The 57,671-nt window shown below is 45.6% G+C and carries 52 protein-coding genes and 3 pseudogenes (1 of these 55 running past the window's edge); 29 read left to right on the top strand and 26 right to left on the bottom strand.

The annotated features are described in order from the left end of the window. Positions 1-392, top strand: the 3' end of a protein-coding gene (locus ICN47_RS07995) for an acyl-CoA desaturase (protein WP_216219411.1). It extends 808 nt beyond the left edge of the window; 392 of the gene's 1,200 nt are visible here — the last part of the coding sequence; its start codon lies beyond the left edge, outside the window; it ends in the stop codon at positions 390-392. Positions 393-483: 91 nt separating this feature from the next. On the opposite strand, the gene rpmG is transcribed toward ICN47_RS07995, so the two are convergent. The 3 genes and pseudogenes from rpmG to radC all read right to left on the bottom strand — a co-directional run bounded on the left by rpmG (position 484) and on the right by radC (position 1,725). Next, complete coding sequence (gene rpmG / locus ICN47_RS07990) at positions 484-651, bottom strand: 50S ribosomal protein L33 (protein WP_216219410.1); 168 nt, start codon at positions 649-651, stop codon at positions 484-486. Between the two features lie 11 nt (positions 652-662). Continuing rightward, positions 663-896: a 50S ribosomal protein L28 gene (rpmB, locus tag ICN47_RS07985; protein WP_011903570.1), complete on the bottom strand. Its 234-nt coding sequence runs from the start codon at positions 894-896 to the stop codon at positions 663-665. A 147-nt stretch (positions 897-1,043) separates the two neighbouring features. Further along, a pseudogene (gene radC, locus ICN47_RS12975) lies at positions 1,044-1,725 on the bottom strand (DNA repair protein RadC). Between the two features lie 42 nt (positions 1,726-1,767). Between radC and ICN47_RS07975 the strand changes: the two are divergent. Together ICN47_RS07975 and ispH are read left to right on the top strand one after the other, a co-directional pair. Continuing rightward, positions 1,768-2,214, top strand: a complete 447-nt coding sequence (locus tag ICN47_RS07975) for a peptidylprolyl isomerase (RefSeq protein WP_216219409.1) — start codon at positions 1,768-1,770, stop codon at positions 2,212-2,214. 3 nt (positions 2,215-2,217) lie between these two features. Continuing rightward, on the top strand, positions 2,218-3,168 hold the full coding sequence (ispH, locus tag ICN47_RS07970; protein ID WP_216219408.1) for a 4-hydroxy-3-methylbut-2-enyl diphosphate reductase: 951 nt from the start codon (positions 2,218-2,220) through the stop codon (positions 3,166-3,168). Between the two features lie 22 nt (positions 3,169-3,190). On the opposite strand, the gene ICN47_RS07965 is transcribed toward ispH, so the two are convergent. After that, the gene (locus ICN47_RS07965; RefSeq protein WP_216219407.1) at positions 3,191-4,384 is read right to left on the bottom strand and encodes an acetylornithine transaminase; all 1,194 of its coding nucleotides are present in this window, start codon (positions 4,382-4,384) and stop codon (positions 3,191-3,193) included. Positions 4,385-4,439: 55 nt separating this feature from the next. Then, positions 4,440-5,480, bottom strand: a complete 1,041-nt coding sequence (locus ICN47_RS07960; RefSeq protein ID WP_216219406.1) for a 2Fe-2S iron-sulfur cluster-binding protein — start codon at positions 5,478-5,480, stop codon at positions 4,440-4,442. 36 nt (positions 5,481-5,516) lie between these two features. Here ICN47_RS07960 and ICN47_RS07955 point away from each other — a divergent pair, with 36 nt between their 5' ends. Beyond that, positions 5,517-6,404, top strand: a complete 888-nt coding sequence (locus ICN47_RS07955) for an SDR family oxidoreductase (protein ID WP_216219515.1) — start codon at positions 5,517-5,519, stop codon at positions 6,402-6,404. Here the strand turns inward: ICN47_RS07955 and ICN47_RS07950 are convergent. From ICN47_RS07950 to ICN47_RS07940, 3 genes are all read right to left on the bottom strand, one after another. Continuing rightward, a complete protein-coding gene (locus tag ICN47_RS07950) occupies positions 6,385-8,154 on the bottom strand; it encodes a glutamine--tRNA ligase/YqeY domain fusion protein (protein ID WP_216219405.1) in 1,770 nt (589 codons plus the stop codon). The genes ICN47_RS07955 and ICN47_RS07950 overlap by 20 nt on opposite strands. 84 nt (positions 8,155-8,238) lie before the next feature. Beyond that, complete coding sequence (locus ICN47_RS07945) at positions 8,239-9,741, bottom strand: tripartite tricarboxylate transporter permease (protein WP_216219404.1); 1,503 nt, start codon at positions 9,739-9,741, stop codon at positions 8,239-8,241. 19 nt (positions 9,742-9,760) lie between these two features. Continuing rightward, on the bottom strand, positions 9,761-10,222 hold the full coding sequence (locus tag ICN47_RS07940; RefSeq protein WP_216219403.1) for a tripartite tricarboxylate transporter TctB family protein: 462 nt from the start codon (positions 10,220-10,222) through the stop codon (positions 9,761-9,763). Between the two features lie 125 nt (positions 10,223-10,347). Here ICN47_RS07940 and alaS point away from each other — a divergent pair, with 125 nt between their 5' ends. Together alaS and ICN47_RS07930 are read left to right on the top strand one after the other, a co-directional pair. Further along, positions 10,348-12,972, top strand: a complete 2,625-nt coding sequence (alaS, locus tag ICN47_RS07935; protein WP_216219402.1) for an alanine--tRNA ligase — start codon at positions 10,348-10,350, stop codon at positions 12,970-12,972. Next, the gene (locus ICN47_RS07930; protein WP_216862639.1) at positions 12,969-13,208 is read left to right on the top strand and encodes a sulfurtransferase TusA family protein; all 240 of its coding nucleotides are present in this window, start codon (positions 12,969-12,971) and stop codon (positions 13,206-13,208) included. The genes alaS and ICN47_RS07930 overlap by 4 nt, the downstream gene beginning before the upstream one ends. A gap of 15 nt (positions 13,209-13,223) precedes the next feature. On the opposite strand, the gene galU is transcribed toward ICN47_RS07930, so the two are convergent. Then, positions 13,224-14,114, bottom strand: coding sequence for a UTP--glucose-1-phosphate uridylyltransferase GalU (gene galU, locus ICN47_RS07925; protein WP_216219401.1), 891 nt, complete (start codon positions 14,112-14,114; stop codon positions 13,224-13,226). Positions 14,115-14,152: 38 nt separating this feature from the next. Next, complete coding sequence (locus ICN47_RS07920; protein ID WP_216219400.1) at positions 14,153-17,044, bottom strand: valine--tRNA ligase; 2,892 nt, start codon at positions 17,042-17,044, stop codon at positions 14,153-14,155. Between the two features lie 24 nt (positions 17,045-17,068). Here ICN47_RS07920 and ICN47_RS07915 point away from each other — a divergent pair, with 24 nt between their 5' ends. Beyond that, a complete protein-coding gene (locus tag ICN47_RS07915) occupies positions 17,069-19,432 on the top strand; it encodes a UvrD-helicase domain-containing protein (protein WP_216219399.1) in 2,364 nt (787 codons plus the stop codon). Between the two features lie 10 nt (positions 19,433-19,442). Here ICN47_RS07915 and ICN47_RS07910 read toward each other — a convergent pair whose 3' ends face one another. The 3 genes from ICN47_RS07910 to ICN47_RS07900 are packed head-to-tail and all read right to left on the bottom strand — an operon-like array spanning position 19,443 to position 21,624. After that, positions 19,443-20,219, bottom strand: a complete 777-nt coding sequence (locus ICN47_RS07910) for a BPSS1780 family membrane protein (RefSeq protein ID WP_216219398.1) — start codon at positions 20,217-20,219, stop codon at positions 19,443-19,445. Beyond that, positions 20,216-21,193, bottom strand: coding sequence for a homoserine kinase (locus ICN47_RS07905; RefSeq protein ID WP_216219397.1), 978 nt, complete (start codon positions 21,191-21,193; stop codon positions 20,216-20,218). Before ICN47_RS07905 ends, ICN47_RS07910 begins: the two co-directional genes overlap by 4 nt. Positions 21,194-21,216: 23 nt before the next feature. Further along, positions 21,217-21,624 (bottom strand): hypothetical protein, encoded by a 408-nt coding sequence (locus tag ICN47_RS07900; protein WP_255538970.1) that lies wholly within the window; start codon positions 21,622-21,624, stop codon positions 21,217-21,219. A gap of 82 nt (positions 21,625-21,706) precedes the next feature. Here ICN47_RS07900 and polA point away from each other — a divergent pair, with 82 nt between their 5' ends. The 3 genes from polA to ICN47_RS07885 are packed head-to-tail and all read left to right on the top strand — an operon-like array spanning position 21,707 to position 26,198. Next, positions 21,707-24,529 (top strand): DNA polymerase I, encoded by a 2,823-nt coding sequence (polA, locus tag ICN47_RS07895; RefSeq protein WP_216219396.1) that lies wholly within the window; start codon positions 21,707-21,709, stop codon positions 24,527-24,529. Between the two features lie 14 nt (positions 24,530-24,543). Next, positions 24,544-25,419 carry a dienelactone hydrolase family protein gene (locus ICN47_RS07890; protein WP_216219395.1) on the top strand — a complete coding sequence of 292 codons (876 nt, stop codon included), beginning with the start codon at positions 24,544-24,546 and terminating at the stop codon, positions 25,417-25,419. 5 nt (positions 25,420-25,424) lie between these two features. Continuing rightward, positions 25,425-26,198 carry a ZIP family metal transporter gene (locus ICN47_RS07885; protein ID WP_216219394.1) on the top strand — a complete coding sequence of 258 codons (774 nt, stop codon included), beginning with the start codon at positions 25,425-25,427 and terminating at the stop codon, positions 26,196-26,198. A 15-nt stretch (positions 26,199-26,213) separates the two neighbouring features. Here ICN47_RS07885 and ICN47_RS07880 read toward each other — a convergent pair whose 3' ends face one another. Further along, complete coding sequence (locus tag ICN47_RS07880) at positions 26,214-27,044, bottom strand: sulfurtransferase (RefSeq protein WP_216219393.1); 831 nt, start codon at positions 27,042-27,044, stop codon at positions 26,214-26,216. Between the two features lie 37 nt (positions 27,045-27,081). Continuing rightward, positions 27,082-28,188, bottom strand: coding sequence for an aromatic ring-hydroxylating dioxygenase subunit alpha (locus tag ICN47_RS07875; protein WP_216219392.1), 1,107 nt, complete (start codon positions 28,186-28,188; stop codon positions 27,082-27,084). 160 nt (positions 28,189-28,348) lie between these two features. Here ICN47_RS07875 and xseB point away from each other — a divergent pair, with 160 nt between their 5' ends. From xseB to folE2, 4 genes are read left to right on the top strand one after another with little or no spacing between them, the layout of a single operon-like run. Then, on the top strand, positions 28,349-28,582 hold the full coding sequence (xseB, locus tag ICN47_RS07870; protein WP_216219391.1) for an exodeoxyribonuclease VII small subunit: 234 nt from the start codon (positions 28,349-28,351) through the stop codon (positions 28,580-28,582). Then, positions 28,582-29,484, top strand: a complete 903-nt coding sequence (locus ICN47_RS07865; protein ID WP_216219390.1) for a polyprenyl synthetase family protein — start codon at positions 28,582-28,584, stop codon at positions 29,482-29,484. Before xseB ends, ICN47_RS07865 begins: the two co-directional genes overlap by 1 nt. A 20-nt stretch (positions 29,485-29,504) precedes the next feature. Then, on the top strand, positions 29,505-31,406 hold the full coding sequence (gene dxs / locus ICN47_RS07860) for a 1-deoxy-D-xylulose-5-phosphate synthase (protein ID WP_216219389.1): 1,902 nt from the start codon (positions 29,505-29,507) through the stop codon (positions 31,404-31,406). 25 nt (positions 31,407-31,431) lie between these two features. Continuing rightward, positions 31,432-32,259 (top strand): GTP cyclohydrolase FolE2, encoded by an 828-nt coding sequence (gene folE2, locus ICN47_RS07855; RefSeq protein WP_216219388.1) that lies wholly within the window; start codon positions 31,432-31,434, stop codon positions 32,257-32,259. 2 nt (positions 32,260-32,261) lie between these two features. Here the strand turns inward: folE2 and tsaD are convergent, their stop codons facing one another. Continuing rightward, positions 32,262-33,347 carry a tRNA (adenosine(37)-N6)-threonylcarbamoyltransferase complex transferase subunit TsaD gene (gene tsaD, locus ICN47_RS07850; protein WP_216219387.1) on the bottom strand — a complete coding sequence of 362 codons (1,086 nt, stop codon included), beginning with the start codon at positions 33,345-33,347 and terminating at the stop codon, positions 32,262-32,264. Between the two features lie 77 nt (positions 33,348-33,424). Between tsaD and rpsU the strand changes: the two genes are divergently transcribed. The 5 genes from rpsU to ICN47_RS07825 all read left to right on the top strand — a co-directional run bounded on the left by rpsU (position 33,425) and on the right by ICN47_RS07825 (position 40,381). Next, entirely contained in the window at positions 33,425-33,637 is a 213-nt protein-coding gene (rpsU, locus tag ICN47_RS07845) for a 30S ribosomal protein S21 (protein ID WP_011903537.1), read from the top strand. 120 nt (positions 33,638-33,757) lie between these two features. Next, complete coding sequence (locus tag ICN47_RS07840; RefSeq protein WP_216219386.1) at positions 33,758-34,204, top strand: GatB/YqeY domain-containing protein; 447 nt, start codon at positions 33,758-33,760, stop codon at positions 34,202-34,204. A 37-nt stretch (positions 34,205-34,241) separates the two neighbouring features. Further along, positions 34,242-36,173: a DNA primase gene (gene dnaG / locus ICN47_RS07835; RefSeq protein WP_216219385.1), complete on the top strand. Its 1,932-nt coding sequence runs from the start codon at positions 34,242-34,244 to the stop codon at positions 36,171-36,173. Between the two features lie 223 nt (positions 36,174-36,396). After that, positions 36,397-38,952, top strand: coding sequence for an RNA polymerase sigma factor RpoD (gene rpoD, locus ICN47_RS07830; RefSeq protein ID WP_216219384.1), 2,556 nt, complete (start codon positions 36,397-36,399; stop codon positions 38,950-38,952). A gap of 214 nt (positions 38,953-39,166) precedes the next feature. Then, positions 39,167-40,381 carry a tyrosine-type recombinase/integrase gene (locus ICN47_RS07825; protein WP_216219383.1) on the top strand — a complete coding sequence of 405 codons (1,215 nt, stop codon included), beginning with the start codon at positions 39,167-39,169 and terminating at the stop codon, positions 40,379-40,381. Here ICN47_RS07825 and ICN47_RS07820 read toward each other — a convergent pair. After that, positions 40,359-41,723: a hypothetical protein gene (locus tag ICN47_RS07820; RefSeq protein ID WP_216219382.1), complete on the bottom strand. Its 1,365-nt coding sequence runs from the start codon at positions 41,721-41,723 to the stop codon at positions 40,359-40,361. The genes ICN47_RS07825 and ICN47_RS07820 overlap by 23 nt on opposite strands. A 175-nt stretch (positions 41,724-41,898) precedes the next feature. On the opposite strand from ICN47_RS07820, the gene ICN47_RS07815 reads away from it, so the two are divergent. Then, on the top strand, positions 41,899-42,438 hold the full coding sequence (locus ICN47_RS07815; protein WP_216219381.1) for a hypothetical protein: 540 nt from the start codon (positions 41,899-41,901) through the stop codon (positions 42,436-42,438). Positions 42,439-42,613: 175 nt separating this feature from the next. Here ICN47_RS07815 and ICN47_RS07810 read toward each other — a convergent pair whose 3' ends face one another. Then, positions 42,614-43,189 (bottom strand): site-specific integrase, encoded by a 576-nt coding sequence (locus ICN47_RS07810; protein WP_216219380.1) that lies wholly within the window; start codon positions 43,187-43,189, stop codon positions 42,614-42,616. A 1,085-nt stretch (positions 43,190-44,274) separates the two neighbouring features. Here ICN47_RS07810 and ICN47_RS07805 point away from each other — a divergent pair. The 3 genes from ICN47_RS07805 to ICN47_RS07795 are packed head-to-tail and all read left to right on the top strand — an operon-like array spanning position 44,275 to position 45,056. Continuing rightward, positions 44,275-44,715 (top strand): DUF6641 family protein, encoded by a 441-nt coding sequence (locus ICN47_RS07805; protein WP_216219379.1) that lies wholly within the window; start codon positions 44,275-44,277, stop codon positions 44,713-44,715. Between the two features lie 4 nt (positions 44,716-44,719). Continuing rightward, on the top strand, positions 44,720-44,866 hold the full coding sequence (locus ICN47_RS07800; protein ID WP_216219378.1) for a hypothetical protein: 147 nt from the start codon (positions 44,720-44,722) through the stop codon (positions 44,864-44,866). Between the two features lie 4 nt (positions 44,867-44,870). Then, a complete protein-coding gene (locus ICN47_RS07795; protein ID WP_216219377.1) occupies positions 44,871-45,056 on the top strand; it encodes a hypothetical protein in 186 nt (61 codons plus the stop codon). 731 nt (positions 45,057-45,787) lie between these two features. Here the strand turns inward: ICN47_RS07795 and ICN47_RS07790 are convergent. Continuing rightward, on the bottom strand, positions 45,788-46,288 hold the full coding sequence (locus ICN47_RS07790; RefSeq protein WP_215292738.1) for a hypothetical protein: 501 nt from the start codon (positions 46,286-46,288) through the stop codon (positions 45,788-45,790). Between the two features lie 245 nt (positions 46,289-46,533). Here ICN47_RS07790 and ICN47_RS07785 point away from each other — a divergent pair, with 245 nt between their 5' ends. Both ICN47_RS07785 and ICN47_RS07780 read left to right on the top strand, forming a co-directional pair. Further along, on the top strand, positions 46,534-47,898 hold the full coding sequence (locus ICN47_RS07785) for a hypothetical protein (RefSeq protein ID WP_216219376.1): 1,365 nt from the start codon (positions 46,534-46,536) through the stop codon (positions 47,896-47,898). A gap of 113 nt (positions 47,899-48,011) precedes the next feature. Then, positions 48,012-49,082: a Fic family protein gene (locus ICN47_RS07780; RefSeq protein ID WP_112209627.1), complete on the top strand. Its 1,071-nt coding sequence runs from the start codon at positions 48,012-48,014 to the stop codon at positions 49,080-49,082. Here ICN47_RS07780 and ICN47_RS07775 read toward each other — a convergent pair. The 3 genes from ICN47_RS07775 to ICN47_RS07765 all read right to left on the bottom strand — a co-directional run bounded on the left by ICN47_RS07775 (position 49,074) and on the right by ICN47_RS07765 (position 50,646). After that, positions 49,074-49,736 (bottom strand): putative quorum-sensing-regulated virulence factor, encoded by a 663-nt coding sequence (locus ICN47_RS07775; RefSeq protein WP_216219375.1) that lies wholly within the window; start codon positions 49,734-49,736, stop codon positions 49,074-49,076. The genes ICN47_RS07780 and ICN47_RS07775 overlap by 9 nt on opposite strands. A gap of 377 nt (positions 49,737-50,113) precedes the next feature. Continuing rightward, positions 50,114-50,263: a hypothetical protein gene (locus ICN47_RS07770; RefSeq protein WP_216219374.1), complete on the bottom strand. Its 150-nt coding sequence runs from the start codon at positions 50,261-50,263 to the stop codon at positions 50,114-50,116. Further along, a complete protein-coding gene (locus ICN47_RS07765) occupies positions 50,260-50,646 on the bottom strand; it encodes a DUF6641 family protein (protein ID WP_255538969.1) in 387 nt (128 codons plus the stop codon). The genes ICN47_RS07770 and ICN47_RS07765 overlap by 4 nt, the downstream gene beginning before the upstream one ends. Positions 50,647-50,991: 345 nt before the next feature. Between ICN47_RS07765 and ICN47_RS07760 the strand changes: the two genes are divergently transcribed. Together ICN47_RS07760 and ICN47_RS07755 are read left to right on the top strand one after the other, a co-directional pair. Continuing rightward, positions 50,992-51,201 carry a hypothetical protein gene (locus tag ICN47_RS07760; RefSeq protein WP_112209613.1) on the top strand — a complete coding sequence of 70 codons (210 nt, stop codon included), beginning with the start codon at positions 50,992-50,994 and terminating at the stop codon, positions 51,199-51,201. Further along, a complete protein-coding gene (locus ICN47_RS07755) occupies positions 51,201-51,479 on the top strand; it encodes a type II toxin-antitoxin system RelE/ParE family toxin (RefSeq protein WP_216219372.1) in 279 nt (92 codons plus the stop codon). The genes ICN47_RS07760 and ICN47_RS07755 overlap by 1 nt, the downstream gene beginning before the upstream one ends. 300 nt (positions 51,480-51,779) lie before the next feature. Here ICN47_RS07755 and ICN47_RS07750 read toward each other — a convergent pair whose 3' ends face one another. Beyond that, on the bottom strand, positions 51,780-52,280 hold the full coding sequence (locus ICN47_RS07750) for a hypothetical protein (protein WP_112209611.1): 501 nt from the start codon (positions 52,278-52,280) through the stop codon (positions 51,780-51,782). Positions 52,281-52,795: 515 nt separating this feature from the next. Between ICN47_RS07750 and ICN47_RS07745 the strand changes: the two genes are divergently transcribed. Both ICN47_RS07745 and ICN47_RS07740 read left to right on the top strand, forming a co-directional pair. After that, positions 52,796-53,836 (top strand): STAS-like domain-containing protein, encoded by a 1,041-nt coding sequence (locus ICN47_RS07745; RefSeq protein ID WP_216219371.1) that lies wholly within the window; start codon positions 52,796-52,798, stop codon positions 53,834-53,836. Between the two features lie 270 nt (positions 53,837-54,106). Continuing rightward, positions 54,107-54,778 (top strand): annotated as a pseudogene (locus ICN47_RS07740) (IS3 family transposase); the annotation flags it as partial. A gap of 64 nt (positions 54,779-54,842) precedes the next feature. Here the strand turns inward: ICN47_RS07740 and ICN47_RS07735 are convergent. From ICN47_RS07735 to ICN47_RS07725, 3 genes and pseudogenes are all read right to left on the bottom strand, one after another. Beyond that, on the bottom strand, positions 54,843-56,288 hold the full coding sequence (locus ICN47_RS07735) for a CoA transferase (protein WP_215302937.1): 1,446 nt from the start codon (positions 56,286-56,288) through the stop codon (positions 54,843-54,845). A 169-nt stretch (positions 56,289-56,457) separates the two neighbouring features. After that, a pseudogene (locus tag ICN47_RS07730) lies at positions 56,458-56,760 on the bottom strand (integrase core domain-containing protein); the annotation flags it as partial. A 117-nt stretch (positions 56,761-56,877) separates the two neighbouring features. Further along, the coding region (locus ICN47_RS07725; protein ID WP_216219370.1) for an IS3 family transposase at positions 56,878-57,671 on the bottom strand (794 nt) is incomplete at its 5' end.

The following is a 57,671-nucleotide window of genomic DNA, read 5'->3' as shown; positions in this document are numbered from 1 at the left end:
GCCCAGCTGATCACAATACGCTCGAAGCCATCATCGCAAACCGTTATGAAATCATGGCGCGCTACAGTAAGACCTTGCGTAACTTCTTTAGTAATGAAGTGCAGCACATGCAGGTCTTAGCGGTCCATTTGAAAGATGCCCGTACCTGGTTGGCCAAAGACGAAGCTCGCCTGACTGATATTGAGAAAGCCAAGCTTGAAGAGTTGATTGCAAGCAATGCACAGTTGCGCAAGATGATTGAAATGCGTCGTGACTTGCAAGCGATCTGGGGCCGTTCTAACTCCACAAGAGAGCAGTTGGTAACGCAGTTGCATGCATGGTGCCAACGTGCTGAAGACAGTGGCTTAACTAGCTTACGTGAGTTCTCATTACGACTGCGTCGTTACGCTTAAGTCATTGCGTAATTCGACTTAGTCTCTCGCAATTTAGAGCAAATAAAAAACCCGCTGATGTAGCGGGTTTTTTATTTGCTTGAAGTAAAGATTACTTCAGCTTTGTTTCTTTGTAAGCAACGTGCTTGCGAATGGTTGGATCGTACTTCATGATCTCCATTTTTTCAGGCTTTGTACGCTTGTTTTTTGAAGTAGTGTAGAAGTGACCAGTACCTGCTGATGACTCTAACTTGATTTTTTCTCTGCCGCCTTTAGCCATTTGTGCGCTCCTTAAATTTCGCCACGTGCACGTAGATCAGACAACACAGCATCGATGCCGTTTTTGTCGATAACGCGCAAACCAGCATTGGTTAAGCGCAAGCTAATCCAACGGTTTTCAGATTCAACCCAGAAACGACGGTTTTGCAGATTAGGCAAAAAGCGACGCTTCGTTTTATTGTTTGCATGGGAAACATTGTTGCCAACCATCGGCTTCTTCCCAGTGACTTGGCAAACTTTTGCCATGACGTGACTCCATTAATTGCGAAAAAAGAAGATTGTATCAGTCCTAGGCTATTTTGGGCTAGCTCTAATTGACTTTGCCGATGGGAATTGTTTGTCAAAATCACTCGAAAAATCCTGTACTGTCATATAAGTTAGTATTTACTCTCTTTAATGGTCAATTTTCATAAGGCCTGAGTCTGCAAATGAGAAAAAACCAGTGCCACTCACAATGCAGTGATCTAGGAGTGGAATATCGACTAATTGCAGCGCTTTTACGAGGGTCTTGGTGAGATCCTGATCCGCTTCGCTCGGTAATGGGTTGCCGCTAGGGTGGTTATGGGCCACGATCAGGGCACTGGCGTTTCTGGCTAAAGCTTCTTTGAGAATCTCCCGGGGGGTAAACCGCAGTTTGGGTAATGGACCCCCTAAAGAGCTCCTGGCACTCGATCAGATGAAAGCGGGAGTCAAGGTATAGGCACAAGAAAACCTCATGAGGGAGGGCCCCTATTTTGGCTTGCAGGAACTCTCGCACCTGGCTTGGGGAAGAAAAAATCGAATCCTGAGCAAGTCTTTCCTCAAGGCTGCGTTTAACGAGTTCATAAGCCGCCTGTATTTGGGACCATTTTGATAAACCCATTCCATGAACCTGGATAAATTCTTCTGGGCTACAGGCAAGCAGGCGGGGAAGGCTGCCAAATCGATGCAATAAATCTTCCGCCAAGGCAACGGCGCTTTTGCCCTTTACCCCAACCCTTAAAAATATTGCGAGGAGCTCGGCATCAGCCAGAGCCCTGGCTCCGTAAAGGCGTAGTTTTTCTCGAGGCTGCTCGTTCTTGGGCCAGTCGGTAATCGGAGAATGTACGCCCTTCGTAGGCCTCGATACAATTAGCTTATGACCAAGCTTACCGTTTTGCCTAACTCCTATTTGACTCTCAACTATCGGCTCACTTTGCCTAGCGGGGATGATTACATCAATACTTTTGTCGATCGTCCTGCGACGGTTCTGATGGGCTCTGGACAATTTGCTCCTTGCTTTGAAAAAGTATTGCTAGGTTTAGGTGTGGGTGAAAAAAGAAGTGCGCTTCTATCGCCAGAGGAAAGTTTTGGCGAGCGCAAAGAGGATTTGGTTCAGTGGGTTTCTTTGAAAGCGCTCAAAGAAGGTCGTGACGAAGATACGGAATTTAATCCTGGTGATGTGATTGAATTTAATGCTCCTGGCGGCGCTCAATATGCTGGCGTCTTGCAATCGATTGATGACGAGGGTGCGTGGTTTGACTTCAATCACCCCTTGGCTGGAAGGCCCGTCACTTTTGAAGCGCAAGTCGTTGCTATTCTTTAAGACATGACAAAAGAAAATATTTCTATTGGTGCTGAAATTTTGATGGCGCAACCGCGCGGCTTTTGTGCTGGCGTGGATCGGGCAATCAATATTGTGAATGAGGCTCTGACTCGATTTGGGGCGCCAATCTACGTTCGTCATGAAATTGTGCACAACGCTTATGTAGTTAATGAGTTGCGTGATCGTGGTGCGATATTTGTTGATGGCTTGCATGAAGTTCCTAAAGGCGGCATTGTGGTGTTTAGTGCCCATGGCGTATCGCAAGAGGTACGTAAAGATGCGCAAGAGCGAGGTCTGCAGGTCTATGACGCCACTTGCCCATTGGTAACCAAGGTCCATCTTGAGGTAGTCAAGATGTGTAAGGATGGTTTTACGGTACTGATGATTGGTCATGCTGGACATCCAGAGGTGGAAGGAACTATGGGGCAAGTCAAGGAAGGGGTATTCCTGGTGGAGAAAGTGGCTGACGTAGAACATTTAACCTTCCCAAGCGACAAGAAGATTGCTTTTGTTACCCAAACAACGCTTTCGGTTGATGAGACTAAAGAAATCGTCGAAGCACTAACAAAGAAATTTCCCAATATTGTTCAACCCCGTAAACAAGATATTTGCTATGCCACACAGAATCGACAAGATGCTGTGAAATTTATGGCGCCACAAGTGGAAGTGGTGATTGTGGTTGGTAGTGCTGCGAGTTCGAACTCCAATCGCCTGAGAGAACTTTCTGAAAAGTTAGGAGTTCCTTCCTACATGGTCGATGCACCGGATCAATTAAAGCCCGAGTGGTTTGTAGGGAAGAAGCGAGTGGGCTTAACTGCCGGCGCTTCTGCCCCAGAAACCCTGGCGCAATCTATCGTCGATCGAATTCAAGAATTTGGACCACGTCAGGTCCGGGCACTTCCTGGTGTTGTAGAAGATGTTACTTTTTCGTTGCCAAAAAACTTAATCGACTAAGCTTTGGTTGAATTTGAGTGCCTTAGGCTACTTGCTTGAGGAGTTCACGCAATATGCCGCACATCTGGCGAATCTCATCATCACTCACGTTTAATGCAGGCATAAAGCGCAATAAATTGGGTCTTGGTGAGTTAATGAGTAAGCCTTCTGGGGCGCGATCGCGTGCCAGCTCAACCAGTTTTCCACCAACATCTTTGCCGAGCATCAAAGCGCGTAACAAGCCTTCGCCACGCTCACCCTCAAGGCCAAATTCTGCAGATAGCGCGAGTAGCTCAGACTTGAGGAGCTCACCTTTTCTTTTGACTTCATCTAGAAAACCAGGCGCTAAGAGTTGCTCAATCACGCTAATACCAACGGCAGTCATCAATGGGTTACCGTTGTAAGTTCCGCCTTGGTCTCCAGGGACAAAGCATGCAACCGCATCAGTCGCCATGAGCGCCGCTAGGGGAACACCACCGCCGATACCTTTACCTAAGGTCATGATGTCAGGCTCGATACTGTAATGTTGATAGGCAAATAAAGTGCCAGTACGACCACAGCCAGCTTGCACTTCATCGACGATTAAGAGGATGTTGTTCTCTTTGGTGAATTTGCGCAGCTCGCGCATAAATTCAGCAGAGGCCGGAATAACGCCTCCCTCACCTTGCACAGGCTCAATCATGACGGCAACGGTTTTATCGCTGACCAATTTCTTGACTGAATCTAAATCATTTAAATCCGCTTTTGGAAATCCTGAAACCTGAGGTGCAAACATCGTATCCCAGCCAGGCTTACCTGAGGCACTCATCGTTGCCAACGTTCGACCATGAAAGCTGTGATCAAACGTAATGATTTCAAAGGCGCCAGATTTATTGAGTTGACCCCATTTGCGTGCCAATTTAATCGCACCCTCATTAGCCTCGGCACCACTATTAGCAAAAAAGACTTTGTTAAAGCAACTGTTTTTTGTGAGCAGATCCGATAGACGAATCATGGGCTCGTTATAAAAAGCCGGACTTGGATTAATCAGTTTTTTTGCTTGTGTATTTAAGGCATCAATCATGCCGGCGTTGCAATGACCCAAGCAATTGACCGCCCAACCTTGTAAGAAATCTAAATAGCGCTTGCCGTTGTTATCCGTTAACCAAGAGCCATTACCTTCAACCATGGTGACTTCTGGTCGTTGCGTAATGAACATGACTGAATGGGTGTCGATGGCTTGAGCTGGCTTATTCATGTTGGCTTGGGGTTATCAGTGCAAAAAGTGTTTCTATTATCTCGCTTTATTGGATTTAGTTTGTGGCTAAATCAGCAGCGCTCGTAAAGGAATCTGCGAAGAATTCTTCCTCGGGAAGCTCGCACTGGGATGAAAAATCCTCACGTGCTGCATTGACCATCACTGGAGCTCCACAGGCGTAGACCTGAAAGCCTTTGAGGCTAGGATGGTCTGCCATGACAGCTCGGTGCATAAAGCCAGTGCGGCCCTGCCATGCGTCTTCTGCCAAGGCATCGGAAATCACGGGGATGTATTCGAGGTTGGGAATATCTTTGGCCCAGGTCTTGCATAGGTCATCGAGATAGAGGTCGCTTGGACGACGTCCGCCCCAATACAGATGAACGGGTCTATCAATCTTCTTTGCCTGCATTTGCTCGATGATCGATTTAATGGGCGCAAAGCCAGTGCCGGCGGCAACAAAAATAATCGGTTTCTTAGAGTCTTCTCTCAAGAAAAAGCTGCCCATTGGGCCTTCAAAGCGCAGGATATCTTTTTCCTTTAATGCAGGTGTAACTGCACCAAAGACAAAGTCAGTAAAGACGCCGCCAGGTAAATGGCGAATGTGTAACTCTAGAGGACCCTCTTGCTCGGGGGCGTTAGCAATAGAGTAAGCGCGACGTTGGCCATCTTTCAAAAGGAACTCTAAATATTGACCTGCCAAAAATTGAAAGCGCTCTGCCGCAGGCAGTTGCAGTTTCAGAATGGCAACATCGTGACTTGGCATGACGATGCTATTAACTCGACAAGGCACCTTACGAGTAGCGATATCTCCAGCACCTTGAACTTCACGGGCCTCAATCAATAAATCCGATTGAGGGTGGGCGCAGCAAAATAAAGTACCGCCAGATGTTTCATCGGCACTACTGAGGGCGCTTTGACTATGCTGGCCATGGGTCACTTGACCTTCAACAATCTTGCCTTTGCAGGAGCCGCAGGCGCCATTCTTGCAGCCATAGGGTAAGTTAATTCCTTGACGTAGGGCGGCTTCCAGGAGGGTTTCGTCCTGGTTGACAGTAAATTGTTTGCCGCTCGCCTTGAGCGTGACTTGGTAAGACACTCTCATTCCTTTCAATAAATCGTTACGATGTTATCTATGCAATCTTTTGGTAAACCTCGAATCCTGATTATTGGCTGCGGCGATATTGGCCTGCGAGTTGCTAGGCAGCTTGCGCGGAGTCACCGAGTCTTTGCCTTAACTTCTTCGCAAAGTCGCTTTCAGGAGTTGAGGGAGGTTGGCGCGATCCCCATTTTTGGTAACTTGGATCAGCCTGAATCTTTATGGCGGCTGCCTGGTTTGGCACAAACCGTCATTCATTTGGCCCCACCCCAAAATCTTGGAAATCGTGATTGCCGAACCCGCAACCTTCTCCGAATTTTAGCCCAAGCCCCTGATATCGTCAGGCGGCTCATCTATATCAGCACCACCGGCGTTTATGGGGATCATGGGGGCGCTCAAGTGAGCGAGACCACTCCCGTTAAGCCCCAAAGTGAGCGGGCCCAGAGGAGGGTGGATGCGGAACGTGCACTGCGCTTATGGGCACCAGCCCATGGAGTTGCACTTACGATTCTGAGAGTTCCTGGTATTTACGCAGCTGATCGTTTGCCACTTGAGCGCCTGCACTCGAAAACGCCTGCCTTGCTTCCGGAGGAAGACGCGTATTCAAATCATATTCAGAGCGATGATCTGGCGAGATTAGTATGTGCTGCGGCGTATCACGGTAAACCACAGCGGGTGATTAATGTCTGCGATGGTGGGCAAACCAAAATGGGTGACTACTTCGATGAGGTGGCTGATGCTTTTGGCTTAGATAGGCCGCCTAGATTGCCAGCAAGCCAATTGCAAAAGATCGTGAGTCCGATGCTGTGGTCTTTTATGCGTGAATCAAGACGGGTGACGAACACCCGCTTACCTGAATTAAAAACCCCGCTGCGCTATCCCAGCGTGGCCCACTTCTTGAAAACTATTTCCAAGAATCCTTGAGTCCAACCGTGCGATTAAAGACGGGCTTGCCTGGCTTTGAATCTTTTTGATCGGCAACAAAATAACCGTGACGCTCAAATTGAAAGCGATCTTCTGCCTTTGCATCTTTCATGCAAGGCTCTAAATAAGCAGAGATAGTTTGTTTCGAGTTGGTATTAATGGCATCCAAGAAATTCTTGTCACCGCTATCTGGGTGTGGATCGGAGAAGAGGTGATCATAAAGGCGCACTTCTGCAGGAATGGCCTCAGCAGCGCTAATCCAATGAATATTGCCTTTAACCTTATAGTTGTTTGAGCCCGCCGTACCACTCTTACTATCTGGAAAATGGGTGACATTGACTTGGGTCACATTGCCATTGGTATCTGTCTCAAAGCCAGTGCACTCCACCACAAAACCATGGCGCAAACGAACACGACTACCCGGTTGATCACCGATTGGCGGATAGAGACGGAAGAAGCCTTTGACGGGCTCTTGCATAAAGTCATCCGCTTCAATCCAGAGTTCTTTGGTGAAGTTAAATTCTCGATTGCCCCATTCAGGATGTTGTGGATGGCGAGGTGCTGAGCAAGGCTCGCTGGCACCCTCATCAAAATTTTCAACGACAAGCTTGAGTGGTTTGAGTACAGCAGTAGCGCGAGGTGCTCTGGCTTCTAAATCGTCGCGCAAGGCTTGATCAAGCGTGCTCATATCAATCCAGCTGTCAGCTTTAGAGACGCCAATGCGTTCACAGAACAGACGAATACTTTCTGGGGTGTAACCACGACGACGAATGCCCACAATCGTAGGCATGCGCGGATCATCCCAGCCTTCAACATGTTTCTCTTCTACCAACTGCAAGAGCTTGCGCTTGCTGGTGATGGTGTAGGTCAGATTGAGGCGCGCGAATTCATATTGGTGCGGAACGGGGTCTTTAAAGACGCCCAACTCTTTTAGGGAATTCACAATCCAGTCATAGAGTGGACGGTTGTTTTCAAACTCCAGCGTACAAATAGAGTGAGAGACATTTTCTAGGGCATCAGAGATGCAATGGGTAAAGTCGTACAGCGGGTAAATGCACCATTTGCTCCCTGTGCGGTGGTGATCCGTATGGCGAATACGGTAAACCACGGGATCGCGCATCACGATGTTTGGATGCGCCATGTCGATCTTCAGGCGCAATACATGTTCGCCGTCTTTAAATTTGCCATCGCGCATATCGCGAAAGAGTTGCAGATTTTCTGCAGGGCTACGATTGCGGTAAGGGCTATTTTTTCCTGCTTGGCCAAAGTTGCCGCGATTGGTATGAATATCATCCGCGCTTTGACTATCGACATACGCTTTGCCGTTCTCAATCAACACTTCAGCAAAGGCATATAGTTGGTCAAAGTAGTCGCTAGCGTGATACAGATTCGTACCCCAATCAAAGCCAAGCCATTTCACAGCATCCAAAATGCTATCGGCGTACTCAATATCTTCTTTAACGGGGTTGGTGTCATCCAAACGCATATTGCAGCGCGCACCACCAGCTTGCTGGTTGTAATCAGCAGCTAAACCGAAGTTTAGGCAAATACTCTTGGCATGACCAATATGCAGATAGCCATTGGGCTCCGGTGGAAAGCGGGTGATGATCGATGGAATCGCTTGCCCAGCCAAAGTAGTACGCTGGTTAAAGGCGCCACTAGCTAAGTCATGATCAATGATCTGACGTAAAAAATTCGATGGCTCCGCAATAGGGGCGGCAGCTTTGGAGGGTTTGCTATCTTGGGACATAGCGACATTGTAGAGAAAAGCCCCAAGCCATAAAGAAAAAGCCCGCAAACTGCTGCGGGCTCGATCTGGTGAAGGTGAAAGGAATTAATCTTCTACGAAAGCTTCTTCACGGGTTTTCTTCACTGCTGGCAGTGCCACGATCACCACCAAGAGGGCTGCTGCAATCAGCAATCCCAAGGACAGTGGGCGTGTAACGAAGGTTGTGAAATCACCTCGTGACAAGAGCAAGGCACGGCGGAAGTTCTCTTCCATCATTGGTCCGAGCACGAAGCCCAACAGCAATGGAGGAGGTTCGCAACCCAGTTTGAAGAAGAGGTAACCAATGATGCCGAAGGCAGCAGTTACATAAACGTCAAACACGGTATTGTTCACGGTGTACACGCCAATACAGCAGAACACCAAAATAGCTGGGTACATAAAGCGATAAGGAATCTTCAAAAGCTTTACCCAGATACCAATCAGTGGCAAGTTCAAGAGAATCAACATCACGTTACCAATCCACATAGAAGCGATCAGACCCCAGAACAATGCTGGATTGCTGGTCATCACTTGTGGACCTGGCTGAATGTTATGAATCGTCATCGCGCCAACCATCAATGCCATCACAGCATTTGGTGGGATACCTAATGTGAGCAATGGAATGAAGGAGGTTTGTGCAGCAGCATTATTGGCTGATTCAGGACCGGCAACACCTTCAATCGCACCTTTGCCAAATTCATGGCTGTACTTGGAAGATTTTTTCTCGACTGAGTAAGCGCCGAAGGCAGCCAAGGCAGCACCACCACCTGGCAGGATGCCCAAGATGGAGCCGATAGTCGTACCGCGCAAGATGGAAGGGATCATCCGCTTGATATCTTGTTTGGTTGGGATCATGGTGGTCATCTTGTTCAAGAAGCCCTCATCTTCGCCAGTTTTTTCAAGGTTACCCATGATTTCTGCGAATCCGAATACGCCCATTGCCACTGCCACGAAGCCGATACCATCGCTGAGTTCTGGTACATCAAACGCATAGCGGGAGACGCCAGAGTTCACGTCAGTACCAATCAAGCCCATCAACAGACCCAATACGATCATGCCAATAGCTTTAACTAATGAGCCAGAAGCCAGAACGACTGCGCCGATTAAGCCTAGAACCATTAACGAGAAGTACTCAGCAGGACCAAACTTAAATGCCAACTGAGAAAGTGGAGCAGCAAAAGCAGCCAAAACTAAAGTTGCTACGCAACCCGCAAAGAATGAACCCATGCCGGCAGTAAATAAAGCAACACCCGCTCGACCGTTTCGGGCCATTTGGTAGCCGTCAATCGCCGTCACCACCGAGGACGTTTCTCCTGGGATGTTGAGCAAAATTGCCGTTGTAGAACCACCGTATTGTGAGCCGTAGTAAATACCAGCCAACATAATCAAAGCAGCAATTGGAGGCAATGCATAAGTTGCTGGCAAAAGCATCGCAATCGTTGCGATCGGGCCTAGGCCAGGAAGAACGCCGATCAAGGTGCCAAGTACGCAACCGATCAAGCAATAGAGAAGGTTTTGAAGCGTAAACGCCGTATCGAAACCGAGGGCTAAATTAGCAAATAAGTCCATTTTTTAGAGTCCCGGTTAATTATTGTTGTAAGAAGAATGGCAGCAATGGGAACTGAAGCTTCAGACCCAGAACAAATACAGAGTAGGTAAACACGATTAAGAAGGTCGCATTAACCAAGGTACCTTTCCAATGGAACTCATGGCTAGCACTTGCGGACATGAAGACCAGTACGAACACAGCCACAATAAAGCCCATCGTTGGCAATAAGATGCCATAAAGGACTACTGAGCCAGTGATCAGGCCAATAACTCTCCAGTTAAAAGGAGGGATCTTTTCAATAGCAGCTTTGGCGCTGAGTGACTTCACTAGGATTAGCAGTCCCAGGGCAGTCATTAGCAAGCCAAGCCAGAATGGAAAGTATCCAGGCCCCATTTTGGCGGGGGTACCCATTTGGTACTGGGTAGCCATATAGGTAAAAAACAGGCCTATGACCATATACATGATGCCTGCGCCAAAATCTTTCTGATTACGGATATTCAAGTTGCGCTCCTTATTTATCGACTTAATTGCCGATCTATTTATTGATGTTGTGCGATTGTAAGGCAGGATGGGGGTATCTTGTCTAGGGTTTGCCCTAGACAGGTGCCAATGCGATAATTATTGCCATGAAAGTCTCCCAAATTCGCCAGGCATACCTGGATTTCTTTGCCCAAAAAGGCCATCAAATCGTCCCTTCCAGCCCAGTGGTGCCGGGAGATGATCCAACCCTGCTGTTTACCAATGCGGGCATGAATCAGTTCAAAGACGTATTTCTGGGTTTTGACAAGCGTCCCTATAGCCGGGCCACCACTGCCCAGAAATGTATCCGTGCAGGCGGAAAACACAACGATTTGGAGAACGTGGGCTATACCGCCCGCCACCACACCTTTTTTGAGATGTTGGGTAACTTTTCCTTCGGCGATTATTTCAAAAAGGATGCCATTCAATTTGCTTGGGGTTTATTAACCCAGGTATTGAAGTTACCGAAAGAGAAATTGTTGGTAACGGTCTACGCTGAAGATGATGAGGCGTATGAGATTTGGAATAAACAAATTGGCGTGCCTGCTGAACGGATTATTCGTATCGGCGATAACAAGGGCGCGCGCTATGCTTCAGATAATTTCTGGATGATGGGTGACACAGGCCCTTGTGGCCCTTGTACAGAAATTTTTTATGATCACGGAGAGCATATTCCTGGCGGTCCTCCGGGAAGTCCTGAGGAAGATGGTGATCGCTTCATCGAAATTTGGAATAACGTTTTCATGCAGTTCAATCGCGATGAAGCTGGCAATATGCATCCGCTGCCTAAGCCAAGCGTGGATACTGGCATGGGTCTTGAGCGTATTGCAGCAGTCTTGCAACACGTTCATTCCAATTACGAAATTGATCTCTTTGTCAATTTATTGAGAGCTGCCAAAGACGCTGTAGATCAGGCTGGCGGCGAGAACTGTGATGCGCAAAGCCCATCACTCAAAGTCATTGCAGACCATATCCGTGCTTGTAGTTTTGTAGTGGTAGATGGTGTAATTCCTGGTAATGCAGGTCGCGGTTATGTCTTGCGCCGCATTGCTCGTCGTGCAATTCGTCACGGTTATAAATTAGGTGCACGCAAACCATTTTTCTATCAGTTGGTGCCTGCACTCGTAAAAGAAATGGGTGAGGCTTATCCGGAGTTGCGTGCTGCACAAGATAAAGTAAGCGATGTGCTTAAGCAAGAAGAAGAGCGTTTTTTCCAAACGATTGCTAATGGCATGGAAATCTTAGAAGGTGCTTTAGCTGGCGGTGCAAAAGTGGTGGATGGTGAGACTGCTTTCCGCTTGCACGATACTTTTGGATTCCCGCTGGATTTAACCGCTGACGTTTGTCGTGAGCGTGGCGTTACTGTCGACGCTGAAGGTTTTGAAGTGGCCATGCAAAAGCAGCGCGATCAAGCGCGTGCTGCAGGTAAATTTAAAGTTGCCCAAGGTTTGGAATATAAAGGTAAACCAACCCAGTTCCACGGCTACGACACACTGAAACACGATGGCGCAAAAGTAACCGCTTTGTATGTGGATGGCACCGAAGTGCAATCCGTGAAAGCAGGTGATGCGGCTGTAGTGGTGTTGGATAACACTCCTTTTTATGCTGAATCAGGTGGTCAGGTTGGCGATAAGGGCGAGTTACGCAATGAAACCGTTCGTTTTGGCGTGGATGACACCTTCAAGATTCAGGCGGATGTCTTTGGTCATCAAGGTGAAGTGCTTGAGGGCGAAATCAAAGTGGGCGACGCATTAACTGCCTTGGTAGATAGCGTGCAACGTATGGATACGATGCGGAATCACAGCGCAACCCATATTTTGCATAAGGCTCTTCGCGAAGTATTGGGTGACCACGTACAGCAAAAAGGTTCTTTAGTGGATGCCGGCAAAACCCGCTTCGACTTTACGCACAATGCGCCCGTGACAGCAGAGCAGATCCGCCGTATTGAAGATATTGTGAATCGCGAAGTTTTGGAAAATAGCGCGACCTCAGGCAAAGTGATGTCTTTAGAAGATGCACAAAAGACTGGCGCCATGATGCTCTTTGGAGAGAAGTATGGCGATGAAGTGCGCGTTCTAGAAATCGGTAGCTCAAAAGAATTGTGCGGCGGTACTCACGTAGCCCGCACTGGAGATATCGGCAGCTTGAAGATTACTTCCGAAAGTGGTGTGGCCGCGGGTATTCGTCGTGTTGAGGCTGTTACCGGCAATAATGCTTTGCAGTTCTTGCAAGGCCTAGAAGATAAGATCAACGAAGCTGCAGCAATTCTGAAGACCCATCCAGGAGACTTAGTCAATCGCGTTGCGCAGCTGCAAGATGCATTACGTCAGGCAGAGCGTGAGCTAGAAAAAGCAAACTCCAAATTGGCTGCTAGCCAAGGAGATGAGCTAGCTAGCCAGGCAGTCGACGTCAATGGCCTCAAGGTCTTGGCAGTGCGTTTGGATGGTGCTGACGCTCAAGTGTTGCGTGAGACCATGGATGCGCTCAAGGCTAAATTAAAGACGGCCGCAATTGTGTTGGCTTCAGTCCAAGGCGATAAGGTCAGTCTGATTGCTGGCGTGACGGCTGACTCAATTGGCAAAGTCAAAGCTGGTGATCTAGTGAACTTTGTCGCGCAACAAGTTGGCGGCAAAGGTGGTGGTAAGCCAGAGATGGCCATGGCTGGTGGTAACGACCCAAGCAAGATTGGCGCTGCATTAGCTGGCGTGAAAGATTGGGTTGCTAGGAAATGAGCGAGAACATTGTCTTTAATGCAGAAGTAGATGCTATTGGCATGAACTGCCCGCTGCCGATTTTGCGTACCAAAAAAGCTTTGGCAACGATGCAGTCTGGTGAAGTCTTAAAGATTAAGGCAACTGATGCGGGCGCTGCCCGCGACTTTCCTGCGTTTGCTAAGCAGACTGGAAATGAATTGATTGCCAGCACCACCGAAGGTGAAGTGCTGGTCTTCTACATGAAAAGACGCTAAGCAGGCTTAACGTTTTTAAGTAAGTGAACGGCTTTTTAAGTAAGCCGCAAAATCAGTCGCTACTTCTGGGTGGCGCAAAGCAAAATCCACGGACGCCTTGAGGTAGCCCAGTTTGCTACCGCAGTCATAGCGAACCCCATCGTATTCATAGCCAAACACGGGCTCTTCTTTGAGTAGGGCTGCAATCGCATCAGTCAGTTGAATTTCGCCGCCTGCACCTGGTTTTACATTGCGAATGTGATCAAAGATTCTGGATGAAAGAACGTAACGCCCCACAACTGCTAGATTTGAAGGGGCATCTGCTGGCTTTGGTTTTTCAACAATGCCATCTAAGCGATAGATCCCTTTATTCACTTCTTGGCCTGAGATGATGCCGTAAGAGCTTGATTTGGCAGGGTCAATTTTTTCAACAGCCAATACGGAGCCCTCTTGTTCTTCATGCACTTTGAGCATTTGAGAGAGCACTGGTGGTTGACCGTCCAAGAGATCATCCGCCAAGATGATTGCAAAAGGCTCGTCGCCCACTAATTTTTCTGCACATAAAACTGCATGACCTAAGCCTAGGGGCTCGGACTGTCGGATGTAGACGCAATCCACATGATCGGGTTTAACGCTGCGAACGAGCTGGAGAAGGTCCTGCTTATTTTTAGCTTCAAGCGCTGCTTCTAATTCATAGGCTTTATCAAAGTGATCTTCAATCGCGCGCTTGCTACGGCCGGTTACGAAAATCAACTCAGTAATGCCAGCGGCAATCGCTTCATCAACGGCATATTGAATTAATGGCTTATCGACGACATTGAGCATTTCTTTTGGACTTGCTTTGGTAGCAGGTAAAAAGCGGGTTCCAAATCCTGCCACTGGAAAAACAGCCTTAGTTACTTTTTTGGAGTTGAAATGTAATGGCATCGGTAATCCGTTCTGTCGTTCTGTTTATGCGTAATGAGTTATTTCAGTCGCTCTAATTGTGCAACAAGCTTCTGATGGTTCTGCTCAAAGCCTGTAAGGCGTTGTTTTTCTTGGGCTACAACCTCAGCTGGGGCTCTGGCTACAAAGCTTTCGTTGGTCAGTTTAGCGTTTGCCTTGTTGATCTCGTTGGCCAGACGTTCAATTTCTTTACCTAGGCGGATAAGCTCTGCAGCTACATCCACCTCGATTTTGAGTAAGAGCTTGAGATCGCCAACTAAAGCCATTGGAGCACCTGGCGCCTCTTTTTCAAGAGCAGATTCATCGCTATAGATCTTGACTTCAGAAAGCTTGGCTAATGCCAAGAGGTAAGGAGTGGCCTTTTCCAAGAATGCTTGAGGACCGCTAATCCACAGCGGTACTTTTTGACCCGGAGGAACTTGCATTTCACCGCGTAAGTTTCTGCACGCATCCACAATCGATTTAATCTGAGCGACCCAGGCTTCACTCTTCTCATCGACTTTATCAAGTTGTGCAACTGGATAAGCTTGAAGTGCAATAGTTTGCTTTGCTTGATCCGCGAGAACTTTGCCAGTCTTGGGAGCAACTGTTTGCCAGAGTGTTTCCGTGATAAACGGAATGAGTGGGTGCGCCATGCGTAAGATAGTTTCAAGTACGCGTAATAATGTGCGGCGAGTGGCGCGCTGTTGTGCAGGAGTGCCAGTCTGTAGTTGAACCTTGGCTAGCTCTAGATACCAGTCGCAGTATTCATCCCACACGAATTGATAGATGCTGCTCGCAGTATTGTCAAAGCGATAGTTCTCAAAACCTTTAGCAACATCCGCCTCAGTTTTTTGCAGAATCGATACAATCCATTTGTCTGCTGGAGAGAAATCGAGATAACCATCAGGACCGCACTGGTCATCGCATGGAGCAAAGCCATTCTCTTCAAGGCTTCCAGGGCAATTCATCAACACAAAGCGGGTGGCGTTCCACAGTTTGTTGCAGAAGTTGCGATAGCCTTCGCAGCGCTTTTGATCAAAGTTGATGTTGCGGCCCAAAGAGGCTAGTGAGGCAAAGGTAAAGCGCAAAGCATCTGTACCAAAGGCAGGAATGCCCTCAGGAAATTCTTTCTTGGTTTTCTTACCAATGCTTTCTGCTTGCTTAGGATTCATCAATCCAGTAGTTCTCTTGGCAACGAGCTCTTCTATTTTGATGCCGTCAATTAAATCAATAGGATCCAAAGTATTGCCTTTGGACTTACTCATCTTTTGACCTTCAGCGTCTCTCACCAAGCCATGAACATAGACGGTGTGGAAAGGCACTTGGCCAGTAAAGTGGCAGGTCATCATGACCATCCGAGCAACCCAGAAGAAGATGATGTCAAAACCGGTCACCAATACAGATGAAGGCAAGAAGTGCTCGAGAGCAGGGGTCTTCTCTGGCCAACCAAGGGAGCTAAAGGGAACTAAGGCAGAGCTAAACCAGGTATCGAGCACATCGGGATCACGATTGAGCGCGCCGGTGTAGCCGGCTTTGGCTGCTTGGGCTTTGGCATCTGCTTCTGAGCGTGCCACAAAGATTTGCCCATCATCGCCATACCAGGCAGGGATTTGATGGCCCCACCAGAGTTGACGAGAGATACACCAGTCTTGAATGTTTTCTAACCACTGCGTGTAAGTATTGATCCAGTTTTCTGGAACAAGCTTGATATCGCCTTTGGTAACGGCATCCAAGGCGGCGCCAGCGATAGAAGAGCCTGGTTGATATTGGTTATCAGGACTTGGCTTAGACATTGCCACAAACCACTGATCAGTGAGCATCGGCTCAATAATGGTTTGGGTGCGATCACCGCGGGGCACCATCAACTTATGAGGCTGTACTTTTTCTAATAGTCCAGCAGTTTCAAGATCGGCAACGACTTGTTTGCGTGCCGCAAAACGTTCCAAGCCTTGGTAAACGGCTGGCGCATTCTCATTGATCTTGGCATCTAAAGTGAGAATGTTAATTAAGGGAAGTTGATGACGTTGGCCAACTGCATAGTCATTAAAGTCGTGCGCTGGAGTGACTTTGACAACACTAGTTCCAAAGTTCAAATCAACATAGTCATCGGCAATGATCGGAATTTCACGATTACATAAAGGCAGGTTTACAGACTTGCCAATGAGATGTTTGTAGCGTTCATCTTCAGGGTTCACCATGACTGCAACGTCACCCAGCAAGGTTTCTGGGCGGGTGGTAGCGACTGTGAGGTGTCCTGATCCATCTGTGAGCGGGTAGCGGATATGCCACATTGAGCCATCTTCTTCTTCGCTTACCACTTCAAGATCAGAAACAGCGGTGCCCAAAACAGGATCCCAGTTCACGAGACGCTTACCGCGATAAATCAAACCTTGCTCATGCAGCCGTACAAATACTTCGACAACTGCTTTGGACATTTTGCTGTCCATCGTGAAATATTCTTTAGCCCAATCAATTGATGCACCTAGGCGACGAATTTGACGAGTAATGGTAGAGCCAGAGGTTTCTTTCCACTCCCACACTTTTTCTAGAAACTTCTCTCTGCCTAAATCATGGCGAGAAACTTTTTGTGCATCGAGTTGACGCTCCACCACGATTTGCGTAGCAATACCGGCGTGATCAGTACCCGGTACCCACAAGGTATTTTTTCCGGACATCCGCGCATGACGAATCAAACCGTCCATGATGGTTTGATTGAAAGCGTGACCCATATGGAGGGTGCCGGTGACGTTCGGCGGAGGCAGCTGAATAGAAAAATCACCCTTATCAGCATCCATGCTGGCATCAGCAATCCCTCTACGCTCCCACTCTGGGCCCCAGTAGGCCTCAATCGGGGCAGGTTCGTAGGATTTGGCGAGTTCGTCTACCGAGCTGGTCGCTGGAGAATTAGGGGTATTTGAGGCATTTGGCATAAGAGGCAAATTATAATTGGGACGATGTACTCAGACTTGCTCGCGAACCTCAATCCAGAACAGCGCGAGGCAGTAACCCTCCCGCCCGTCAATGAAAATGGCCAGGCCCAATCCGCCTTGATTTTGGCCGGGGCAGGTAGCGGAAAGACTCGCGTTCTCACCACCCGTATCGCTTGGCTCATCCAAACCGGACAAGTTTCCCCCATTGGGGTCTTGGCGGTGACTTTTACCAATAAGGCTGCCAAAGAGATGATGCTGCGCTTGAGTGCTATGTTGCCTATCAATACTCGAGGCATGTGGATCGGCACTTTCCATGGTCTTTGCAACCGTTTATTGCGAGCTCACCACAAAGAAGCGGGCTGGCCTTCCACTTTTCAGATTCTGGATACGCAGGATCAGCTCTCCGCCATTAAGCGACTTTTGAAAGGCTTAAAGGTCGATGACGAGAAGTATCCTCCTAAGCAACTGCAATACTTTATTGCGCACGCCAAGGAGCGCGGTCAACGTGCCAAAGATTTATCTTTAGGTGATGATTTTCAGGCAAAGATGGCGCAGCTCTATGCCGCCTATGATGAGCAGTGTCAGCGTGAGGGCGTTGTCGACTTTGCTGAGTTGCTATTACGAAGCTATGAGCTCCTGAAACACAGCGAACCCATTCGGACGCATTATCAAGAACGCTTCCGTCATATTTTGATCGATGAGTTCCAAGACACGAATGCCTTGCAATATGCGTGGCTCAAATTATTGTCTGGCCATGATGCAAGCCGCATTAATGTCAGCGGTATGGGTAGTAGCGCAGTGTTTGCGGTTGGCGATGATGATCAAAGTATTTATGCTTTCCGCGGCGCAGACGTTGAGAACATGCGCCTCTATGAAAAGCAATATCATCCAATGATGGTTAAGTTGGAGCAGAACTATCGCTCGCACGGTCATATTCTGGATACAGCAAATCATTTAATTGCGAATAACTCTGAGCGCTTAGGTAAGAACCTGCGCACCGATGCAGGTCATGGAGAGCCAGTGCGTATTTACGATGCGCCCAGTGATCATGCTGAAGCCGCATGGCTTGTTGATGAAATCAAAGCATTGGTCAAAAGCGGCATTAAGCGCACTGAGATTGCCTTGCTTTATCGCAGTAATGCGCAGTCACGCATCATTGAGCACGCTTTATTTTCTGCGGGTATTCCGTATCGGGTTTATGGTGGTTTGCGATTCTTCGAGCGTGCGGAAATTAAACATGCATTGGCTTATTTGCGCTTACTTGAAAATCCCAACGATGACACCTCATTCTCGCGAGTGGTGAATTTTCCGACACGGGGTATTGGCGCAAGATCCATTGAAGCTTTGCAAGATGCCGCAAGAGCTCAGCAGTGCTCGTTGTATTTAGCTGCCTCATCTTTAGAGGGTAAAGCAGGTGCAGCGCTAGGTGGGTTCGTGCGTTTAGTAGATCACATGCGTGAAGCTACTCGTTACAATACTTTGCCTGAAACTGTTGAATTTGTGATTCAGCACAGCGGACTGATACAGCATTATTTAACTGAGCGCGAAGGTCAAGATCGCGTCGAAAACTTACAAGAACTGATTAACGCCGCAACGGCCTTTATTGCAGAAGAGGGTTACGGGCAGGATGCTGCTGCGGCCATGTTGCCTGGTGAAAATTCTCCTGGTGTGGTCGAGGTTTCACCACTAGCCGCGTTCTTATCCCACGCATCCTTAGAGGCGGGCGACAACCAAGCGCAAGCAGGGCAAGATGCTGTGCAGTTGATGACAGTGCACTCTGCTAAAGGCCTGGAATTTACCTCCGTCTTTATTACTGGCTTAGAGGAAGGTCTGTTTCCTCATGAGAATAGTGTGAATGAGCAAAATGGTTTAGAGGAAGAGCGACGCCTAATGTATGTCGCCATTACTCGTGCCAAAGAGCGTCTTTACCTCTCTCACACTCAGTCACGTATGTTGCATGGTCAAGTACGCTACAACATGCCATCCCGTTTCTTGGAAGAGCTTCCTGAAGAATCCCTGAAATGGTTAACGCCTAAAGCAAAGGATGCGCGTTGGGGTGGTAGCGCAAGATCAGGGTCAACTTGGCAAGATGGTTACACCCGTCAGCGTGAGTATGAGTCCAATGACTTCTTTGATTCTGGTAGTGAGAGACCAAGGCCTACGAAGCGAATTGGATCAGCCTCGACTGAAGTCAGAAGAATGGCGGCACCACCTAGAGGGGATTACCCCTTTACGATTGGTCAAAATGTCTTTCATACAAAGTTTGGTGAAGGACGAGTGACTGGCTTAGAGGGTGTTGATGCGGATGCAAGGGCGCAAGTGAACTTTAAGCGTCATGGTGTGAAATGGTTACAGCTCAGTATTGCCAAGTTAGCGGCAATCGACTGAAGTATCTAACTTAGACTGGCAGTACTTCATCCTCAGTAAAGCAGGCTTTCCAAGTCGCAAAGAAAGAGCAGTGCATGATCGTTAATCCCGCCATCGAGATCGGCGCGATCACGAAGGAAGCCGCCTGCCCTATATTCAGCGCATCAAAGGTCATTCCTACTGCGAGGGGAATAGCAATCAAAATGACGCTCCAAATAGCAAGATATAAAAAGAATGCGCCACGATTAGCCCAGCAAGCAAGCGCACTGGAGAAGAGTGCTTGTGCTACCGGCATATCAGCCCAAGCCACCAAGATAGGTGAGAACCACATCAACATTGCCACGGGAATGTAAAGGAGTGCACCAAAAAACAAGACTAAATAGATTTGGCGCAGCGCTTCTGGAGTGATGGCTTTGTCGCTAGTCATCAGCGGCAATAGCAATTCAAAATCCACTACGAGACTGAGCGTAAAGCTGAGTGCCAAAATCAAAGCGGCATATACCAAGCCTAATTGCAATATGCGCTTACGAATGAGGGGGGTGGATTGCAAGGCAACCAAATACACCATTGGACGAATACGTTCTTTTTGAATCGCTTGGCGACAGGCCGTCATAAATCCCACTGATAGAGTAGGCGTCAGTAAAAGTACAGCAAAGACCCCAATCACTGGAATGATGACCGCTAGCTGAGCAGCAAACACATACATAAAGACCAGCATTAAAAAGCCTAAAGGACTTTGCTTAAAGAGCCAGATGCCTTGTCGTATCCAGGTGTAGCCTTCTTTTGCTGCAAGGGTATTGAGTTTCATAATGAGCGACGGCTTAAGAGAATGCGTTCAAAGTGCATGGGGTCATGTGGTGTCAACATTTGGGCATCTCTGGGCAAATGAAAATCCCATAAACGAGAAATCCAGAAGCGTAGCGCTGCAGCACGTAACATTAACGGCCAACTGGCTTGCTCCTCTTTTGTCAGTGGGCGAACAAATTGATAGGCGTGCATTAAGGCATGCAAACGTTCGGGATCTAAGTCTTGTTTGTTCTCCGCAAGGCACCAATCATTTGCTGTCACTGCTAAATCAAAAAGCCATTTATCGGTACCAGCAAAATAAAAATCAAAGAAGCCACCTAGACGATCATTAGCAGTATCGGCTGCACCTTGAGGGTCAAACAAAACATTGTCCCTAAATAAGTCGCAATGACTTGCGCCGTAAGGTAAAGCGGCGTATTGGCTAGAACCAAAAAATTGTTCTTGAGTAGTTAGTTCTGTGCTGAGTAATTCTTTTTGCGCAGGATCTAAGTGAGGCAAAACGAGTGGAACTGTTTTTTGCCACCACGCAAGGCTGCGCAGGTTTTCTTGGGTCTTAGAAAAATCTTTTCCTGCGAGATGCATCTTCGCAAGCATTTCGCCTACCAGCGCGCAATGCTTTGCCTCGGGGGCTAGGCGGGATAGGCCCGGGAGCTTAGTAACAATCGCTGCTGGCTTGCCCTTGAGCGAGAACAAAATCTGTCCTTGCTTGTTTTCAATTGGCTTGGGAACTGGAATGCCTTGGATCGCCAAGTGACGCATCAACTCCAAGTAGTAGGGAAGTTGCTCTGCAGACAAGCGCTCAAAAATAGTGAGAACGAATTCTTGTTTCTTACCATCTAGATTTGTATCTAGAAAGAAATTCGAGTTTTCAATTCCGCCATGGATACCGCGTATTTCTGTGGCTTGACCGATATTAAAGTCACGCGTAATCCATTCGGAGATATCGCTTAATTCGATCGGAGTAAATACAGCCATAAATTACTAAGATACCGTGATGACTAGAAAGGGAGGCTAATGCTGGGCACGCTTAGCAGATCAGTTTCTCTCGGTACGCCAGGCATCACTGAAGTGGGTGGCGCCATTTCATAGCTGGTATAGGGCGTCTTGACGTCTACTTGGGTAGGCGCATTCACATCCTTGTATTCGGTAATTTCTGTGCCATTGCTAGCTTTGTATTGATAGCTTGGTTTGCGGGCCTCGGGCGCATTAATTACTCCTGTCCCGCTGACAGATGGTGCTAGGGGTTGGCTATTAATCCGATTGAGCTCTGTAGGACTTAAAGCCTGGCTGTTATTCTGAGCGTGGGTCACGCTAGAACCAAAAAGTCCAAAACAGACTAAAAAGCTCATCAGAGCAAGGTTTTGGCTAAAAAAATGGCCAATTAAGTTAGTAAGAGCATGCATCATTTTTCACCTTTTAAGGCCTACTTTCGGGTGGTTACTTAACCAGTCCTGTAGGCAATTCACAACTAGATTGTACGATTGCGGTATGACTAAACATAGACTCTTGTTGGTAGACGGTTCTAGCTACCTCTATCGTGCCTTCCACGCCATGCCAGACCTGCGAAATGGGGCTGGTGATCCTACCGGCGCCATCTATGGGATGGTCAATATGATGCGTCGGGCACGCTCTGAGATCAAAGCAGACCATATTGCCTGCGTTTTTGATGCCAAGGGGAAGACTTTTCGCGATGAAATGTACTCCGAGTACAAAGCGCATCGCTCACCTATGCCAGAAGACTTGGTGAAGCAAATCGAGCCTATCCATGCGATGGTCAAAGCGATGGGTTGGCCTGTATTAATGGTGTCTGGCGTAGAGGCTGACGATGTGATTGGTACTTTAGCGTGTCAGGCTACTCAAGCAGGCTGGGAAACCATCATCTCAACAGGCGATAAGGATTTGGCGCAATTAGTAAATCCCTCTGTCACTTTGATTAATACGATGACCAATGAAACGCTCGATATCGACGGTGTCATTGGAAAATTTGGTGTGCCCCCTGAACTCATCGTTGACTATTTATCGATCATTGGCGATGCGGTAGATAACGTTCCCGGCGTTCCTAAGGCGGGACCTAAAACAGCAAACAAGTGGTTAGCAGAATTTGGCAATCTCGATAACTTGATGGCAAATGCAGATCAAGTGAAGGGTGTCGTAGGTGAAAATTTACGCGCCTCCTTAGATTGGTTGCCACAAGCGCGCCAACTCATTACCGTTAAAACTGATTGTGATCTCTCCCCGCATTTGCCTGGCTTAGATGACTTGCATGCTAAGTCAGAGAACCCGCAACTTCTGCGAGATTTATTTGAGCGTTATGCATTTAAAACCTGGTTACGCGATGTTGAAAAGCGCCTGGAAAGCATATCAGATAAGACTCCAGAGATAGAGGGCGGATTTGATCTAGCGGGCACACCCATTTCTGAAGAGGTGCTTGAAGAAAAAAAATCCCGCGCGATTGCATCATCACCCACTAAGACTCTTTCACAAGACACTACTGATTTGCAGGATGCTATTGAGCGTCAATATGAGTGTGTAGTTGACGAAGTTGGCTTAGACAAGTGGTTGAAAAAGATTGAGGAATCCTTACTCACTGCAGTGGATACCGAGACAACGAGTCTGGATGCTTTGGCGGCAGAGTTGGTGGGAATTTCTTTATCAGTCAAACCGGGTGAGGCTTGTTATATACCCGTAGCGCACCGTAATGGCGAGACGCAATTGGATCGAGATTACGTTCTGTCACGTATCAAGCCATGGTTAGAAAACGCAAATCGATTAAAGGTTGGGCAGAATCTCAAGTACGACATTCATATTTTTGCAAACTATGGCATCACACTCCAAGGTGTTGCATTTGATACTTTGCTGGAGTCCTATGTGCTCGAGTCTCACATGCCTCACAACATGGATAGCTTGGCCGAGCGGCACCTGGGTGTGAAGACTATTCGTTATGAAGAGGTTTGCGGCAAAGGGGTGCATCAAATTGGTTTTGATCAAGTCGATCTTCAGGTCGCAACAAATTACGCAGCGGAAGATGCCGATATCACCCTGCGCTTACATTTAGAGCTCTGGCCACAAATTCAGGAAAGTCCGGGTTTGCTTTATATCTATGAGCAAGTGGAGATGCCAGCCATGCGTGTCCTCGGGATCATGGAGCGCAATGGCATTCGTATCGACTCAGCTCTATTGGCTAAGCAGGGCCAGCAGGTTGGTAAACGCTTACTTGAGTTGGAGGGTGAAATTCATCAGCTGGCAGGCCAACCCTTCAATATTCAGTCGCCTAAGCAGATTGCAGAGATTCTGTTCGGGCAACTGGAATTACCAGTGATTAAAAAGACCCCATCAGGGGCGCCGTCTACCGATGAAGAGGTGCTGCAGAAATTAGCTGAAGACTATCCTTTGCCGGCACGTATTTTGGATTACCGTAGCTTAGCTAAATTAATGTCTACCTACATTGAGAAACTGCCGCGCATGGCGGATCCTAAGACGGGCCGAGTGCATACGAATTTTTCTCAAGCTACCGCTGTGACTGGACGTCTTGCATCGAGCGATCCCAATTTACAAAATATTCCCGTACGTACTGAAGAGGGCCGTCGTATTCGGGAGGCATTTATTCCTGCTGATGGTTGCAAACTACTATCAGCTGACTATTCGCAAATTGAATTGCGCATCATGGCGCACATTGCTGAGGATGAAAATCTTCTAGAAGCATTTAGAACTGGTAAGGACGTGCACCAGGCAACTGCTGCTGAGATTTTCGGAATTCCCTTAGAAGATGTGAACTCTGAGCAAAGACGTTATGCCAAAGTAATTAACTTTGGATTAATTTATGGCATGAGTGCTTTTGGTTTAGCAGGCAATCTGGGTATTGAGCGCTCTGCAGCGCAAAACTATATTGCCAAGTATTTCGACCGCTATCCAGGGGTTGCACAATACATGGAGCGTACCCGTCTAGAGGCGCGAGAGAATGGTTATGTAGAGACCGTATTTGGCAGGCGCCTCTGGCTTCCAGAGATTAAGGGTTCTAATGGCCCCCGTCGTCAAGGCGCTGAGCGCGCTGCGATTAATGCCCCCATGCAAGGCACTGCAGCCGATTTAATTAAGCTGGCGATGATTGCCAGTCAGAACTGGCTGGAAAAAGAGAAGTTAAAGACTAGGATGTTGTTGCAGGTTCATGATGAATTGGTATTTGACGTGCCATTAGATGAGCTAGAGCTTTTGCAAGCAAAGTTGCCCGATTTGATGTGCAATGTTGCTGCGCTCAAGGTTCCTTTGGTGGTTAGTATCGGTATTGGCGATAATTGGGAAGAAGCACACTAAGGAGGAGACAAGCAATGAATGACAAAACACAAAACAGTAGAAGGGCTTTTATGAAGGCGTCTGCAATCGGTGCAACTGGGCTTGGCATTGGATTTGTAGCGGCATCCGAGCCAGTAATGGCTGCAGCCATTGAAACCGATTTCAAGGGCATTAAAGCGGGTGAACAAATGATCCCCGTCGGAAGCTTTCCTCTGCCGGCTTATGTATCCCGGCCTGAAAAGGCGACAGGTCCACTACCAATCATTATTGTTGTGAGTGAAATTTTTGGTGTACATGAACACATTGCAGATGTCACAAGACGATTTGCAAAGATGGGCTATCTTGCGATCGCTCTAGAATTTTTCACTCGTGCTGGCGATCCCAATGCTTACGGCACTACCGCAGAAATTTTTACACACATTATTTCTAAGACTTCTGATACTCAGGTCATTAATGATTTGCAGGCAGCACTGGTATGGGCTAGCAAAAATGGCGGTGATCTAAAAAGAGTTGGCGTGACTGGCTTCTGTTGGGGTGGTCGCATTACTTGGCTCGCTGCAACCTTGCCGCAGGTGCGCGCTGGGGTAGCTTGGTACGGTCGTTTAATTGGCGATAAAACCGAAGGTAACCCACGTCATCCAGTCGATATTGCCGCTGATCTCAAGGCGCCTGTGTTGGGCTTATATGGTGGCGCTGATACCGGTATCTCCTTGGAAAGTGTTGAGCAAATGCGCACTGCATTGGCGGAAGCGGCCCCTAAAAATCCTGCTGCCAAAGCATCCATGATTGTGGTGTATCCAGATACACCACATGCTTTCCATGCAGACTATCGTGCAAGCTATCGTGAAGGTCCTGCAAAAGATGGTTGGGAAAAGTGCGTAGGCTGGTTTAAGAAATATGGAGTAGCTTAATCCGCATGTCAGTTTTACAAAGCATTCTTTTGGTTACCGCGCTCGCAGGCACTGCCAGCGTATTGGTAGCCGCCAGTTGTTCCTTGGCATTGCTTGCCAAGATGGTGAACAACATGGTGAGTTTGTCGGTGGGTATTTTGTTAGCCACCGCCCTACTGCATTCTTTGCCTGAGGCTTTTAGTATGGAGGGTGCGAGCCCCCAATTACTATTTGCTACTTTGCTTGCTGGGTTGCTGGGATTTTTCTTGCTCGAGAAAATTGCGCTACTACGTCATGATCACCACCACGAGGGAGATGGTCACCACCATCACCATGGGCATGATGCCGAGAATGCTGGCCGGAGTGGTTGGATGATTCTAGTTGGCGATGGGATTCATAACTTTGTGGATGGCATTTTGATTGCGGCTGCTTTTATGGCTGACTATCAAGTGGGGATATTTACTGCGATTGCCATCATTGCCCATGAGATTCCCCAAGAGATTGGCGACTTCATCGTCTTGCTTAATGCGGGCTTCACAAGAACGCGCGCTCTGATCTACAACTTTATATGTGGTTTATCGGCGGTGGTTGGTGGTGTGCTGGCCTACTTCTTCCTAGAGAGAGCGCACGCAGCAATGCCCTATCTTTTAGTCATTGCTTCTAGTAGCTTTATTTATATTGCGGTGAGTGACCTCATACCGCAAATGCACCGTCGCCCACACTGGGCAGAATCCTTGCGTCAAACGGTGTTGATTGCCTGCGGCGTAGGATTTGTCATCCTGCTATCTTTGCTGCACTAAATTCTAAAAATAGATTTACAGTTCAATCGGTCTGCCAGGGTTTGAGCACCACTCGCTCCAGCTACCTGCATAAAGCCGCGAGCCCTTGAGTCCCGCAGTTTCCATGGCCAAGAGATTATGGCAAGCAGTCACACCAGAGCCGCATGAGTGAATGACATCAGACGCTTTAGTAGAGCCGAGTAATTCTAGGAACTCTTTATAGAGTTGCTCCGGCGTCTTAAAAGTAGTAGCTGATAAATTGTCTTTGAAGAAGTGATTGATTTCACCAGGGATGTGACCGCCGATAGGATCGAGTGTTTCATTTTCACCATGAAAGCGATCATTTGATCGGGCATCAATCAACAGATTCTTCTTGGAAGAGATATTGCCCACTACTTCATCTACTAGTACGAGACCGAAATAAGGTATGGGGGCTAGGGGTTGGGGCGCAGGGCTTGGTTTGCGGGGAACGCTGCCCATGGGACCATTCCAGGCATCTAAGCCGCCATCGAGTACGCGCACATTGGCGTGTCCTGTAGCTTTGAGCATCCACCATAAACGACTGGCATACACTGAGCCTTGCTTGTCATAGGCAACCACCAGGGTGTTGGCATGCATGCCAAGACGTGTTTTAGTTTGTGCCCATGCTTCAGGACTTGGTAGTGGATGACGTCCATTGCTACCGGTTTTAGACCCAGATAAATCTTGATCTAGATCTACATATATGGCGCCGAGCATGTGGCTCTCTTCGTAGGCTTGTCTGCCGGCTTTTGGATTGACTAAGTCAAAGCGGCAATCACACAACAACACATTCTCGCCACTATTGATGATTTCTTCTAACTGGTTTGCGGTAATTAGAGGAGTCATGAGGCTTCCTAAGTAGGTGAGTTGGGTAATGCCTTAATTATGCGCCCTGAAAGTTCATGACGCGGCGATACCATTCATGAAAATGTTGCATCCCATCTTCCATAGGGCTTTGATAGGGGCCAACTTCATTGACGCCACGTGCTAGCAATGCAGCGCGTCCAGCATCCATACGCTCTGCAATCTCATCATCTTCTATGCAGGTTTCCATATAGGCGGCACGTTCTGCCTCTACAAATTCACGCTCAAATAGGGCAATTTCCTCGGGGTAATAAAACTCCACGATATTGCGAGTTTTATTGGGCCCAAGTGGGTGCAGCGTAGAGATGCAGAGTACGCCGGGATACCATTCCACCATCACGTTCGGATAGTAGGTTAACCAGATGGCGCCATGTCTTGGAGTCTTGCCTTCATGGTGACGTAAGACTGCTTCATGCCATTTGCGATAAGTAGCTGAACCAGGCGTCTCTAAGTTCTTATGAATACCAACGGTTTGTACGCTATGCCAATCACCAAACTCCCAGCGCAGATCTTCGCAAGAAACAAATTTACCAAGACCCGGATGAAAAGGAACTACGTGGTAGTCCTCGAGATAAACCTCGATGAAGGTTTTCCAGTTGTAATTGCATTCATGCACTTCTACATGGTCAAGCATGTAACCATCAAACTTTAAATCTTCAGCAACACCGAGATTGGCTAAATCACTACGAACATCCCGTGGACCTTCAAATAAAAGTCCTTGCCAGTTTTGCAGAGGAGATTTTCCTAAATTCAGACAAGGCTTATTTTCGAAATGGGGCGCACCCAATAAGTTACCGCCCAAGTCATAAGTCCAGCGGTGCAGTGGGCACACAATATTTTCTGCGATGCCTCGACCATTGAGCATCAGTGCTTGGCGATGACGACAGACGTTGGACAGTAGTTCAACGCCTTGTGGGTTGCGAACCAATAAACGACCTTCATTTTCAGAGGTCAATGTTTGGTAAGACCCAGTTTCTGGAACCATGAGTTCGTGACCGACATAGCCAGGCCCCTGCTTGAAAAGCAGATCAATTTCTCGCTGATACAAGTCAGCGTCAAAATATGCCGAAACCGGCAGTTGTAAATTGGACGGCGCAAGCTGCTGCGCGGTAGCCAGATTAGTCATTCTCCCCACCCCCGAAAACGTCAGCCGAAGCTAAGCGGAATAACCAATCCAACCATCGACGGATCGATATTGGACAGGAAGGGAAGGATTATACCCATTTGGACCCCGTTTGCCTTGGATGGGTAGGGCTAAAATGAGAGAAATATCAAGGAAATCCTATATGCCAGCCAAGAAGTCTGAGAGCCAAAAACCCGGCCTTGAAGTTCAAATCGACCCTGATTTACGTTACGAGCAGGCGGTTAAAGAGCTTGAGAAGTTGATTTCTGACATGGAGTCTGGAAAGTTTTCTTTGGAAGAGACACTTTTGGCCTATCAGCGTGGCGCCGCTTTGCTTAAACATTGCCAAGCTGTCCTTGCTCAAGTAGAACAACAGGTTCGAGTATTTGAGGCTTAATGAGTTCTGCTGATCTCTTTCAGGAGTGGCTTACTTCCCACTCTGAGCGTACTGAGCTTGCATTAGATGCCTTATTGGATTCTGCGCAAACAACCCCGCTACGCTTACATAAAGCAATGCGTTATGCGGCGCAAGGCGGCGGCAAACGTATTCGACCACTGCTGGTTTTTGCTGCAGGGCAATTGGGTGGTGATGACAGCGCTGCCAAACAAATTGCTTTAGATTCGGCAGCAGTAGCAATCGAATGTATTCATGCTTACTCATTAGTGCACGATGACATGCCTTGCATGGATGATGATGATTTACGTCGTGGCCGTCCTACAGTGCATAAAGCCTACGATGACGCTACTGCACTTTTGGTTGGCGATGCTTTGCAAACACGCGCCTTTGAGGTCTTGACAAAGGCACAGTGCGCTGCCGATATGCGTCTTGCGATGATCAGCGCACTTGCCGCTGCATCAGGATCGCGCGGAATGGCAGGCGGTCAAGCAATTGATCTGGAGAGTGTTGGCAAGAAACTGGATTTAGCCGGCCTAAAACAAATGCATGCCATGAAGACTGGTGCACTTCTGTCTTGCGCAGTGCAATTGGGTGGTATTGCTGCTCAACTTGATGCTCAGCAAATGGCCAATCTTCAGAATTATTCTCAAGCGCTAGGTCTGGCATTTCAGATCGTCGATGATGTGTTAGATGCTACGGCTGATAGTCAAACCCTTGGAAAAACAGCAGGGAAGGACGCTATCAACGATAAGCCGACCTATGTGACCTTGATGGGTTTAGACTATGCACAGAAAACGGCTCAAGAGTTGCAAGAAACTGCTATTGCGAGTCTAGAGGGTTTTGGCAGCAAGGCTCAAGCCCTAAAAGATTTGGCCTTTTTGGTTGTGAACCGAGGCAAGTAAGTAAATACTAATTAGATGCAATGACCCTAGATTCCATTAACGCCCCTCAAGACTTAAGAAAACTGACAAGAGAAGAACTGCCTCCTCTAGCGGATGAGTTGCGCCAGTTTATTTTGGATTCGGTTTCTAAAACCGGCGGCCATCTTTCTTCTAATTTGGGTACGGTTGAGTTATCGATCGCTTTGCACTATGTCTTTGATACCCCTGCAGATCGCATTGTCTGGGATGTCGGTCATCAAAGCTACCCACACAAAATATTGACGGGTCGCCGCGAGCGCATGAGTACCTTGCGCCAGTACAAAGGCATCTCCGGATTTCCGCATCGTGCTGAAAGTGAGTTTGATGCTTTTGGTACCGGCCACTCCTCTACCAGCATCTCTGCGGCGATGGGTATGGCCCGAGCATTTCAGACTAAGGGTGAGCGTCATGTAGCCGTTGCTGTCATTGGCGATAGCGCAATGACCGGTGGTATGGCATTTGAGGCAATGAATAACGCAGGGGTCTATGACGACTTACCCCTCGTGGTGATTTTGAATGACAACGATATGTCAATTTCGCCTGCAGTCGGTGCATTGAATCGCCATCTTGCTAGATTGCTCAGCGGCAATATTTATTCAGCTACTAAAAAAGGGATTGATAGCGTTCTCTCGATTGCGCCACCTTTGCGCGAGTTTGCAAAACGCCTCGAAGATCACGCCAAAGGCATGGTCTCACCATCCACCATTTTTCAGGAGTTTGGATTTAATTACTTCGGTCCGATTGATGGTCATGACTTAGATGCCCTCATTCCGATGTTGCAGAACGTACGCCGTTTGGCCTTAGAAGGCCGTGGCCCACAGTTCTTACACGTGGTGACCCGTAAAGGTCAGGGCTATGAATTGGCTGAGGCAGACCCAGTGCTCTATCACGGTCCCAGCAAATTCAATCCTGAAGAGGGTGTTAAAAAACCCGCCGCTTCCAAGAAAACCTTCACTCAAGTCTTTGGCGAGTGGTTATGCGATATGGCTCATGCCGACCCATTATTGGTTGGCATTACCCCAGCAATGCGCGAAGGTTCTGGTCTAGTGGAGTTTGAGAAAAATTTCCCGAAACGTTATTACGATGTCGGTATTGCTGAACAGCACGCAGTCACTTTTGCTGCTGGCATGGCTTGTGAAGGTATGAAGCCAGTAGTGGCGATTTATTCAACCTTCTTGCAGCGCGCCTACGACCAATTGATTCATGACGTAGCGCTACAAGATTTGCCAGTCCTGTTTGCCTTAGATCGCGCAGGTCTCGTTGGCGCCGATGGTGCAACTCATGCAGGCGCTTATGACATTCCTTTCTTGCGCTGCATCCCTAATATGTTGGTACTGACTCCTGCTGATGAAGCCGAGTGTCGCGATTTATTGACAACCGCATTTCATCAGCCACATCCGAGTGCAGTGCGCTACCCACGGGGCGCGGGTGTTGGCACAGTACCTTCTAAAGAATTGCGTACCCTACCGTTAGGTAAGGGCGAGATTCGTCGCAAGTCAAATGCGCATGCTGGTAAGCGAGTCGCAATTTTGGCTTTTGGTACTTTGCTGTATACGGCGCTCGAGGTTGCAGAAGGCATTGATGCCACTGTCGCCAACATGCGTTTTGTGAAGCCTTTGGATGTTGATTTAATTAAATCCTTGGCAGCAGATCATGATTATTTTGTGACGATTGAAGATGGCGCCATTCAAGGTGGTGCAGGTAGTGCCTGTCTAGAGGCGCTCTCCAATCTTGGAATTCATAAACCCCTCTTGCAATTAGGCCTTCCTGATGAATTCATTGAACATGGTGATTACAACTTGCTCATGACCAAGTGCGGACTGGATGTGGAGGGTATCGCCAATTCCATCAAACAACGTTTTCCAGCCCTATTGGCAATAAATTCAGCGCTGGTAGGCAAATAAGCCCGTTTTGCTTGAAAATAGCGTTATGAATGATATGAATCCCGCCTTCCTGAAAGCCAGCGCCATGCCGGATGTGCAATCCAATGTGGATGAGCGTGCCTTGCCGATTGAGCAGGTTGGTATTCGGGGTGTGCGTCATCCTTTAACGATTCGTAGCAAGACGGGTAATTTTCCTTCAGTAGGTCAGTTTGAAATGGATGTCGCTTTGCCTGCGCATGTCAAAGGTACGCACATGTCCCGTTTCATGGCGCTATTGCAAAAACAAGATGAGCCAGTAGACAGCACAACAGTAGTTGCTATGGTCAATGAAATGTTGCCTTTGCTCGATGCTAAAGAAGGTCATATTCAATTTACTTACACCCACTTTGTCAAAAAAGCAGCGCCAGTGTCTGGTGTAGAAAGCTTGATGGATTACGAAGTCACTTGGATGGCGACGGCTAAGCAAAATGCCACTGGTGCAGGGGATGTTGAGTTAGGCTTGCGCGCTCAAGTGCCTGTGATGAGTTTGTGCCCTTGCTCAAAAGAGATCTCAGAATTTGGTGCGCACAATCAACGCTCTCATGTCACGATGACAGTGGTACTGGATTCGCAAACCAAAATGACAGTAGAGGATTTGATTACTGCTGCTGAGAGCGAAGCTTCTAGTGAGTTGTGGGGCTTACTCAAGCGTCCTGATGAGAAGTGGGTTACTGAGCGTTCTTACAGTAATCCAAAGTTTGTAGAAGACTTAGTGCGCGATGTGGCTGGACGTTTAAAGAGTGATCAACGTATTCGCTCCTTTGTGGTTGAGGCTGAGAACTTTGAATCTATTCACAACCACAGCGCCTTTGCCAGAATTAGCTTCGCTAAGTAATCTTATTTAAGGTTATTACTCGCCAAATCCCAGCGGGGTTTGATATCAAAGGCTCCCGATGTTGTGGAGCCATTGTTTTTTGTGAGCATGCGCAATGCGCCTGCAAATGCAATCATCACGCCGTTATCGGTGCAAAGCTCAAGAGGTGGGTAATGCACAGCAAATCCATTTTTCTTCGCCATGGCATTTAATGCAGACCGCAGCTGTAAGTTTGCGCCAACACCACCGGCCAAGACCAAATCTTTGCATCCTGTTTGTTTTAGGGATTTTTCAGATTTGCTAACGAGAACAGCAACAATCGAATCAACAAAACTTCTGGCAAGGTCAGCACGAAATTGCTCAGTCTCTGGATAGATTGCATCGACCGCGACATTATTTTTCGCAGCATATTTTTTTGCTTGATTGAGTACAGCAGTCTTCAATCCTGAAAAAGAAAAATCTAAATCGCCTGAGTGCAGCATGGGTTTAGGTAAGTCAAAGATACCTGGATGACCTTTTTCAGCCAACTTCGAGATGGCCGCACCACCGGGATAATCTAAACCTAGCAGCTTGGCAGTTTTATCGAATGCTTCACCAGCGGCATCATCTAAGGTTTCACCTAGAAGTTCGTATTGACCAATGCCAGAGACTTTCATAAGCTGGGTATGGCCACCTGATACCAACAGGGCAACAAAAGGAAATTCTGGGGCTGACTCTCCCAAAAGAGGGGAAAGAAGGTGTCCTTCTAGATGATGCACCCCAATTGAGGGGAGATTGAGGCTTTGAGCGAGGGCTTTGGCAAAAGCGCTACCCACGAGGAGGGCGCCAGCCAAGCCAGGCCCCTGGGTGAAGGCCACCGCTTCAATATCGGCCATTTTCAGGCCAGATTGGGCCATGGTTTGATCTAACAGGGGTAAAACCCGGCGTATATGGTCGCGGGAGGCGAGTTCGGGAACAACGCCCCCATAATCCCGGTGCATGGCGATTTGAGAATGCAAACCTTGCCCTAGAATGCCTAAAAACGCAGGTTTGCCCTCTTCCCAGGGTTTGGTGTTGTATAAAGCCACCCCGGTCTCGTCACAAGAAGTTTCTATTCCTAAAACAATCATTTTTTCGCTTGGTCGTGCTAGAATCGCAATTCAGTTAATTTTTCGATATTTATCGAGCATATACGAGTTAAACAAGCATGACTACAGTCCGCCTCCGCGAAAACGAACCATTTGAAGTGGCATTACGCCGTTTCAAGCGCACCATTGAAAAAAATGGTCTTTTAACCGACTTGCGTGCTCGCGAGTTCTACGAGAAGCCAACAGCTGAACGTAAGCGTAAGAAGGCCGCTGCTGCAAAACGCCATTACAAGCGTATTCGCAGCCAAATGTTGCCTAAGAAGCTTTACTAATAGAATTTAAAAGCTCTCTTCACCGAGAAGCTTTGAAACCCGCTGACGGTGAGACGCAGCGGGTTTTTGCTTTTTAATCGCTAGTAATCATTCAATATTAAATCCATCAGGAACTTAGTCATGACTTTAAAAGATCAAATCACTGAAGATATGAAATCCGCAATGCGCGCAAAAGAAACTGCACGCTTGGGCGCGATCCGCCTTTTATTGGCCGCTATTAAGCAGCGTGAAGTCGATGAGCGCATCGTGGTTGATGATGCGGGCGTCATTGCTACCGTTGAAAAAATGATTAAGCAACGTAAAGATTCCATCTCCCAGTTTGAAAAAGCAGGCCGTGATGATTTGGTAGCAATCGAAGTTGGTGAGATGACAATTTTGCAAGCCTACTTGCCAGCGCAGTTATCTGATGCGGAAGTCGAGGCGGCAGTCGCTGCAGCAGTAGCTTCAACGGGAGCTGCAGGGCCTCAAGATATGGGTAAAGTCATTGGTGCGCTGAAAGCCCAACTGGCTGGCAAAGCTGATATGGGCAAGGTTTCAGGTTTAGTTAAAGCTGCGCTCGCTAAGTAAACCAATTCATTAAGCGAATTCGTTTCATACTAGCTACATGGCGCTCATTCCCCAATCTTTCATTGCCGATCTCTTGAATCGGGTTGACATCGTTGATGTGGTTGGGCAACACGTAAAACTGAAAAAAGCGGGTGCGAACTTTCAAGGTTTGTGCCCGTTTCATTCTGAAAAGTCACCCTCATTTTCTGTTTCACCAACGAAGCAGTTTTATCACTGCTTTGGATGCGGGGCACATGGTTCAGCGATCAGTTTTCTCATGGAGTATTCCGGCTTGGGTTATGTGGATGCTATTGAGGATCTCGCACGTTCCGCTGGTTTGGATGTGCCACGCGAAGAACGTACTGCTAATGATGTAGCAAGAAAACAGCAGGCGATGGCCTTGAGCGAGGTGATGAGTTCGGCGGCCGATTGGTATCGCCAACAGTTAAAAGGTAACCCTCACGCGGTCGACTATCTCAAGGGCAGGGGTTTAACTGGAGAGATTGCTAAGCGTTATGCGCTGGGCTACGCCCCAGATGGTTGGCAAGGATTAGAAGCAGTCTTTGGCACTTACGCGAATGATGAAGTTACTAAGACTTTGCTCGAGGGCGGTCTGTTAATTCAAGGTGAGCAAACAGATAACAATCAGCCAGTAAAGCGTTACGATCGTTTTCGTGATCGCGTGATGTTTCCCATTCGCAATCCAAAGGGGCAAACGATTGGCTTTGGTGGACGCATCCTGGATCAGGGGGAGCCTAAGTATTTAAATTCTCCAGAGACGCCTTTGTTTTCAAAAGGCAATACGCTTTATGGTTTGTTTGAAGCAAGGCAAGCGATCCGTGCGCAAGAGTATGTCTTAGTGTGCGAAGGTTATATGGATGTGGTCGCTCTGGCACAGCTTGGGTTTCCGAATGCGGTAGCAACACTGGGAACGGCATGTACTGCAAACCACGTGCGCATGCTGATGCGTCAAACAGACAAGGTCGTGTTTTCCTTTGATGGCGACTCTGCCGGACAACGCGCAGCGCAACGTGCATTAGAAGCATGTTTACCACTCATGTCTGACGATAAAGAAATTCGTTTCTTATTCTTGCCAACTGAGCATGATCCCGATAGCTATGTACGTGCCTATGGTGCACCGGCATTTGAAAAAGTCATCAAAGAGGCTATGTCAATCTCTAGCTTCTTCTTTAAGATTGTGAGCGAAGGGCATGAGCTTACTACCCCAGAGGGTAGGGCACATACACACCACGCTGCCAAGCCTTTATTGCTCTCGATGCCACCGATTGCGCTGCGTACTCAAATTTTGCGTGAATTAGCGATTCGTACCAATACCACTCCTGCAGAGTTAGAAGCGTTCTGTGGTTTATCGGTGGCTCCTGCTCCAGTGCAGCAGCCTACGCAAACACGTACTCAAAATAATTTTCCAAATGCAAACAATCGACAAGGCGCACCTTGGCAAGCATCGAAAGGTTCAGCTAAGCGTGTTGCTACACAAAATATTGATCCGCCTAAAGCGCCTACGGATTTGGCGGAACAGATGTTACGGGTATTGATTCAGTTTCCGCATTTGGGTAAAGCGCTCGATGCTAATAAACGTGCATTGGCACTGAAGGCAGCTGAACAACGCTCAAGCAAAGCACTCGATTTAATGAGGGATTTATTGGTGCAATGCGATCAGGTAGAATTAGTTCCTGGTGCAGATGGTAAGCCTGGTGTTGTAGGTGCAGGCTCCTTTGCCATGTTTCAGGAACAACTCTCTCGAAGTGAGTTGGCGCCGCTCTATGAAATGCTGAGAAAACGAGTGATGGACTCAGATTTAGATCTTGATGGCGCCGCTGCTGATTTGGATGGTGCCTTTAAAAAATTGGAATTGACTCACCTAAAACAAGAAATGACGGACATTGCCCAGAAAATTGCTGGAAATACGGCAAATGACCAGGATCGGGCTAGATATCGCGAGTTAGGCGAAAAACTGAAATTCTCCTAAGAATTTTCTGAAATACCCCTAGAAATTCCCTTAAATTCCCCCATATTTATAGGAGAACAAAGGGTAAAAAAGTCGCAATCGACTATAATCCTCTGTTCCCAAGAAAAAAACGAATTAATTCAGCTACTTGCGCTTTGTTTTCAAGAAATTTGGGGCAAGTGGACAACGGGGCTGTACTTAATCAGTCGATATCAATAACAGTAATGTGAGTAAGTGCTAATAAATGCCTAATACCAAGACCAAAAAACCAGTTAAATCCGCTAAGTCAGTAAAAGCGGCTGCTAAACCAGCGCCAAAAGCCAAAGCCCCAGCAAAACCAGCGCCAAAAGCCAAAGCCCCTGCTAAGCCAGTAAAAGCGGCCGCAAAGCCAGCCCCAAAAGCCAAGCCTGCTGCTAAACCAGCGTCAAAAGCGAAGGCCCCGGCCAAACCAGCACCGAAGGCAAAGACTCTAGCCAAGCCCGCTCCAAAAGCGAAGGCGCCTGCAAAACCAGTTAAGCCAGTAAAGGCAGCAGCTAAACCTGCACCAAAAGGAAAAGCTCCAGTTAAGTCAGTAAAGGCAGTTGCTAGCCCAGCACCAAAAGTGAAAGCCCCTGCGAAGCCAGTGAAGCCTGTTGCAAAAGTGCCAGCGAAAGCAGCGAAGGTGGAGGTTAAAGTTGAGGCCCCTAAAAAAGCAAAGGCTGCCGCTCCTAAGGTCGAGGAAGTAAAAGAACTTAAAGGTAAAAAAGCTAAGGATGTAGTAGCCGAAGCGCCAGAAGTTGTAGAGGAAGAAAAGAAGCGTGGTCGCAAAGCTAAAGCCGATGCGCCAGCAGAAGGCGCAGAGCCTGTACTAACGGAACGTCAAAAAGCACGTGAGCGTAAGGCAAAAGAAAAAGCGCTCTTAAAAGAATTTGCTGCCCAACAGTTAGGTACTGAAGAGCAACAAGAGTTACGTCGTGCTCGCTTGAAGACTTTGATCAAGATGGGTATGTCTAAGGGTTACTTAACCCATGGCGAAATGAATGACGTGATGTCTGACGAATTGTCTGATGCAGATGCATTAGAGACTTTGATCAGCCTGTTAAACGACATTGGTATTACTGTTTACGAACAAGCGCCTGATGCAGAAACCTTAATCCTGTCTGATAACACCGAAGCTGCCGCATCTGAAGAAGAGGCGGAAGAAAAGGCTGAAGCAGCACTTTCTACAGTGGATTCAGAATTTGGTCGTACAACCGATCCTGTACGTATGTATATGCGTGAGATGGGTACAGTAGATTTGCTGACTCGCGAAGGCGAGATCGTGATTGCCAAGAAGATTGAGGCTGGCCTCAAAGACATGGTGATGGCCTTAGCAGCTTGCCCAGTCACCATTGGCGAGATCTTGAGCAACGTAGATAAGATCGCTAGCGGCGAAATGGAAATCGATCAATTTGTGGATGGCTTGGTAGACCCAAATGCGGAAGATATCAAGCTCGGACCAGAAGAACCAGAAATCGACCCAGATGCAGAAGAGGGTGATGAAGAAGGCGGTGAAGATGAAGGCGGCGGTGGCGGTGGTGCTGCAACAGCAAACGCTAAACAGCTCGAAGAGTTAAAGCAAATCTCCCTGGAGAAGTTTGCAATCGTTCGTACCCAAGCTGACAAGATGCGTCGTGCTTTCGATAAAGAGGGTTACAACTGTCCTGCATACGTTAAGGCGCAAGATGCCATTCGTGCTGAGTTGCTTGGTTTCCGCTTAACAGCGAAGAGTGTTGAGAAGTTATGCGACACCATGCGCTCACAAGTAGATCAAGTATGGAAACTCGAGCGTGGCATCGTAAGCTTGTTGGTAGACAAGGTTGGCGTTAATCGTAGTGAAGTTTTAAAAGACTTCCCTAAGATGTCCATGAATTTGACTTGGACTGATAAGTTGCTCAAAGAGAATAAGCCTTACAGCGCACTCCTGGAGCGTAACGTCCCTGCAATCCAAGAACTTCAACAGAAGTTGATTGATATTCAGAAGAATGTCGTTATTCCACTTCCAGAGTTAAAAGAAGTAAACAAGCAAATGATCGCGGGTGAGAAGCGTGCTCGTGAAGCTAAACGTGAGATGACAGTAGCCAACTTACGCTTGGTAATCTCGATTGCTAAGAAATACACCAATCGTGGCTTGCAGTTCTTGGATTTGATCCAAGAAGGCAATATCGGTTTGATGAAGGCAGTAGATAAGTTTGAATATCGTCGTGGATATAAGTTCTCTACCTATGCAACTTGGTGGATTCGTCAGGCAATCACGCGTTCTATCGCTGACCAGGCCCGTACGATCCGTATCCCAGTGCATATGATTGAGACGATTAACAAGATGAATCGTATTAGCCGTCAAATCTTGCAAGAAACTGGTCATGAGCCAGATGCCGCAACCTTGGCCCTCAAGATGGAAATTCCTGAGGACAAGATTCGCAAGATTATGAAGATTGCTAAAGAGCCGATCTCCATGGAAACACCAATTGGTGACGATGAAGATTCTCATTTAGGCGACTTCATTGAGGATGGCAATACATTGGCACCAGCTGAAGCGGCATTGCATGACTCTATGCGCGATGTGGTGAAAGACGTTCTCGATTCATTAACACCGCGTGAAGCAAAAGTATTGCGTATGCGTTTCGGTGTTGAGATGAGCACAGACCACACTCTCGAAGAAGTAGGTAAGCAGTTTGACGTTACACGTGAGCGTATTCGTCAGATTGAAGCTAAGGCCTTGAGAAAAATGCGTCACCCAAGCCGTAGCGACAAGCTCAAAACCTTCCTCGAGGAAGATTGAACCAAAGACTAAAGGGCCTATAGCTCAGTTGGTTAGAGCAGAGGACTCATAAAGTTGGATAGAGGACTAAGACAGTTTTACAACATTAGTTCTTAGCATTGCAAAGCTATCAGTTCAATACGCACCACCTTCTACGGTGGTGCGTGGGTTTGCGACAACACCTTCAAGCGTTTGTAGTCGCGAAATAATATTTTAGACAGCACACTAGCGTGCTATGTCGCTACTTCAACAATTTAATCTTGCACAAGTGGATGCTGACGCTGATAAGAATATCAAAGCAGTAGGTGGCAAAGCCACGCTGTATAAGCGTTCTAGCACACAGCATTGGCAAGTGCGATTTAAGTTGGCCAATAACAAATGGCACTCTCAATCTACATGCACGCCAAACAAAGATGAAGCTATTGCAAAGGCTGAGCTCATCTATCAAACAGTGCAAATCAAAACGCAGGCAGGCCTTACGCCAATCACAAAGACCTTTAAGCAGATTGCTGTAGATGAAGTAAAAGGGATGACCCAAGCAATGGCAAGTGGCGTAGGTAAGAGGACTTATAGAGACTATATCTTTGCCACTAACAAATACCTTATTCCCTTTTTTGGCAACTACACAGTAGAAAACATTACTACTGAGCTAGTAAGGGACTTTGAAGGATGGCGTATAGCTGTGATGGGAAGGATACCTATGCAAAGCACCAAGCGTAATCACTCATCAGCCTATATACGCATCATCAACCTAGCCAAAGAGCGTGGAGTGATTAGTAGCACTCGCGTGGTGCCAATGCTTGATAGCAAAGGAGAAAAGAGTCGTGCTCGTCCAGCCTTTAGTGATGGGGAGTTGGAAGCATTGATAGCTTATGTTCCAAGTTGGATAGAAACATCCTACACAGCAAGAACAAGGCAGATGCGAATCTTGTGTGGTGTGTATATAGAGTTCCTCGTCAATACAGGCATTAGGCATGGCACAGAAGCCTTACCCTTGCGTTGGAAACACTTGCAGTGGCACTACATAGGGGAGAAGAAATACCTACGCATATGGGTCAGTGGCAAAACTGGACCACGCTACTTGATTGCCAAAAATGAAGTATTGGCAGTATTAGAAAGGCTCATGCAATGGCAAGAGCTTGCCTACGCAACGCTAGACGCTTTGATTGAAGCCAAGCTAGATAAGTTGATATTTAGACTGACTACAGGCGAGCAAATCAGCAATATGGAAAACATCTTTCGCAATCTAATGAAGCACAGTGGCTTGATGTTTGACAGTGGAGGGCAAAGACGAACGCTGTATAGCCTACGCCATACCTATGCTACAAGGGCTTTGGCTAAAGGTGTTGATATTCACACGCTTGCAAGGCAAATGGGAACAAGTGTTTTGATGATTGAAAAGCACTACAGCAAGATAACTCCAATGCTCAGTGCTGAGAAGTTGGCTTAGCTATTTGATATTTTTTAAAATAAAAGGTTATCAAATAATAAGTCTGCGAACTAATAAAAAGATAAATTAATGGCTCAATAAAAAATTTAAATCTCATATTTTCACCAGATTCGAAAACGATACTAATCACAGCAATTATAAAAATTGGAAAACTAAAACCAATATCTTTAATAAGACTCTTAGAGGGTGTTCTAAGGAAATAATGCATAGAAAAAAATATAAGGACAATAGGAAGCACAGGCGCTGACATCAACTTTTCAGAATAGCTTTTCCATCTTATAGGGATGGAGTTCAGAATTTGATTTGAAGAAAAATAGTTACTTGACGGCTCCATATAAAGTAATAAATTTGTTTTATACATGCTTATAAAATCTTGGAATGACATATGCTTCAATTTAAAAACATAATCATTGATATATAATTTGTTCAGCTCAAGATGGACGCTATTATTAAAATTTTCTGAATTATTCGACTTGGTTTTATTTATTAATACAGATACCTTTGGGTTGGAATGCTCGATAGTTTTTTCATCAATAACATGTTGTTGACAGACCGCTAGCGAGCGACATAAATTCATACCCGTGAAGCTTGAAGTTGAGGTAATTCCAAATAGATAATATTGTTTAAAAAGAAAAAGGCTAATTACTACAGATGTAATCAATATAAATTTAAATAATTTCTTCTTGGGATACCCGATTAATAAAAGACTAACCCCAATAATTATTATCCAAGGCCATTGAAATATGGACCTCGTAAAAAAAAGTAGCAAAAAAGATACTGAAAGCAAAAGAGTGCTCACACTTTCATTATTTTTAATTTTCCAAGTAAGATAAAAAAACCAAAAAATTAAAAAAGAAGATAGGAGGGTGGTTTCCAACGTTGTGGAGTAGAGAAGGATTGCTGGACTGGCTGAAAATATAATTGTGCCAATTACCCCAAACCATATTCCTGTGAGCTTAACTAGCCAGCTATACATAACGAGACTCATAAGGCCATAAATCACCGCCCATAATATGTAAAGGCCAGTATCAACTTGGTATTGTGTTGAAAGATAGTCACCATCCCAGAATATATTTCCCAGCACCATTCTTAAAAAATCGAATATTGGTGGCTGTATGTGTAAATACCAGATGCTGGTTAAGGGTTCATTTATAAGGTCCCTTATTGAAATTGTTTGCATCATGCTCTCTGACGGTATTCCGTGAAAATATACTCCCGCAATTGCATTGGTTCGCATATGATTCTCGTAAATCAAGAGCAAGGATGTTAGGGAGATGCAAAGCAAAAAGCCAACGACTTTTTTAAATTGCATGCTGAGAGAGTGATGGGCATTTATCGTCATTAATAAATTATTATAGTAATAACTAAAATAACTATCAAATTAATCCCATATATTTTAATTTCTTATTCCCCTTAACAGCTTTGTATCGAATTCTATTGCTAGGAAGTTGATATGTTGAGAGTTAATTCGAATATAAACCATGCCTAAACTAAACATCACCCATCTACCAGAACGCTTGCAAAAGCGTTTGGAGCAACTTGAGCGTGGTGAAGCATTGGAAGCAAGAGATATCAATGCCTTGTTGAATGATGAGCAAAAGCAAAGACTAATGAAGGCTTGGTCAGAACAACAAGCATTACGAAAAAAACATAAACCACCAAAAACGGAAGAAGAGCAAAAGAAGATTGGTTGGAAAACAATTAGGGATGTGCGTATAGAAATCTACAAGCAAGCTATAGCTGAAACTGAAACTAATTTATTAGATGGCTATAAGGCTGAGTTAAAGAGACTTGAAGTAAAGAAAGCTCGTGTGTTTATGGATGCAGTGAGCTTGGCAGGAAAAGAAGGTAAGAATATGTTGAGTGCTGGAAATATTGCGCTTGCACGAGCTGGTTTTGGTGCCACTCACTCAAGCGTCAATCAGCGTGACAGAGAAATAAATGCAATGGAAGATGCACTACGCAAGCAATTAGAGGAACAAGCTAGTGATGAAGAAAAAGAGCAATTGGCTATTTTGAGAGAGCACGAAAAAGCACTAGAAAAGAGGAAAAAGTAGTGGTTTAGCAAAAAGCAGTGTTTTTGCGAATATAGACAAAAACCCTGCGTTTTAATAAACCCATATACCACCTAGCTTCCAAGCCCATTTTTTTAGCCAAAAACACTGCATTTAACTAAACCATCCATCCATACCACCAAAAACCATCTCAAACCAAGTTCCCAACTTGGTCAAACTACACCATCTCCACAGCATTTCTCATAAGCTCACTATTGCAATCTATATAGCATTGCACGCTACTCAGTGCCTTGTGTCCACTTAAACCCATAATCACACGCACACCAATACCTTTGTTGGCTAAGGTGGTGATGAAGGTTCGTCTTGCTGAGTGACTTGAACAGCCATCCAAACCCAAACGCTTATACAAGTAATGGAAGTGTTGCGTTAGTGTATTGGCTGTAAATCCATCGCTATCTCGCTTTTGACTGTAGAAGAACTTGGCATTGATATTGTCACAAGTGAGTAACTTTGAGTATTGCTGTAGTTCTTTACGTAATTTCTCATTGACGAATACTGTGCGTGCTTCATTAGTCTTTGTGTTCTCAGCCAATAATAGTATTTCGTTCTTTATATTGCCTTCCATATCTACAACATCTTTAATGCGAAGACTTGCTACTTCGCTGACACGCATGCCTGTGTTAAACATCATCATTACTAATGCTCTATTGCGTGCGCTGTGCTTGCGTGTAGCAACATAATCAAGCACTTTGCGTATTTCCATGTTGTTTAATACTTTTGCTTGCTTGGCCATAGTGTTCTTTCCAAAATAAAGGTTTGCTATAGCTAGATTGTGTTTTCTTTGTTTATTTTTTCCTACCTCTTGTTGCCAATATTCATTCATGTGTAATTTCTTCCAATAATCAATGACTTGCGTATGAGAACCACTGTTTTTGAACCAATACCAAAGGTTCTTCGTTAAATATTTGGTATGAGGTATTTATTGGCTTTGTCGTCTATTTCCCACATTCTTCAATAGACTTGCGTATAGCGTCTATGTGCTGTGTGTTTAATTCTCAGCTGTGTTGCTATTAGATAGTTAGATTAAATTGCTTGTAGAAGCAATTTGATGTGTTTGTTTAGAAGTTAGCTACGCTAACTTGTGCCTTCATAAAAGCTATCGCTTTTATTCAGCACTTTCTTTTTTAATTAACTTTAATTGATTTAATTGAATTTGCTATTAGATATCTTTTACTAGGAAGCATAAGCCACGCTTACTAAAATAAGCGTGGCTTATTGAGTAATCTCGTAAATACTTTTACTGAGGTTTTCATAACTGATACACACACAACTTGATTTAACAAGGAAGGTAGGTTCTGCTATCACCTTTTAAGTGCTCGTCTAACGCAACACTTCCACAGCGTATATCAGTAGCTTTGTGGAGTGTTTGTAGGTTTAATGTGGCGTCCTACTCACTTTATTCACGCATCACTGCATTACCAACTATTACGACTTCACATAATGTAACTGCCACAAGGTGGCGTCATTTAAGTATCTAATCAGTATTGCTGAGTAGATATAGTGAAGAAGCGAGTAATGAGCAACCCTTTCATACCGTCACACATCAGAACGGATTTAAGAGCACTATAGTAAACGGCGTGCCAACCTTTATCTCATTTGTATTTTATTTATGCAAGACCAAACAAAGCTAATTATTTATAGGTGATTTGTTTGGTTTGAGATGGTCTGATTTGGTGTTTGGTGGCAAATAGTGGTCGTCCAAGTGCATAGGCTGAAGCTACAGTAGGTATATGGGGTTTAAGGAAAAGCAGGGTTTTTATAGATTAAAAAAGTCTGCTTTTTGTTAAACCATATCTATATACCAACTTGGAGAAGCAAATGAGCACATTAGACGTATTGAAATTATCAACAGCAAAAAAGCCTACACATCTGCCACAAATTGTTTTACGCAGAAATAAACTATCAAACAAACTATGGGAGCAAATTCAATTAGCAAAAAGTCAAATTGAAGGCACGCAGTTTGTAGTAAAGAAATATAAGAGTGTGGTGGATAAGGAAACAGGCCTACGCAAACAAGTAGAAGTTCCCAAGCGTATTCGTGAGTGGTGGTTTAAGAATGAACAAGGCAAGATGTGCGTGAGCATTAGATATGGCACTCAAACCATTGAACTTACTAAAGGCAAAGGCAGCATTGAAGTAGATAGTGCTTCAGCGTTAATTAAAGCATTAGAGCTTGTCAAGCAAGCAGTAGAGAGTGGTGAGCTAGATGCACAAATCAACAACGCAAGCGTCAATGTGCGTAAGGTGTTTGATAAGTAGTTATATGAAACAGTTTCGTGCAACAGTAAGGGCAAGTGGAATGGTGGTGACTACGGTGGTGTTCGCCACTTCCACGCTTGAAGCACAAAAGATATTGCAAGCGCAGTTTGGCGCCAACAATGTGATTAGTATTCCTACGCAAATCCACTAAGCCTATGCTCGTCAAAGAAGTCGCCACCATCAAGCCTATAAAGCCACTGACGCCACAGCAACAGCGTATTGACACGCTCAAGCAACAAGTTAAACGCAGTCAAGAAGCTGTCAAAGCAGAGCGTCAGCGTCAGCAAGTGGCTAAGGCACAAGCTCAATTGGCCAAGGCTCGTCAGTCACTTTCTAGCTAGACTAAGGCATTATTAAACACTCGCACCCTATAAGGTGTAAAGGTTGGGAAAGGTTGGCACAGTCAGAACATTCGTCAGCATAGGGAAAACTATTACAATAGCCACTTACAGATTTACGCAAGATTTAACGGGCCTATAGCTCAGTTGGTTAGAGCAGAGGACTCATAAGAAAGAAGCCCTTGGGGTCTTGCAATAAAGACCTCAATAGATTCAAGAGCTTAGTGGTGAATTAGGTAGTCAAAATTGCTTACACACCGCTTACACACCGGAGCAAAAACCGAGGTGTGTAGTAAATGCGGTTTTTATGTGGTTTTGCAGTAAAAAACACCCGTTAAAAGGTGTGCAGTAAAAGTAAAGTTTTAGGGCCTATAGCTCAGTTGGTTAGAGCAGAGGACTCATGGCGTAAGTTGTGCCATATACGTGGAAACTGTATATGGGATGGTGTCAAATTCGGAGAAAGCTAAGTCTAGTAATAGATACGCTAACGCCGAGCCAAGCTTCAGCGTGAAAGTGCTGTTGAAGGTGTAGAGACTAGACGGCACCCATCTAAGTTCAGATGTTAAGTTTGAATATGATGAAGGCATAGTCCAGGGAGTAGTGAAAGCTACACAAACCGGAATCCTTTGGTCCCAGGTTCAAGTCCTGGTGGGCCCACCAGAAAAGCAAACCCTCATCAGCAATGGTGGGGGTTTTGTCTTTTGAGCGTTACTTTAAGTAACAGTTTTATCAAGCTAGTGAATCTGCCCACTCGATGCAAATTCTCTCAGAGCATTACCAGGTGTGATTGTACTTTTGTAAAGTGGTCCACAGGGAGTATCGGCCATCATCATTGAGAGTGAGTAGCAATCATCTGCATAATGCATGGACTGATAGCCTTCTAGGTGATAGGTGAACATATTCAAAATACCAATGATGCTGCGATTAGTTGATTTGCAATACACCACTTTATCAAGATGATCTAATTCCTGTTGCATAAAAGCTTCACTTACACCTTGAGATAGCAAGATCTTAAATAGGTATTGTGGGAATCGTTCTACCAAGTTCGATGCTGGGGCTAGAGGCATCAACACTGGTAGCAGGGTTCTTTCATTTACAAATAAGGCTACCTGTGGTTTTGAAAATATTGCCTTAGCATACCAATTACCCAAAATATTGTCTCCCTTCCCGGCGGGTTCGTTGACGCCTGAAGGTACCCGATCTAATAATTGTTTTGAGCAGTGTAAATAAAACATTGGAAAGTATCTCTTGATTAGGTCTAAGGTCGCCTTACTTTTTACCATATGTAGTATCAAGTATTTGAATTGTATTGAAACCCATAAATCCAAGCGTTACTTTAAGTAACGCTTGTCCCTTCGTAGTACCCCATAAACACCCCAATAATCACCATATATAGCCACACTTTCTTTTGGCTAAATTGACCCCAGTAATTTATCCAAAGAGGTTGCTCTAGCCTGGTGTCAGAAGCTAAAGTATGTGTATGGCAACTGCAAAAGAAAGTACACATCAACTCATACACCGTAACCTAACCCTCTATCAACGCGAGCATAGTGCCGTATGGCAATGTCGCTATAAGGTAGATAACAAGTGGATACGGGCAACTACCAAAGAGACCCAGCTTGATTTGGCGGTTAATAAAGCTAAAGAGCTATTGGTAGAAGCAGAGATTCGCAAGCGCTCTGGCATCCCAGTGGTAACCAAACGCTTTAAAGATATCGCCATGCTGGCTATTGATCGGATGGAGCGAGATTTAAAGGGCGGATTGGGTAAGTCAATCTACAAAGACTATATCCGTATTATTAATGAGCATTTCATACCCAGTCTTGGGCAAAGGCTCATTACCAATATTGATTACGATGCCCTGCAGCAGTACTACGACGATCGTGAGGCTAAGTATGGATTGGCTTTGTCGAACAGCAATCGTAAAACCCAAAATGCCGCATTTAATCGAGTTTTTGATGAAGCTATTGTTAGGGGTTACCTAACAGAGAGTAATCGCCCCAAGCTAGATGGCAAAACTAAAGAGAGCGTTCGCCGTCCTGCATTTGAATTGCATGAACTCAGGGCCGTATTAAAACTTCTGGGTCCATACATAGAATCAGGCAGAACTCGGGATGTGCGTGAGCGCAGAGAGATTCTTAGAGATTATGTAGAGATGTTGGTTGATACAGGGGCAAGGCCAGGCATAGAACTATTGGATATGAAATGGAAGCAAATCCGTTTCATGATGAACCCTATTAGTACAGTCACAGATCAATTGGATGAGGAGGGTGAAGTCATTGAAGTGCATAGTCTAAACCGTAGTTGTGAGATGACAGTAAAAGGTAAAACAGGGCAACGGCAGATTATTGGACGCTTGCCTAGCATTAGAGTTTTAGAGCGGATTGCTTTGCGAAACTACGGCGTGGCTAGCTCAATTAAAGATCCATTGGCTGAGCTGATTAAACCCACTAACGATGACTACATCTTTAGAACCAAAGAAGGCAGAGATTTAAGCGATGTCTTAAACCATATGTTTGATGGCTTCCTAGCCGACCATGGTTTACTAATAGATCCTAAGACCAATCAAAAGCGGGTGTTCTATAGCCTGCGTCATACCTATGCCACGTTAGCGCTTACTCACGATATGGTACCTATTCATACTCTAGCCAAACAAATGGGTACTAGCGTCTTAATGATTGAGAGGCACTATAGTCACTTACAGGTAATACAGGCTATTGAGCAATTGCGTGGGACTAATACTAGAAAGCTCATTGAGGCGGATAGTAAGGCGGCTGATAACTATCCTAGCAAGAAGCAGATCCAAAAGAATGAGGCATTAAAGATAGGGGCTGTATTAGCCTAGACTGCTGAATTTTTGTGCAAAAAGGGTGTTTGCCTGTTAAAAAATGCTCTTTTCTATATAGATCGATGCTAACATGTATAAAAATATCGTTTTTCTATACATATTAAAAGAACATGCATACACCCAAAATACAGCCGCTTGAAAGCCTGGATGGCGCAAGATTTGATACTCCAGCTATTTTAAAAAAATTAGCGGAAAGCAGCCGGCTACTTGCTGAGCTAAAAGGGGTGGCGGCAACCATTCCAAATCAAGGCATATTAATTAATACGCTTGGTCTGCAAGAAGCTAAGGATAGCTCTGAAATTGAAAACATCGTAACCACTCATGATGAGCTTTTTAAAGACGATCTGTTGCCAGAATCAGTTGATGGTTCTGCTGCCAAAGAAGTCTTACGCTATAGGCAGGCACTCAGAATTGGTTTTGCGCAAGTGTGTGAGTCAGATTTATTAACTAGTAATCATATTTTGCTAATTCAGGCAGAGCTTGAGCGAAATAATGCAGGTTACAGAAAGCTGCCCGGCACTAGCCTAAAGAACTCCCAAGGCGATGTCGTATATGAGCCACCACAAGATCCCGAAGAAATTATTCAATTAATGAAACAGCTTGAGCGTTTTATCAACGATTCAGATTTGTATCAAGTTGATCCATTGATCAAAATGGCTTTGATTCACCATCAATTTGAGAGCATTCATCCGTTTTACGATGGCAATGGCCGCACAGGCAGAATTATTAACGTGCTCTATCTAGTGAAAGAACGGCTGCTAAACATACCTGTTCTCTACTTAAGTAACTATATCGTTCGCAATAAATCAGAATACTACCGACTCTTGCAAGCGGTGCGTGATGATGATGCTTGGGAAGAATGGGTTCTGTACATGCTAGAGGCAGTACGCGATACATCGGGTCAAACTATTAAAAAAATTAATGAAATAAAAAATGCTCTATATGACTATAAACATCGCATTAGGGATAAGCATAAATTTTATAGCCAAGATTTAATCAACAATCTATTTGCTCACCCATATACAAAGATTGAATTTGTGATGCGTGATCTAAAAATTTCCAGACTTACAGCAACCAAGTATCTTGATAAGCTTGCTGAGGATGGATTTTTAGAAAAGAGAAAAATTGGGCGTATTAATTACTACATTAATACCGCTTTGAATCAAATTCTTTTAAGTTAAGCCTTCCAAAGCCTTCCGTAAGTAGGGATCAATATCTCCTTGAGTTAGTAACCACTGCTTGTAATCACTAGGAACATCCGCTAGCAACATTCCTTTATGTTTGCCAAATGGCATGGTGGTTGGGGTTCTAGCTTTCTCAGATTCCCCATACAATTCTTCAACGGTTTTAACGTCTAGCTGCTGACAAATGTGATCTAGGATCACTGCGCAAATACCCACATCAACAAGGGCTGAATGGGCATTACGTAATTGCTCGCGTGCTGTAGCTCGCTCTAAGTAATACATCAGTGCGCTTTGATTGTGGCTATCTAAATCAGGCCAAAGTTTACGAGCAAGTGCCAGTGTACAGATACGTTTGATTTCAGGTTTACCAATTACTTCCCAGTCAAAGTCCACGTTGTGCCCAATGATGTAGTCCACGTGTCCAGGCAGGGTAAAGCTAGCGGCCGGTGGGCAATTGACTAACTCTTCATCCATGATGTGATGTGTGGCTAGCGCACCTAGAGTAATGGGTTTACCAGGGTTATAACGCTGCACGAAAGGGCTGGTAATAGTAAAGGGTTCAATAGATGCAAGTTCAACCCAAGCAGCTTCTATTAATACGGGTTCTTTAATGCCTGTAGCTTCGGTATCGAAAATAATGGTTTTGGACATGGGTAATTAGGGTGGGTAGTTATGGGTGTAATTATGAGCGTTACTTTAAGTAACGGTGGCAATAGCATTTGGCATGAGCCTCGCATAGCCTGTCTGTCGTTTGGATAATCAATCCCTTTTTTGAGTGAAAACCACCAGAAACCAGCCGAATTCACATCAATTTGAAATTGGCTAGGGTCTAGATAAGTTAAAAATCTTGCGTTGAACTTGGATAAGATTTTGCCTTTCCTTTTCTGCCTTATACAGTTTCTTGGCTCTTTCACTGCCATTCTTTAGGCTAGCTAGTCTGGCTTTTTCAGGGGTAAGGGGTTTGATTGTTTTAATGGGTTTGATTCCGAATTCATAGAAGCGCATAACTGTATTTAAGCCAATAGCAATCAATCATGCATTTCTGTGTAATTAAGAACATTGCCTATCCCGTACTGCATCTCACCCAATTGTTTGGCTTCATATTGACCTTCCGCATACACAATCGTATTGGCGGTTTGGGTTTGGCTAATGCGCACCCAAAGAATATATTGTTTCATTTGGAAAATCCTTCCTTAAGTAGTCCAGCTGCTCGCTCAATTTGTGCATCTAGTTCACCAGCTTCCACAGCAGTCTTAATCATCTCTAGTGTGCGAATAAGCTCTTCAGGCTTATCTAGTTCAATAGCTGTTTTACCTTGGGCTATTTCTATGGTCTTTGACCCATAGCGCACAACGAGGCAGGACTTGCCATTTTGGGCAGTAAACCACCAGGGCTTAATGCGTTTGGGCACTTCAAGAGTTTTAATATTGCCTTCAATATCTTTTAATCGCTTGGTTTTGAGTGGGGCATAGCTAGCCCCTGCATTTTTAGCTTCTGCTAATTGAATTTGCTCCCACAGCTTATCGGATAGCTTATTACGCCTTTGGACAACAGTGGGCAATTTGGCGGGTTTGGTAAAGTATGTGTACGGCAATTAAAAAAGAAAGTACACATCAACTCATACACCGTACCCAACCCTCTATCAACGCGAGCATAGTGCCGTATGGCAATGTCGCTATAAGGTGGATAACAAGTGGATACGAGCTACTACTAAAGAGACTCAGTTTGATTTGGCTGTGAATAAGGCTAAGGAGTTGTTGGTGGAAATGGAATTCGTAAAAATTCTGGGATTCCAGTGATCCTTAAGGGCTTATTTGCTATATGACAAGGTAAAAGCGGGTCATTTATATAGGTTCCCAAAAGGAACTTATTGCGCTATAATGGAACCACCTAACGGAGAACAATCATGTCTATTAACGTGAAATTATCGGAAAACCTTGTTGAGCAAGCTAAAGTGTTTGGAAGTGTTGAGCATCGCTCAGTACCTAAGCAGATTGAGTATTGGTCGCAAATTGGCAAGATCGCTCAAGAAAACCCAGATTTGCCATTCTCTTTGATTCGCGAGATCTTGATTGCCGATCAAGAGCCAGTCGTTGGTGAGTACGTTTTTAACTAATGCGTTTACTGGTCACGGCCACTTTTGCAAAGGCTACAAAAAAACTGCATACACCGCAAAAGCTAGAGTTAGATGCTGCACTTAAGCTTATTTGCAAAGATCCTGAGATCGGCGAGGCAAAGGTGGGAGATTTGTTAGGCGTATACGTTTATAAATTTAGGTTGTCTCAGCAACAATGTTTATTGGCGTATCGAATTTTGGATGCAGAAAGTATCAAACTATTAACATTTGGCCCGCATGAAAATTTCTATAGAAATTTAAAACGTCAAGACGAGTAATGAGCGTCTTTAATTCAATGATTCATAGTGATAGTCGCTGGGTGAATGGTGTCAAATTCGCAGAAAGCTAAAGGTAGAAATACTTTGAGCGTGTAGAGACTATACGGCACCCATCTAAGTTCAGAAATGAATACGGTGAAGGAATAGTCCAGGGAGTAGTGAAAGCTACACAAATCGGAATCCTTGGCTCCCAGGTTCAAGTCCTGGTAGGGCCCACCAGAAAAGCAAACCCTCATCAGCAATGGTGGGGGTTTTGTCTTTTGAGCGTTACTTTAAGTAACGTTTTGCAGGATATATAAATTAATGAATTTGTCCACTCAGAGCGAATTCCCTTAGAGCATTACCAGGTGTGATTGTGCTTTTGTAGAGTGGTCCACAGGGAGTATCGGCCATCATCATTGAGAGTGAAAAGCAATTATCTGCATAATGCATGGACTGATTGCCTTCTAGATGATAAGTAAACATATTTAAAATGCCAATGATGCTGCGATTGGTTGATTTGCAATAAATCACCTTATCAAGATGATCTAACTCCTGTTGCATAAAAGATTCGCTTACACCTTGAGAAAGCAAGATCTTAAATAGGTATTGTGGGAATCGCTCTACTAGGTTTGATGCTGGAGCTAGTGGCATCAAAACTGGTAGTAGGGTTCTTTCATTTACAAACAACGCCACCTGAGGTTTTGAAAATATTGCCTTAGCATACCAATTGCCCAAAATATTGTCTCCCTTCCCAGCGGGTTTGTTTACGCCTAAAGAGACCCGATCTAATAATTGTTTTGAGCAGTGTAAATAAAACATTGGAAGGCGCCTCTGATTAGGTCTAAGGTCAACTTTCTTTTTACCATATGCGGTAAAAAGTTTGAATTTTATTAAAATCCATAAGCCTTACCGTTACTTAAAGTAACGCTCATTCTCGATTTATTGCCATTAGCCACCACAACTAGCCACAAGTTCTTTTGGCTAAATTGACCCCAGTAATTCATCCAAAGAGGTTGTCCTAGCCTGGTGTCAGAAGCTAAAGTATGTGTACGGCAATTAAAAAAGAAAGTACACATCAACTCATACACCGTACCCAACCCTCTATCAACGCGAGCATAGTGCCGTATGGCAATGTCGCTATAAAGTGGATAACAAGTGGATACGAGCCACTATCAAAGAAACCCAACTTAGTTTGGCGGTTAATAGGGTTAAAAGAGACTCAGAGTATCGTTAAACGCTATTTAAGCAGGGTTTCTTGTCAATTCCTGACTAAAAACTTTACAATGATTTCATAAAACTTTACAATAATTCCATAAAACTTTACAAAAATAGACATGAAATTTGCCAATACAAAGCGCTCCCAAGAGGTACGCCAGTTCTTGGTAAATGGCGTTAAAGCCAATCAACTCGATTTAGCTCATGCTGCAATGGCAAAGTTTGGCCTTACTAGGCAGGCTATCCATGCACATTTTGCAGCCTTAGTTAAGGATGGATTTTTAGCTTCCAGCGGAAGTACCAAGGCGCGTGTATATCAATTAGGTATAAAGCGATTTCATGACGGTCTATTTAAATTAAAGGGACTGGAGGAGTCTGAAGTCTATTCAAGTGACTTTAGTGAAATATTTAATGGCTTGCCTAAAGAAATTGCCAATATTTGCCATTACGGCTTTACTGAAATGCTAAACAACGCCATTGATCATTCGGAAGGTACTGAGGTCTATATTCATGTAGAAAGAACGCCTGATTTTGTTTCAATAGCTATTGTTGACAATGGCGAGGGAATTTTTAACCATATTGCTAGATTATTGAAGTTACATAATCCACGTGAGTCTATTTTGGAGTTGAGCAAAGGAAAGCTTACAACTGATCCAAGAAATCATACTGGGCAAGGAATCTTTTTCTCATCCCGAGCTTTTGATGAATTCTTTATTTTCTCTGGTGATTTAGTCTTTACGCATGCTGACGGTTCGGAAATAGACTTTTTACTACATAACGAAAACAGTCATCAAGGAACCAGGGTTGTCATGAAAATAGCGCTTAATTCAGAAAGAGTATTGCGTACGGTATTTGATAGTTTTAGTGGTACGGAAGATGAAGATTATGCGTTTAATAAAACCGTTGTTCCAGTGAAGTTGGCTCTATACGAAGGTGGGCAACTTATTTCGCGTTCGCAGGCGAAGCGAATTTTAAATCGTGTTGATCGTTTTAAGACTGTACTATTAGATTTTAAAGGTGTTGGATCAATTGGTCAGGCCTTTGCGGACGAAGTGTTTCGTGTTTTTATTAAACAAAATCCGCAAATTACCATTCACCCTATTAATGAGAGCTTAGAGGTTAAAAAAATGATTAAGGCTGCTCAAAGCAATTTAGGATAGAGACACTACGGCACCCAACAAAGTTCAGGAATGGATATGATGATGGCATAGCTCAGGGAGCGGTAAAGGCTACAGAAACCAGAAGCCTTTGGTCCCAGGTTCAAGTCCTGGTGGGCCGGTAATCCCCCCTTAGGTACGTACCGGACACATGCTTTACGTCCGGTACCGACCACATGGTTTACACCTTTACCAATCACATCCCCAATACTTTGGGACCAAATGGGTTTTCTAAGGCTTGTACCCGAGAAGACTCCATATCAAAGTAAGCCATATCGGCGGGTACATTTAGAGCTACGTAATCAACAGCAATACTTAAACCACAAGACCGTGCAAAAGCTGATGGGTCAACTTGGCCTAAAGTCCACTGTTCGCCCTAAGCGCTATCGGTCCTATAAAGGCACTATCGGTAAGGTGGCACCCAATTTACTAGAGCGTAACTTTGGAGCAAGCAAACCTAATCAGAAGTGGGTCACTGATGTCACTGAGTTCAATATCAAAGGTGAGAAGGTGTATCTCTCACCGATCTTAGATCTATACAACCAAGAGATCATCTCCTATGAGATTGCTGATCGGCCACAGATTAGCTCGGTCATGCAAATGCTCCAAAGCGCATTTAAACAACTGGGACCAAAAGACAAACCTATGTTGCACTCAGACCAGGGTTGGCAATACCAGATGGGGCTGTATCAACAGGCCCTTCACCAGCAAGGCATTACTCAAAGCATGTCTAGAAAAGGCAATTGCCTAGATAACGCTGTCATGGAGAACTGGTTTGGGATTATGAAGACCGAGTTCTTCTACCAAAAGAAGTTTGAGGATGTTCAGTCATTTAAGGCAAAGCTAGAGGAATACATCCACTACTACAACCATGATCGAATCAAACAAAAACTAAAGGGATTGAGCCCGGTGCAATACCGAACTCAATCCCTCGTGCTAACCTAACTAAACTGTCCAACTACTGGGGGTCAGTTCACTAGGGTGGCTTTTTTGTTAATGAATCAATTTTTTAATTAACCCATTCTAATAATGAAGAACCTAGTGGTTGAGTGCCAAACTTAAAGCCAGGCTTAATGTCAGGCATAGCTATCTGACTTGGCAAATAAGTAACTTCTCCAAAAGGACCTTTAATCTTTGCAGTTGGTAAATCGGCTTCCTTCACAATATCCGCGAAAGGCAAGGCACCGCCTAAAGCACTTGCATCTAGCAAGCCCACTTCTTGAGCCCACATACACATTCTGGTTAAAGAGACGCGAATCTGATAACTACCGCCTTCAATAGAGCGACGGTATAACGCCGCTGCAACCGCTGCCGAACCCACATAGGCAGCTAAATAGTCAGCAAAAATTACCTGTAATGGCATGATCGGTGCATCTACCGCGCCCTCCGAATCAACATATCCAGAAACAGCTACCGCAAGCATGTCAAAACCCCTAAAGTTTGCCCACTCCCCCTCAAAATCAAAACATCTTAATTCATGAGAAATAATTCCTGGGCGACTAGTTGCTAAACGTTTAGGGGAGATTCCGCGTTGATCTAGATTCAAATAAGAGCAAGTAAATACGTCAGCGTTTTGAAGCAGCTTAAAGAACTGACGCTGGTCTTCTTCGACATCGAAATCACAATACGCCGCCCTTTTACCAATATCAGTTTCTAAACGCCAATTGGGATGATCGGGGTAATTTGGCTTACTTAGGTGCAAGACATCAGCGCCAAACTCTGCCAGGGTTCGACCTGTGATCGGTCCACCAATCACGTGGGTGCAATCCAATACTTTCATACCAGTTAGAGGTTGATCTAAGGCACCGGCCGGAAAAGGAATGGGATCGCTGTCACCAATTTTTTCTATTTCAACAACTGGCTTCTTCGCCAAACGAGCGCCCACTGGGTGCGCCCACCACTCTTCAGCAGTCCGAACCATACCAATTGCACCAGCCTCTTTTCGAATAGCTAATTCAAGCTCTTCGGCATTCCACTTCATAATTTCCGCTTCAACTGCAAATCGGGTTGGCTCACACTTGAGAACTTTAAACATGGCATCTCGTAAGCGTGGATAGAAAAGCTCGATCTTCACGAATCGGCCATCACGAGTGGGGTAAAACTCGGCACTCATCGGTGAATCAACATTACCTCCAGCCTCACCAAAGTCAGTAAACGGCAATTGACGTCCATTCTGTCTCATGTATGCAATTCCATGATGCTGGTGAACGCCACTTTCAACGCTCGTAGTAACGCTTTGTGGCTTACCACCACGCGCTACCCAGATATCACTTAGGGCCATGCCTAATGCAGCTTGTGCTGCAGCCATCAACTCACCAAATCGATGGCGGGATGCAAGTATTGGGTCCTTACCCAAAATAGTAACTTTTTCCTTAAAATCTGCTTCACGCTTTCCAATTGCGCTGAGCATCATGTCTAGCGCTTGTTGTGCAGATTTGCTGTCGACCTGGGCCATAAAATTTACCTTTAATTAAATTTGTATTAGTTATATAAATACAGAAAAAGTTTAATTGACTTGACATCATTAATGCCAATATTTGTGTTCGGTTTTAATTAAGAATACCCCACTAAATGAACTGCTGTCAATTTAGTACCACTGCCAGTGAGAGATTTTCTATATTAAATCATTGCATATAGCTAGGTTGGATTTGAGTAATTCTAGGCAACATTGCCTGTGGTGCTGGTGGTCTATAACCCAACGAACTATGTGGCCTTACTTGGTTGTAATGATCCTTCCATTGCTTGGTTAGAACCTTGGCTTCTTCTAGGTTGTAGAAGATCTCCCCATTAAGAAGCTCATCTCTAAGGGTTCCATTGAAGCTTTCGCAAAAGCCATTTTCCCAAGGCGAGCCTGGTTCAATGTAAGCAGTTTGAACCCCAATTTCCTTGAGCCAATCTCGCAATACTTGAGCTACGAACTCCGGACCGTAGTACATGCAGAATGGTAGTCAGCCGCAGCAATTTAAGCCATGCTGGTGATTGCGAGATCATCAATAAGGAGTATTGCTATGGCTGACCACTTAAACTGAATCGCTACCAATATCCTAGACACTTGCCAACCTCGCTTGGTACTGCTGTTCAAATCTTACCGGAGAAAGCCCATTGTTGTAACTATGGCGTCTAACCGGGTTGTAAAACATTTCGATGTAATCAAAGATATCTTCTCTTGCTTTTGCTCTGCTGGCATAGGTTTTACGTTTGATCCGCTCCCGCTTGAGTAGTTGGAAAAAGCTCTCGACTACAGCGTTGTCATGGCAGTTTCCGCGCCGACTCATGCTTTGCTTGAGGTTGTGTTCTTTTAAGAACGCCTGCCACTCGTAACTAGAAAACTGGCTGCCTTGATCGGAGTGGATCATCACGGTTTGCTGGGGTTTGCGTTTCCATAAAGCCATCAGCAAAGCTGAGACTACGAGCTCCTTATCCATCCGTCCTTGCATCGACCAGCCTACAATCTGGCGGGAGAATAAATCCAAGACCACCGCCAGGTACAGCCAACCCTCATGCGTGCGGATATAAGTAATGTCCGTTACCCAGGTCTCATTAGGCTCTAAAACATCAAACTGCTGAGCCAGGTGATTGGGAGCGGTGACATGAGGCTTACCAGCATGATGCCGTGGTTTGCGCTTGTAACCTGTTTGAGAGCGTAGGCCTTGCGCCTTCATCAAGCGATACACCCGCTGTTCACCACAAGCAATCCCCAGATCTTGCAGATCATCATGGATCTTGCGATAACCATAGATGGTGCCGCTTGCCAGCCACGCTTGCTTAATCTGGGTCACAATCATTTGGTTCTCACACGCTCGAGACGAGAGTGGCTCTTTAAGCCAGGCGTAATAGC

It is taken from the genome of Polynucleobacter sp. AP-Latsch-80-C2 (assembly GCF_018882185.1).
Taxonomy (GTDB): domain Bacteria; phylum Pseudomonadota; class Gammaproteobacteria; order Burkholderiales; family Burkholderiaceae; genus Polynucleobacter.
Note: the sequence above shows the minus strand (reverse complement) of the source record. Positions and strands in the feature narration are given on the sequence as shown.

What these genes read in the sequence shown, in the direction of transcription:
- rpmG (WP_216219410.1), bottom strand. Translation starts at nt 651, where the DNA reads ATGGCTAAAGGCGGCAGAGAAAAAATCAAGTTAGAGTCATCAGCAGGT.
- rpmB (WP_011903570.1), bottom strand. Translation starts at nt 896, where the DNA reads ATGGCAAAAGTTTGCCAAGTCACTGGGAAGAAGCCGATGGTTGGCAAC.
- ICN47_RS07975 (WP_216219409.1), top strand. Translation starts at nt 1,768, where the DNA reads ATGACCAAGCTTACCGTTTTGCCTAACTCCTATTTGACTCTCAACTAT.
- ispH (WP_216219408.1), top strand. Translation starts at nt 2,218, where the DNA reads ATGACAAAAGAAAATATTTCTATTGGTGCTGAAATTTTGATGGCGCAA.
- ICN47_RS07965 (WP_216219407.1), bottom strand. Translation starts at nt 4,384, where the DNA reads ATGAATAAGCCAGCTCAAGCCATCGACACCCATTCAGTCATGTTCATT.
- ICN47_RS07955 (WP_216219515.1), top strand. Translation starts at nt 5,517, where the DNA reads ATGCAATCTTTTGGTAAACCTCGAATCCTGATTATTGGCTGCGGCGAT.
- ICN47_RS07950 (WP_216219405.1), bottom strand. Translation starts at nt 8,154, where the DNA reads ATGTCCCAAGATAGCAAACCCTCCAAAGCTGCCGCCCCTATTGCGGAG.
- ICN47_RS07945 (WP_216219404.1), bottom strand. Translation starts at nt 9,741, where the DNA reads ATGGACTTATTTGCTAATTTAGCCCTCGGTTTCGATACGGCGTTTACG.
- alaS (WP_216219402.1), top strand. Translation starts at nt 10,348, where the DNA reads ATGAAAGTCTCCCAAATTCGCCAGGCATACCTGGATTTCTTTGCCCAA.
- ICN47_RS07930 (WP_216862639.1), top strand. Translation starts at nt 12,969, where the DNA reads ATGAGCGAGAACATTGTCTTTAATGCAGAAGTAGATGCTATTGGCATG.
- galU (WP_216219401.1), bottom strand. Translation starts at nt 14,114, where the DNA reads ATGCCATTACATTTCAACTCCAAAAAAGTAACTAAGGCTGTTTTTCCA.
- ICN47_RS07920 (WP_216219400.1), bottom strand. Translation starts at nt 17,044, where the DNA reads ATGCCAAATGCCTCAAATACCCCTAATTCTCCAGCGACCAGCTCGGTA.
- ICN47_RS07915 (WP_216219399.1), top strand. Translation starts at nt 17,069, where the DNA reads ATGTACTCAGACTTGCTCGCGAACCTCAATCCAGAACAGCGCGAGGCA.
- ICN47_RS07910 (WP_216219398.1), bottom strand. Translation starts at nt 20,219, where the DNA reads ATGAAACTCAATACCCTTGCAGCAAAAGAAGGCTACACCTGGATACGA.
- ICN47_RS07905 (WP_216219397.1), bottom strand. Translation starts at nt 21,193, where the DNA reads ATGGCTGTATTTACTCCGATCGAATTAAGCGATATCTCCGAATGGATT.
- ICN47_RS07900 (WP_255538970.1), bottom strand. Translation starts at nt 21,624, where the DNA reads ATGATGCATGCTCTTACTAACTTAATTGGCCATTTTTTTAGCCAAAAC.
- polA (WP_216219396.1), top strand. Translation starts at nt 21,707, where the DNA reads ATGACTAAACATAGACTCTTGTTGGTAGACGGTTCTAGCTACCTCTAT.
- ICN47_RS07890 (WP_216219395.1), top strand. Translation starts at nt 24,544, where the DNA reads ATGAATGACAAAACACAAAACAGTAGAAGGGCTTTTATGAAGGCGTCT.
- ICN47_RS07885 (WP_216219394.1), top strand. Translation starts at nt 25,425, where the DNA reads ATGTCAGTTTTACAAAGCATTCTTTTGGTTACCGCGCTCGCAGGCACT.
- ICN47_RS07880 (WP_216219393.1), bottom strand. Translation starts at nt 27,044, where the DNA reads ATGACTCCTCTAATTACCGCAAACCAGTTAGAAGAAATCATCAATAGT.
- ICN47_RS07875 (WP_216219392.1), bottom strand. Translation starts at nt 28,188, where the DNA reads ATGACTAATCTGGCTACCGCGCAGCAGCTTGCGCCGTCCAATTTACAA.
- xseB (WP_216219391.1), top strand. Translation starts at nt 28,349, where the DNA reads ATGCCAGCCAAGAAGTCTGAGAGCCAAAAACCCGGCCTTGAAGTTCAA.
- ICN47_RS07865 (WP_216219390.1), top strand. Translation starts at nt 28,582, where the DNA reads ATGAGTTCTGCTGATCTCTTTCAGGAGTGGCTTACTTCCCACTCTGAG.
- dxs (WP_216219389.1), top strand. Translation starts at nt 29,505, where the DNA reads ATGACCCTAGATTCCATTAACGCCCCTCAAGACTTAAGAAAACTGACA.
- folE2 (WP_216219388.1), top strand. Translation starts at nt 31,432, where the DNA reads ATGAATGATATGAATCCCGCCTTCCTGAAAGCCAGCGCCATGCCGGAT.
- tsaD (WP_216219387.1), bottom strand. Translation starts at nt 33,347, where the DNA reads ATGATTGTTTTAGGAATAGAAACTTCTTGTGACGAGACCGGGGTGGCT.
- rpsU (WP_011903537.1), top strand. Translation starts at nt 33,425, where the DNA reads ATGACTACAGTCCGCCTCCGCGAAAACGAACCATTTGAAGTGGCATTA.
- ICN47_RS07840 (WP_216219386.1), top strand. Translation starts at nt 33,758, where the DNA reads ATGACTTTAAAAGATCAAATCACTGAAGATATGAAATCCGCAATGCGC.
- dnaG (WP_216219385.1), top strand. Translation starts at nt 34,242, where the DNA reads ATGGCGCTCATTCCCCAATCTTTCATTGCCGATCTCTTGAATCGGGTT.
- rpoD (WP_216219384.1), top strand. Translation starts at nt 36,397, where the DNA reads ATGCCTAATACCAAGACCAAAAAACCAGTTAAATCCGCTAAGTCAGTA.
- ICN47_RS07825 (WP_216219383.1), top strand. Translation starts at nt 39,167, where the DNA reads ATGTCGCTACTTCAACAATTTAATCTTGCACAAGTGGATGCTGACGCT.
- ICN47_RS07820 (WP_216219382.1), bottom strand. Translation starts at nt 41,723, where the DNA reads ATGACGATAAATGCCCATCACTCTCTCAGCATGCAATTTAAAAAAGTC.
- ICN47_RS07810 (WP_216219380.1), bottom strand. Translation starts at nt 43,189, where the DNA reads ATGGCCAAGCAAGCAAAAGTATTAAACAACATGGAAATACGCAAAGTG.
- ICN47_RS07805 (WP_216219379.1), top strand. Translation starts at nt 44,275, where the DNA reads ATGAGCACATTAGACGTATTGAAATTATCAACAGCAAAAAAGCCTACA.
- ICN47_RS07800 (WP_216219378.1), top strand. Translation starts at nt 44,720, where the DNA reads ATGAAACAGTTTCGTGCAACAGTAAGGGCAAGTGGAATGGTGGTGACT.
- ICN47_RS07795 (WP_216219377.1), top strand. Translation starts at nt 44,871, where the DNA reads ATGCTCGTCAAAGAAGTCGCCACCATCAAGCCTATAAAGCCACTGACG.
- ICN47_RS07790 (WP_215292738.1), bottom strand. Translation starts at nt 46,288, where the DNA reads ATGTTTTATTTACACTGCTCAAAACAATTATTAGATCGGGTACCTTCA.
- ICN47_RS07785 (WP_216219376.1), top strand. Translation starts at nt 46,534, where the DNA reads ATGGCAACTGCAAAAGAAAGTACACATCAACTCATACACCGTAACCTA.
- ICN47_RS07780 (WP_112209627.1), top strand. Translation starts at nt 48,012, where the DNA reads ATGCATACACCCAAAATACAGCCGCTTGAAAGCCTGGATGGCGCAAGA.
- ICN47_RS07775 (WP_216219375.1), bottom strand. Translation starts at nt 49,736, where the DNA reads ATGTCCAAAACCATTATTTTCGATACCGAAGCTACAGGCATTAAAGAA.
- ICN47_RS07770 (WP_216219374.1), bottom strand. Translation starts at nt 50,263, where the DNA reads ATGAAACAATATATTCTTTGGGTGCGCATTAGCCAAACCCAAACCGCC.
- ICN47_RS07760 (WP_112209613.1), top strand. Translation starts at nt 50,992, where the DNA reads ATGTCTATTAACGTGAAATTATCGGAAAACCTTGTTGAGCAAGCTAAA.
- ICN47_RS07755 (WP_216219372.1), top strand. Translation starts at nt 51,201, where the DNA reads ATGCGTTTACTGGTCACGGCCACTTTTGCAAAGGCTACAAAAAAACTG.
- ICN47_RS07750 (WP_112209611.1), bottom strand. Translation starts at nt 52,280, where the DNA reads ATGTTTTATTTACACTGCTCAAAACAATTATTAGATCGGGTCTCTTTA.
- ICN47_RS07745 (WP_216219371.1), top strand. Translation starts at nt 52,796, where the DNA reads ATGAAATTTGCCAATACAAAGCGCTCCCAAGAGGTACGCCAGTTCTTG.
- ICN47_RS07735 (WP_215302937.1), bottom strand. Translation starts at nt 56,288, where the DNA reads ATGGCCCAGGTCGACAGCAAATCTGCACAACAAGCGCTAGACATGATG.